Below are 57,671 nucleotides of genomic sequence, written 5' to 3'. Positions count from 1 at the left end.
TGCGCGCAGGCCCCTCGTGGACACCGAGATAGACGCCGACGCCATGGCCCGTGCCGTGATCGAAATCGAGGCCCGCCTGCCACAATGCCCGGCGCGCGAAGCCGTCGAGGGCGATGCCGCCCGTGCCCTTGGGAAAGCGGGCGGTGGCGACGGCGATATGGCCCTTGAGCACCAGGGTGAACTGCCGCTTCAGGCGGGCCGGCACGCTGCCGACCGGAACCGTGCGTGTGATGTCGGTCGTGCCGTCGAGATATTGCGCACCGGAATCAATCAGCAGGAAGGTTCCCGCCTCCACCGCCCGGGTCGTCTGCGGCGAGGCGCGATAGTGAACGATGGCGCCGTTGGGTCCGGCCCCGGCGATGGTGGTGAAGCTCGGGCCGCGGTGCAGCGGATCGGCACCGCGGATCTGTTCAAGCATCGCCATGACGGCCAGTTCGTCCTGCCCTGTCGCCTGCGCGTCGACCCAGCGCAGGAAGCGCACCATCGCCGCGCCATCACGGATGTGGGCCTTGCGCGTGCCGGCAAGCTCGATCGCGTTCTTGCGCGCCTTGGGCAGCACGGCCGGATCGGGCCCCGGGATGATGGCGGCCCCCTGATCCTTCAGAACGCCCTCGATCCAGGCGGTCGCCGTCTCCGGCTCAATGGTGACGGCCCTGCCGGCGAGATCCTTCAGTCCGTCCGCAAAAGCCTCCAGCGGCCGCACGGTCACGCCATTGCCGAGATGGGCGACAAGGCCGGGCGTGAATTTCGTCTGGTCGACGAACCATGTGGCATGGCCGTCTGCGGCGAGAATCAGAAAGCTCTGGACCAGCGGTGTCGAGGGCGTATCGCCACCTCGCACGTTCAGCACCCAGGCGATGGAATCGAGCTGGTTGAGCACGGCCGCATCGGCGCCCCGCCCTGCGATCTCCTCGCCGAGGCGCGCGCGCCTGGCGGCGCTTGCCTCTCCGGCATAGGCGAGCGGCTGCGCGCGAGCGGCCGAGAACGGATCGCCGGGACGGTCCGCCCACAGGCTGTCGATCGGGTTGTGGTCGAGCCCGACCAGTTCGGCCCCCACCTTCGCCAGCGCCTCGCGCCAGCGCTCGGCCTCCTTCACCGGGGTGATGCGCGGGTCATAGCCGACGCGGTCAGCCTTCTTCAGTTTTCCGGCGAGCCATTCGGTTGCCGGCGGCTTCTTGAAGTGCCGGCAGGCGATGACCGAGGCATCGGTCTCGGCGGGTGCCTGCAACGTGTAGCGGCCATCGACGAAGAGGGCGGCCTCCTTCTGCAGGACGATGGCGAAGCCGGACGAGCCGGTGAAGCCGGTAAGCCATCGCAGCCGCTCGGCGCGGGCGACGATATATTCGCCCTGATGCTCGTCGGCGCGCGGCACGAGGAAGGCCGCGAGCCGGTCTTTCCGCAACAGTTTCTGCAGCGCGGGAATGCGCGTGGCATCGCGCGCAAAATCGGGTTCCGGGACGGCGGCCAGTGCGGAGCGGAGCGCGTCCTTCTCGGCGGCGGAGGCAGCAGGGGCCGCAGCCGCCATCCAGTCATCCGGATCGCTGGAGGCGGGTGTCGCACGCACGCGGGCGAGGATCGCAGCGAGCGCCTTGGGATCGGCGGAGGCAGGCTTGGGTCGCGGCATGGGGTTCTCGGCGGGCGTCACAGGACCTGTCGGGCCGCCTCTCCGCCTGCGATGCGTCCGAGCACCACGGCGGTGAGCAGGCCGTTGCCGGAAAGATAGCCGGAGGCGTCCGGCCCCGACACCCCCACCGCCGCACCCCCTGCCGCGAGAAGGTTGGGCAACGGCGTGCCGTCGGGCCTCAGAACCCGCGCCCGCCTGTCCACCGCGAGGCCCCCTTGCGTGTGAAAAAGGGCCCCGGTGACCCGCACGGCCTGATACGGAGATTCAAGTTGAGGAACACCCGACCAGTCGCGACCGGCATGATCCGTGCCGCCACGGCGCTTGAGGTCGGCGACCGATTCGAGAGTCGCGCGAATCACTTGCGGGTCCATGTTCAGGCGCCGTGCCAGTTCATCCGATGATTCCGCTTGAAGCACGGCGCCGGCCGCCTCGGCGCGACGAAAGTCCTCGAACTGGCGCGCGATGCCGGCGATGCGGGCGTCGAAGATGTCGAAGGCAATGCCGCCCGGCTGGTCGAGAACCGCGAGCGCCGCTTCCGAATAGCCTTGCGCCTCGTTCCAGAACCGGCGGCCTTCCGCGTTCACCTGGAACCCGCCTTCCATGATGACAGCCCAGGAAATCAGGATGCCGTGGGGATGGGCGACCGAGCCATGGCCCTGGTGCCCGCCCATGTGCTTCATCTCCGCACCCAGCGCCTGCCCCCAGAGCACCGCATCGCCCTGGTTGCCGGGATGGCCGAAATAGAGAGCATCCTTCAGGGCCGGAATATGTGTCGCGACAAGCGCGCGGTTGCCCCCATAGCCGTTGCAGGCGAGCACCAGCGCGTCGCAGCCGATTCGCTCCTTCGCGCCATCGGGGCGGCTCACGACCAGGCCGCGCACGCGCCCCTCCGGCGTCGCGACGAGCGCCGTCACATGCGCGTCGGTGACCAGCTCGATGCCCGTGGCCTCGGCAGCGGCGCGCAGGCGGTCGATCAGCTCCGCGCCCGCGCGCGAGGCGAGCCCGTGCATTCGCCGCGCCGAATGGCCGGGATAGGAAAAGTCGGTGATGACCGTGAAGGCGAGCCCGTGGCGTTCGGTCAGCCAGTCGATGGCCGGACCCGCACCCTCCGCCACCGCCTGCAGAACGACCGCGTCAGCCTCGCCATGAGCCTTGGCCTGGATGTCGCGCGCGAAGAGCTCGACGCTGTCCGCGATTCCGGCTGCGCGCTGGGCAGCCGTGCAGGGCGCCGGAATGAGGCCGGCGGAAAGCGCCGTCGAACCCTGCGGCAGGGAATCGCGCTCGAACACCACCGGCTCAACGCCGGCTTCCCTTGCCGCCAGTGCCGCGCAGAGCCCTGCGGCCCCACCGCCGACGATGGCGACAGGGACGGTGTGGTCGAAGGGTTCGTCGTCGAACAGAACCTGGCTCATGGCGATGGCATCGGCCGGGGGACGCTGACCGTCACCCGCCGATCTCCCTCATCAGTTCCTCGACCGTCGCGATCCGTGCAACCGGCTTCAATCCGGCGATCGCCTCGTCGTGCACCTTCAGCGAGAAGGCCGCACAGCCATCCGCTATGACGGTCACATGGAAGTCGCGCACATGCGCATCGCGCACCGTGGAGGCGACCCCGCCATTGGTGACGATGCCGCAGGCCAGCAGCGTGTCGATGCCGGCCTTTCGCAACACCCATTCGAGCCGGGACATGTGGAACGCCGAATAGGCGACCTTCTCCACTTTCATGTCGATGGGCTGCAGGTCGTCGACGGTGTCGTGTCCCCATGAACCGGGAACGAAATCGCCCTTCGTCAGGAACGGCCGCAGGGTTTTCAGGTGGTCGGAGATGAAGGGCTCGCCGTTGCGACCCGGCACCAGCGTGAAATGCGTCGAGACGATCCATCCGCCCTTGCGGCGGATCAGGTCGGCCAGCGGCTTCACCCGTGCCGGCACGGCCGCAATCTCCGGCGCCGACTGTCCTGCCCGGCCGTAGGCGCCGTCCGGATGAAGGAAGTCGTTCTGCAGGTCGCAGATCAGCAGGGCGGTGCGGGCAAGGTCCATCAGGCGCGCTCCAGGACGAGGTTGCCGTAGCGGTCGACGCGGGCGCGCTGGCCGGGCGGGACGAGCGTTGTCGCATCGCCCTGTTCCAGCACGGCCGGCCCCTCGACAACCGCATCAACCGGCAGGTCGAGGCGGGAGAAGACGGCCGCCGGCCGCCAGCCGCCGAACCAGATCGGGCGCGTGCCGATGCGTGCCCTGTCGAGGGACGCCGTGGCGTCGGGAGCCAGTGCCGACAGATCGATGGCCGGACGCCGGCCGATCGCGGCGGTCCGAAGATTGACGATCCGGATGCCGAGGCCGGGCAGGAGCCGCGAGAAGGCCCGCGAATAGGCTGTCTCGAAGGCCTGGCGGACGATGGCGGGGGTGATGCCTGTCCGGCCGCCTTCCAGCGTCAACGGCAGGGGCACGGCCACCGTGTGGGTCTGGCCGAGATAGTGCATGTCGAGTTCATAGACGATGTCGATGCGCTCGACCGTGAGGCCGGCCGCCTCGACCACGGCGCGGGCGGCCTGTCCTTCCTCCGCCATGCGGAGATCGAGAGCGGAGGCGTCGAGCCCGTCGAGGGTGAGGTTCAGCGTCTGCACCTGGTCGTGCCGGATGTCCGCCATGACGCAACCCATCGCCGAGGTGACGCCGGGAAAGCGCGGAACGACAGCCGCCTTCAGGCCGATATCGGCGATCAGCGCCCCGGCGTGGAGCGCGCCGCCGCCGCCGAAAGGCATGAAGGCGAAGCGGGCGGGGTCATGGCCGCGTTCGATCGAGACGAGGCGAATGGCGCCGGCCATGCGCGCGTCGGCGACGCGCACGACGGCCTCGGCGGCCTCCTCCGGGCCGAGGCCGAGCCGTTCGCCGACATGCCGGGCGAGCGCCTCGCGTGCCGCCTCGACGTCCAGCCTTGCAAGCTTGCCGCCGATCGGACGTTCCGCATTGATGCGGCCGAGCACCAGATTGGCATCGGTGAGCGTGGGCCGGTCGTTGCCCTGCCCGTAGGCGACCGGACCCGGACGTGAGCCGGCGCTTTCGGGCCCAACCTCGAGGAAGCCGCCACGATCCACTCTGGCAATCGAGCCGCCACCGGCGCCGATCGTGGTGATCTCGATCATCGGCGAACGGATGACCAGACCGAAATCGATGGTCGTCTGGGCCGCCAGCGCCGCCTCTCCCCCGGCAATCAGCGACACGTCGAAGGAGGTGCCGCCGAGGTCGCCGGTGATGATGTCGGGATGGCCCGCGGCCGTGGCGATGGCCGCCGCCGCGATCACGCCGGCCGCCGGCCCCGACAGCGCCGTGCGGACCGGCGTCCGGCGAGCGGTGGCGGTCGACATGACCCCGCCATTGGACTGGACGATGTGGAAGGCACCGGCAAAGGATTCCGCACCGAGCGCCTGTTCCAGCTTGCCGAGATAGGAGCCGACCACCGGCTGGAGATAGGCATTGAGCGCGGTGGTGGAGGCCCGCTCGAACTCGCGAATTTCAGGCAGGATCTCGGAGGAGACCGAAACGTGTTCATTGGGCCAGACAGCGCGGGCCGCCGCGGCCGCGATGCGCTCGTTTGCCGGATTGGCATAGGCATTGACGAAGATGATGGCGAGCGCGGTCGCGCCCCTGTCGGCGAGTGCCCTTGCGGCTGCCGCCACCGCGTCCGGATCGACCGCCTCGCGCACCGTGCCGTCGGCGAGCGTCCGCTCGGCCACCTCAAGGCGCAGGTCGCGATCGGCGATGGGCGTGAAATCGCCCCACAGGCCCCAGGTGTTGCGTCGGTCGCGCCGGCGCATCTCCAGCACGTCGCGGAACCCGGCGGTCGTGATGACACCGATGCGCGCGCCCTTGCGCTCCAGCAGGGCATTGGTGCCGACCGTCGTGCCATGGACGATGGAGCCGAGGTCCGAGAGCGCTCCGAAGCCTTTGAGCCCTTCAAGGAAGCCGACCGCCTCGTCGCCGCGGTTGGATGGCACCTTGGCCGTACGGAACGTGCCGGTGGCCTCGTCCATGAAGAACAGGTCGGTGAAGGTGCCACCGACATCGACGCCGACCAGGGTGGTCATTGCACGCCCCTGGTCACGTAGCCGAGCCGGACGTCCAGTTCGCTTGCTGCCGGGTCGCGCGCGGCAGGATCGCCGAAGCCCCCGCCGCCGGGCGTTTCGAGCCGCACCCGGCCGCCCTGCCGCAACTTCACGCCGGTGACCTTGGAGGCCATGGGCGGCGTCCCGGTCGCTGCGCCATCGCTCCAGGAAAAGCGGTTCAACGCCCCCTCGCCGCCGCCATTGACGCCAAAGGGCGCAAAGCGGCCGCGCTCGCCGAGCAGGAAGACCTCGGCCCCGCGCGCATCCAGCACCTCGATCTCGTAGATGGCTCCGAGCCCGCCGCGCCGGGTTCCCGCGCCGCCGGAATCCGGCCTGAGTGCCCATTGTGTGAACATCACCGGATAGGCAGCCTCGAGAATCTCCACCGGCGGCATGGTGGCGGTGGAGATCGGATTGTTGGCGTGGTTCAGCCCGTCGCTCACGGGATTGCCGCCAAGGCCACCGCCGAAGAAATTGAACATCACCCAGCGGGCGCCGTTCGCCCTGTGCCCGGCCATCGACAGCGCGTTGATCGTGCCGAAGGGGCCGGCGGTCGCCCGTTCCGGCACCGCCCTTGCGAGGGCGCCGAAAACAACGCCGATGAGCCTCAGGATCGTCTCGGTATAGCCGGCCATGGGCCTCGGCGCCTTCGCTCCGAGCAGCGTCGTTTCCGGGACGACGAACGTGATGGGGCGGAGGCAGCCGGCATTGGCCGGCACGTCCGTGAAGACATGCTTGAGCGCCACATAGCAGGCGGCGATCGAGGTGGGCGTCGAGATATTGATGGGGCCGGCGCAGGGCGGCGAGGAGCGAGAGAAGTCGAGCACCATGGTGTCGCCTGAAATGGTCAGGTCGAGCGCTACCGTGAGCCTTTCGTCGACGATGCCATCATTGTCGAGATAGTCCTCGAAGGAATAGGTGCCGTCCGGCAGGGCGGCAACCGCCTCGCGCATCAATGCCTCGGCGCGCGCCGAGAAAGCGTCGAAGGACGCATCCACCGTCGCCTCGCCATAGTCGTCAAGCAGGGCCGACAACCGCCTCTCGCCGAGGTCGAGAGCATTCAGCTGGCCGTTGAGATCGCCCCAGTTGGAGTTCGGCAGGCGCGAGTTGGCCGCCAGGATGTCGAGGATGTCCTGGCGCATCTCGCCGCCCGCAACCAGCTTCACCACCGGGATCAGAACACCCTCCTGGAAGCTCTCGGTGGCGACCGGGTTGTAGCCGCCCGGCACATTGCCGCCGATGTCCAGCCAGTGGCCGGCGGAGGCAAGCCAGCAGAACAGCGCGCCGTTGCGGAACACCGGCCTGACGAGCCGGAAGTCGTTGAGATGGGTGCCGCCGGCATACTGGTCGTTGAAGATGAAGGTATCGCCCGGCATGAGGCTGCCGCTCGCCCTGACCTTCTCGATCACGGCCTTGACGGCAAAGGCCATGGCGCCGACGAAGATCGGCAGCCCCTTCGTGCCCTGAACCAGCGTGTCGCCGGTCTCGCGGTGGTAGAGGCCGTGACAGGCGTCCCGGGCTTCGGCGATGATCGGGTTGAACGCCGAGCGGTACAGCGTTGCGTCCATCTCGTCGGCGATCTGCTCGAGCCGGCCCTTCAGCACCGCAAGCGTGACGGGATCGAGGGTCACGCCCCGCCTCCCCCGTCATAGCGCAGCCCCGACTCCAGAAGGTCCGTCGTGCCGACGATCTCGGCCAGTTCGTCGAAGGAATACATGTCCTCGCGCACGGCATCGGACGTGCCGTCCGCCTTGAGCGCGTCGTAGAAGCGCCGGGCGCTGTGCGCCATGGCCCGCACGACGCCGGCCGAGAAGACCACCAGGTTGTAGCCCATGGCCTCGAGATCCTTGACCGGCGTCATCGGGGTGCGGCCGCCCTCCACCATGTTGGTCATGAGCGGAACGCGCCGGCCGAGCGCCCGGGGCACCGCGGCAATCTCCTCGCGCGTGCGCGGTGCCTCCACGAAGATGATGTCCGCACCGGCTTCGGCATAGACCGCGGCGCGCTCGAAAGCCCGCTCGAAGCCCTCCACAGCGCCGGCATCGGTCCGCGCGATGATCAACAGCCCGTTCTTCCGCGCATCCACCGCCGCCTTGATCTTGCCGACCATCTCGGCGGCCGGAACCACGTCCTTGCCGCGCAGGTGGCCGCAGCGCTTGGGGAAGGTCTGGTCCTCGATCTGGATGGCCGCCGCCCCCGCGCGCTCGAAGAACCGGATCGTGCGCTGGACGGTGATGGCGTTGCCGAAGCCGGTATCGCCGTCGGCGATCAGCGGCACATCCACCTTGTCGGCAACGCGGGCGATGACCTCGGTCACCTCGGTCATCGTGGTGAGCCCGACATCGGGCATGCCGAGCCGGCTGTAGGCGATGCCGGCGCCGGTCAGATACAGCGCCTCGAAGCCTGCATTCACCGCAAGCTGCGCGGTGAGCGGGTCGATCACGCCGGGCGCGACCAGAACCGGGCTCTGGTCGAGCCTTTGCCGCAAACGTTGAGCCGGACTCATGTCATGTCTCCCGTCAGACCGTGGCCAGCGCCAGGAGGCGCCGGGGGTCCATGTCAGTGTCGAGCGCGTTCACCGCTGCGATGACGCGCCTTGCCCCGGTCTCGCCCCAGACCGGCGTGGTGATCTCGATGAACTTCGCCTCCACCTCGGACACCGGATAGGGGTCCTCCGTGTCGCCGCGGTTGGTGGTGGCAAGCGCCGTGAAGGACCGCCCATCGGCGAGGCGCATCGTCACGCGTGCGGGTCGCGCCGCCGGCAACATGGCCGTCAGCGCGGGATCCTCTGTCACCGTGACCCGGCTTGCGAGCGCGCGCGTGACACGGTCGCCGCGCGCGGCATCGCGGAACGCCTCGATCGAGGCCGAGCCGTTGACCAGCGTCGTGGCCAGGGCGAATGGCAGCGAGAACTTGGCCGCAAGCATGGATTTTGGATCGGGATCGTCGAGCTGGGCCGCCCAGACATAGGTCTCGACCTCGATGCCGAGGACGTGGCGCGGATCGACCGGACCGATTTTCGCAAGAATCTCGCCAAGCGCATCCAGCGCCGCATGGGTGTAGCGGCAGGCCGCGTGGCGCTTGAAATAGTTCCGCGCGATCTCCCAGCGGGTGCCGAGGTCGGCCGTCATCTCACCCGGTCGGAAGTCGGTGGCTGCCACCGTGCCATAGACAGTTGCAACACCGTCGATCTCGCCGGAGAAGCCGGCGCCGGTCAGTTCGAAGGCGAGCAACCCCAGCTTGTTGGACAGTCCCGCATAGCTGTTCCGGACGGTCGCGCCCTCCAGCATGGTCTTGCGGCTGGTGGCGAGCCCCAGCGACGAGGCGATGTTGATGACCTCGGCCATGCTGCCGGCATCGAGTTCGTGCAGCCTTGCCACCGCCAGCGCGGCGCCGACCGTGCCCCAGGTGCCGTGCGGATGCATGGTGACGACAAGCTTGGAGGCAATGCCGATGCGCGCACCGATCTCGTAGCCGAGCACGACGGCCGTGATGAGGTCCTCTCCCGATGCACCGAGCCGGGCGGCCATGATCAGGGCAGCCGGCACCACATGGATGCCGGGATGGCCGCGGGCATACTGGTTGCCTTCGTCGATCTCCAGCATCGTCCCGGCGGTGCCGGCGAGCAGGGCCGCGTTGGAGGCTGACAGGCGCCCGGAGCCGCCGATGACCGGTGTGTCTCCGGCGCCGTCGAGGCGGGCCAGCCTGTCGGCCAGCGCCCGCATCTCCGGCTCGGCCATGCCGGCACTGATTGCGCCGATGCAGTCGTATATCACCTGTTTCGCGCGGGCGACGACCTCCTCCGGCAGATCGTGGAACGACAGCCCCGCGGCAAAGGAGCAGAACGTCCCCAACCAGTTCGTACGGGGCTCCGCCGCAAGCTCGGTGGCTGTCTTCACGCCGGGGGTGACGATCGCCATGGCTGTTTCCCTCACATGCCGAGATAGGCGCGGCGCAGGTCGTCGCTAGCCGCAAGGTCGGCCGCCGCGCCGGAGAGGGCGAAGATGCCGTTTTCCAGGATGAAGGCGCGCGCAGCGATCTCCAGCGACTGTACGACATTCTGCTCGACCAGCAGCACGGCCAGGCCCTCGGCATGGATGCGCCGGACGAGCGCGAACATCTCCTCCACAAGCAAGGGTGAGAGACCCAGCGAGGGCTCGTCGAGAATGAGCAGTTTGGGTTCGGCCATCAGGCCGCGGCCGATGGCCAGCATCTGCTGCTCGCCGCCCGAAAGGGTGCCGGCGAGCTGCTCAGTCCGTTCCAGCAGGCGCGGAAAGATGGTGAAGACCCGCTCGAGATTGGCCGCCCGCCCGGCCCGGCCCCGTCGGTAGGAGCCGAGTTCCAGATTTTCGCGGACGGTCATGTTGGGGAAGATCTTGCGTCCCTCGGGCACCTGGATCAGGCCGCGCGCGACGATGGCCGGCGGCGCGGCGTTGGTGATGTCCTCCCCGAGGAAGCGGATGCGCCCGCCCCGGGCCGGCTCGACGCCCGAAATGACCTTGTTGAGCGTCGTCTTGCCGACCCCATTCGACCCGAGCACGGCAACGATCTCGCCGGCGCCAACGGTCATCGACAGGCCGCGGAGGATCTCGGTGGGGCCGTAACCGGCCTTGATATCCTCGACGACGAGCAGGGGTTCTGCCGCGGCGCTTTCTGCGATGGGGCGCTCAGTCATGGGCCGCCCTCCCCGACAGGCGCGCGGCGGCGCCGTGGCCAAGATAGGCCTCAACCACGGCCGGATCGCCGACAACTTCCGCCGGTGTCCCGGCGGCGATCAGGCGGCCGTTGGCGAGCACGTGGACATGCTCGCACAGGCTCATCACGGCCTGCATGACGTGCTCGATCATCAGGATGGTGACGCCGGCATCCCGCACCTTGCGGATGACCGGCACGATGTCGCGGATTTCGGAAGGGTTGAGGCCCGCCAGCACCTCGTCGAGCAGGATGAGCTTCGGCCCGGTGGCGAGTGCGCGAGCAAGTTCCAGGCGCTTGCGCCCGGCAACCGTCAGCGCCGAGGCCGGCCTTTCGAGGTCGGAGAGCCCGACCATGGCCGCCACCTCGACGGCACGGGCAAAGGCCTCGGCGCGATGGGGAGAGCGGAGATAGGCGCCGACGGCGATGTTCTCGACCACCGACAGCCCGGCAAAGGGCTGGACGATCTGGAAGGTACGCGCGATGCCGAGCAGGGCGAGAGCCTCGGGGCTGCGCCCGGTAATGTCGTCATCCTCGAACCGGATGCGGCCGACGGTGGGCTTCTCGAAACCCGAGATCACCGTGAACAGCGTGGTCTTGCCCGCGCCGTTCGGGCCGATCAGCCCGGTGATCGAGCCCGGCCTCACGGACAGCGTCACATCGCTGACCGCCACGAGCCCGCCGAAGCGCTTGGTGACTGCGTCCACGGAGAGCATCAGCGCCCTCCCCGCAGCCGGTCGAGAAGGCCGAGCAGGCCGCGCGGAGCGAAGGCAATGACCGCGATCAGCAGCATGCCATAGACGACGAGATCGACGCCGGGGATGGCCGAGCCGAACAGGCCATGGATGCCGGTCTTGGCAAGCTCCCCGAGGCCGATCAGCGCCATGGCGCCGATCAGCGGGCCGAAGACCGTCCCGATGCCCCCGATGATGGGGGCGAGCAGCGCCTCGACGGAGATCCAGGCGCCATAGGCGATATTGGCGTCGATGTAGAGGAACTTCTGGGTGTAGAAGGCGCCGGCCAGCGCGGTGACGGCGGCCGAAAGCGTGATGGCCTTCAGCTTGACCTTCAGCGTATCGACGCCGAGCGCGCGGGCGGCGTCCTCGTTCTCGCGCACCGCCACCAGCCAGGAGCCGAAGCGCGAACGCTCCATGGCCCGGTTGGCGAGCAGGACCGCGCCGACGGCGGCAAGCGCCAGATAGTAGAAGGCCTCCTGCGCCGCGAACTGGAACTGTCCCGCGCCGATCCTCAGCGGCACGAGCGTGCCCGCTGCCCCGCCCGTGATGGGAGTGGAATTGGCGAGGATGCGGAAGACTTCGGCGAAAGCGAGCGTCACCAGCGCGAAATAGGAGCCGCGCAGCCGCGCCCGGAAGGCCAGCGAGCCGATGACGGCACCGACGAGGCCGCCGAGCGCCACGGCCAGCGGCAGCGCCACCCAGGCATTGACGCCATAGCGCGTCTGCAGGACCGCCTGGGCATAGGCCCCCGTGCCGAAGAATGCGGCGTGACCGAATGAGAACTGTCCGCCATAGCCGCCGGCAAGGTTCCAGCCCTGTGCCGCCAGGGTGATGATCAGCGCGAAGACCAGCATGTTCATCACGGTGTTGGCGCCGGCGACCATGCCAAGGGCCACCAGTCCGGGAACCGCGAAGGGCAATACGGCAAAAGCGGCGATTGCGACCAGGATGGAGCGATAGGCGACGAGCCGGTCCATCACGCCTTTGCCCCGAACAGACCGGTCGGCCGCAGCAGCAGGACGAGGATGAAGATCAGGAAAATGCCGATCTGGCCGAGGCTTTCGCCGAGATAGAGGCCGGACAGGCTTTCCACCACGCCGATGATCAGGCCGCCTGCCAGTGCCCCGGCGATGGAGCCCATGCCGCCCAGCACCACCACGGTGAAGGCGACCAGAACGAAGGCGTTGCCCACGCGCGGATTGACGTAGAAAGAGGGCATCAGCAGGCAGGCCGCTACCGCGATCGTCGCCGCCCCGAGGCCGAAGGTGACGGCATAGATGTGATTGACATCGATGCCGACCAGGGCCGCGCCCAGCTTCTCTTTGGCGACCGCCCGGATCGCCTTGCCGGTATCGGTCAGCGCCAGGATGGCCCAGAGCGCCATCGCCACGAGGATGGCGACGCCAAACCCGATGACCCGCGGCAGGGAAAGCAGCGCGAAGCCGAGATCGACCACCGAGAAGGAATAGTCGAGGGTCAGCGCGCGGGTGTCCGACCGGAAGATGGCGAGCAGCGCGTTCTCGATCACGATGGACAGGCCAAGCGTCACAAGCAGGATCGAACCGTCATCGTTGCGGCTTGCCGGCGAGATGACGAAGCGCTGCAGGCCATAGCCGAACAGGAAGAACAGCGGCGTGAGCGGCAGGATGGCGAGGTACGGGTCGATCCCGAGACCGAGATGAACCAGCAGGACCGCGAACATGGCCAGCGTCAGCATGGCCCCGTGCGCGAAGTTGATAATGTGCAGCACCCCATAGACCAGCGTCAGCCCGAGCGCGACCAGCGCATAGACGGCGCCAGTCAGCAGGCCGTTCAGCACGGCCTCAAGGACGATCTGGGGCGGATAGGATCTGAACACGGATCGGGGCGGCCTCGGACATGAAAGAATGCTCGTGGCCGGCGGCACCGGCCACGAAGGCAGTCGCAAGGGTCAAGGCGGAGCCGGCGCCGCGCCGGTCCGCCCGACCATCAGCCCGTGACCGGGAAGACCGGCTTGGCGTCGGCGAAGGCGTCGGGGAAGATCACCTTGATGTCTCCGCCCTGTATCTGGGTGTTGACTGGCGAGGCACCGGTGTTCTGGCCGTTTTCGAACTTGGTCGGCCCGTAGGGCATGATGTGATCGGAGAAGGTCGAGGCGGCCAGCGCCTCGATGATCTTCGTCCGGTCACGCGAAGCCGCCCGCTCGATGGCGTCGGCGGTCAGCCTGACAGCCGAATAGTTGAGCGGCACGTTGTAGAGCCAGAACCGTCCCATGGCCTCGACCTGCCGGCGCAGTTCGGCGGTCTTGGGCTTGCGCGGATCGGCCCAGTGGTTGCAGTCCATGACGTTGTTGGCCGCATCCGGGAACTCGCGCAGGAAGCGGAAGTTGGAGGCCGCCCCGTTCAGCACCGCATAGACGCCCTTCGGACGGATGCGCTGCTGCTGCATGGTGCGGGCGAGCAGCACGAACTCGCCGTAATAGCTCGACGGAATGACGAGGTCCGGATTAAGCGCGCGGATGCGCAGGGCGACATTCGACATGTCGCGGGCCGGCGTCGGGTGGGCAATGGTCTCCAGGATCTGGAAGCCGAGAGCCGAGAGCCGCTCGTTCATGAGCTTGGCAAGTCCCGAGCCGAAAAGGCCGTCCTCGTGGACCAGCACGACGGTCCTGGCCGGCTTGCCGGCAGCATCATTGAGCTTGACGAGGTTCTCGATGGCGACCCGCGTGCAGGTGCCGAAACCGGGCCCGAAGCGGAAGGTGTTCTTCAGGCCGCGCGACACGATGGCATCGGACACGCCGACATCGACCACATAGGCAAGGTCGTAGCGAGCGGCCGCCTGCGAGGCGGCAAGGCAGATGGGCGAGGCAAAGCCGCCGACGATGGCCGCCACGCCCTCGGCGTGCATCTTTTCGACCTCCTGCGTGCCGGCTTCCGGATTGGACCGGGCATCGCCGAAGACCATCTCGATCTTCGCGCCGCCGAGCGACTTGATGCCGCCGGCGTCGTTGATCTCCTTGATGGCCAGTTCCGCGCCGATACGGCCGTATTCGCCGTCCTGGGCGAGGTTGCCGGTCACAGGCTGCAGGATGCCAAGCTTGACGGGAGCCGCCTGGGCCCTGACCAGGCCGGGGGCCGAGAGCAGGGCGGCACCGGCGGCGCCGGTCTTGATGAGGTTCCGCCGCGAAAGGCCGAAATCATGTGTCATGGTCGCTGGTCTCCGTTCTCAACCTCTGTTTCGGCCGGCGTTCGGCGCCGGCTCGTCAGGTTCTTGGCTTCGATCGGGTCCCGGCGCCCACACAGGCGCGCCGCGACCTGTCAGTCGCTAGCTGCCACCCCGTTCATGCCGAGACCGCTGCGCGCCCGCTCGACCGGCGACCACAGCCGGTCGCCGCCGGAATCGATGCGCACGAGGTCCATCTGGAACGAGTAGCGATCCGGCCGGTAATAGGCCATCAGGTGCTCGATGCCGCGCCTGCGCAGGTCGAACACGGTGCGCTGGAGCGATAGCAGCGGGGCGCCGATGTCGATGGCGAGTTCGGCTGCCACCTCGGGCCCGGCAAGGGTCGAGGAAATCGTCTGGGTGGCACGGTCGACCTTGACGCCGGAGCGCTCGATCAGGGTCAGCAGCGGCTGCACGCCGAGCTCGGCTTCCGTGTAGGTCGATCCGATGCGCTGGGGCACATGCGTGACGAGGTAGGAGAAGGGCTCTCCGTCGATGATGCGTACCCTGACGGAGCGCTGCACCCGCTCACCGGCATCGAGCCTCAGCGCCTCGGCGATTTCCGGCGCAGGATCGACATAGCCAAACTGGAGCAGCCGCACATCAGTCGACCGGCCCATCTCGACGAGATGGGCGAGTGCATTGGACAGGTCCGCGACAATCGGTCGCCGGATCGTGCGCGCGGTGATGAACGTGCCGGCGCCGGGCCGGCGGGAGATCAGCCCCTCGCGCTCGAGCTCCGCCAGCGCACGCCGGATCGTCACGCGCGACACGTTGTGGATGTCGGCAAGGTCCGGCTCGGATGGAAGGCGCGTGCCCGGTGTCAGATCGCCCGACGAAATCCGGTCCCGGAGCGTCAGATAGACCCGGCGTGTCTTTGAGGTTTCGATCGCCTCTGCCATGGTGTCCCCCTCGGTTGGACGACCCGACGCCTGCCCGGACAGGGGAGAAACTTCCCTAACGGCAATGGAAGCGTCTCGGAGCATTGTCTACCGATCTGTCCGAAGGATTGCCACAGGCAATTTCTATCTTTGTCTATACTATGATACAATCGGGTCCGGTCAAGTGCCTGTCAGGAGGTGGTGACGTGTCCGCTCCGAAGACCCTGTTCGATCGCGTCTGGGAAGCCCACGTCGTCCGGCAGCGCGCGGATGGCCTCGCGCTTCTGTGGATCGACCGGCATTTCGTCCATGAGGGCTCTCACCACGCCTTCGGGCAGATCGCTGCGCGCGGCGCGCCGGTGGCGCGGCCCGACCTCACCTTCGGCGTGGCGGACCACTATGTCCCGACCCGCGGGCGCGGCGGGCCGATCGCAGACCCGACGGTGGCACGCATGGTCGACCTCCTGTCGGCCAACACGGCCAGCCATGAGATCACCCTTTTCGGCCTCGACGATCCGCGGCAGGGCATCGTGCATGTCACCGCCACCGAGCAGGGCATCACCCTGCCCGGCCTGACGGTGGTCTGCGGCGACAGCCACACCTCCACCCATGGTGCGTTCGGGGCGATCGCCTTTGGCATTGGCGCCTCGGAAGTGGCCCATGTGCTGGCCAGTCAGACGCTCTGGCAGAAGAGGCCAAAACGACTGCGCATCCGTGTGGACGGCGCAGCCGGTCCAGGCGTGACCGCCAAGGACATTGCGCTGGCGATCATTGCCGCCGTCGGTGCCGACGGGGCGGCGGGCCATGCCATCGAATTTGCGGGACCGGCCATCCGGGCCCTGTCGATGGAAGGGCGCATGACCCTTTGCAACATGTCGATCGAGGCTGGCGGGCGATGCGGCATGGTCGCGCCGGACGAGACGACCTTCGCCTATCTGAAAGGCCGCCCCTTCGCGCCCGATGGTGCCATCTGGGAGCAGGCGGTGGCCGACTGGGCGCAGCTTGCCTCCGACCCCGACGCGGCATTCGACCTTGAGGTGTCGCTGGATGGCGGGGCAATCGCTCCGACCGTGACCTGGGGAATCAGCCCCGAACAGGCTCTGCCGATTTCCGCCACGGTGCCTGATCCCGAGGCCATGACCGATCCGGTGAAGGCCGCCGCTGCGCGCGATGCGCTCGACTACATGGCCCTGTCCGCCGGCCAGCCGCTCGACACCATCGCCATCGACCGCGTCTTCATCGGCTCCTGCACGAATGCGCGGATCGAGGACCTGCGCGCCGCTGCAACCGTGCTCGCCGGCCGAAAATCCGCCGTGCCGGGACTTGTGGCGCCCGGATCGTCGGCCGTGAAGCGCCAGGCCGAGGCCGAAGGACTGGCGCGCATCTTCACCGAAGCGGGGCTGGAATGGGTCGAATCCGGCTGCTCGATGTGCGTCGGAATGAATGGCGACATTGTCGGCCCCGGTGAACGCTGCGCGTCCACGACAAACCGCAACTTCAAGGGCCGGCAGGGCCCTGGCGCCCGCACCCACCTGATGTCGCCGGCCATGGTGGCTGCGGCTGCGGTCACCGGCCGTCTGACCGATGTGAGACGGCTCGCATGACCCCTTTCGTCACCATGACCGGGCCGGCGCTGCGCCTGCCGCTCGCCAATGTCGATACGGACCAGCTGATTCCGGCGCGCTTCATGAAGGAACCGCGCAAGCCGGACGGCTACGGGCGGTTCCTCCTCCACGACCTGACTGCCGCTGGTACGGCCCCTGCCCCTGCCCCGGCCGCCGGCCAGACCGTGGTGGTGGCCCGTCGCAATTTCGGCTGCGGCTCGTCGCGCGAGGCTGCCGTCTATGCGCTCGCCGACAGCGGTTTCAGGGCTGTCATCGCGCCGAGCTTCGGCGACATCTTCGCCTCCAACTGCGTGAAGAACGGGGTTGTGCCGGCGATCGTCAGCGAGGCCGATGCCGAAGCGCTGCTGGCCGCCGGCGATCATCCCGTCACGGTCGACCTCGAGGCCTTGCGGATCGTCGCCGGCAATCTCGCCGTCGATTTCACCATCGACCCGGTCTGGCGCACCCAGTTGCTCAACGGCTGGGACGACATCGACCTCACGCTGGCGGAGGGCGAGGCGATTGCCGTCTTCGTGGCGCGCGATGCAGCCGCCCGGCCCTGGGCGGCTCCGCGGCGTTGACGGCAAGACGGCGACCATGACGATCGAGGGCCAGCATCACGTTCTGCTTGCCATGCCGGCCGGCGGCGAGACGGAGGCACGGGCCTTCTACGGCGGCCTGCTGGGCCTTGCCGAAGTGCCGAAACCGGCCAGCCTCGCCGCGCGCGGCGGCTGCTGGTTCGAGCGGGGCACCGTCCGCACCGATCTCGGTGTCGAGACGGGCTTCCGGCCCGCGCGCAAGGCCCATCCAGCGCTGGTCGTCAGCGATCTCGAGGACCTGGTCCTGCGGCTTCGCGCGGCGGGTATCGAGACGCGCGACGACTACCCCCTTGAAGGCTCTATCCGGACCTTCGTCAGCGACCCGTTAGGCAACCGGATCGAACTGATGCAGGCCACTGGGTAGCGGCCTGCTGGGGTGCCGGATCCGGATGGTCCGCGGGCGGCACCCCCTACGACCCGCACAGTCAAGCCTGTCCGGCGTGCCCGCAATGCGGCCGCCCCTCTTCAGGGTCGGGTCTGGACCGATCCTGCAATTGCCCCGGCACTCCCATTGGGCGGGTGTGCCCATCGATAGGGAGCGACGGCACCATCCGAGCCGATGACGGAGCGAGGGCGCGGCCGATAGTCGGGCCCGAAGAAGCTCTCCTGTCCAAGCGCTCTTCCGATATCGATTCCGGCGAGGTCCAGCAGGCTCTGGCCCAGTTGGGCAGTTGTAACCGGCCGCGTCGCATTTGCCCGAATGGCAGCCAGACGGACAGGATCGGCCGCGGCCTGCCTGTCCGGCAGCCATACCAGCAGCGGAATGTCCACGTCCTCAGGCTTCAGGTCCCGAAATCCGTGGCCCCTCTCGCGGGCCTCATCGTCCAGAAGCCGCTGGCCGTGATCCGACAGATAGACCACAGACCCGAGTTGCCCGGTCGCGCGGTGACGCCCGATGATTTCACTGACGAGCCAGTCCGTATAGGAAATCGTCCTGTCGTAGTCGTCGATGAGGGTGGCGTCGCCATCGGTGATCCTCGGATTGCCACGAGCAACACGCACCGGTGGTGCAGCCGGGTCCAGTCGCCAGTTGGCGGGCACGCGCTGCCGGTAGATCGAATGGCTGCCGAGTGTGTGAATGACCAGCAGCTTGCGCGGCGCCGGATCGATCAGCGCCTCGTCGATCAGCGGCAGCAGTTTCTCGTCCAGGACCGAGTTCCAGAACCCGAAGTTGGATGATCGGACCACCTCCGCCTCATCCATCATCAGCAGGATCTCGCTTCCCACGGCCGAGCGATGCACACCCTGGTTCGAGAGCCAGAAGGACTTGAAACCCGCTTCCCGGAACGCCGAGACGAAGGTTCGGCTTCTCTGAAACAGATCGACGGTTTCCGGCGTGATCATCGAGAATGAGATCGCGATACTCCGATGGCTGACCGTCGCCGGACTGATCGCATCGGTGAATGCAACAAGGTTCGGCTCCCGTGCCAGCCGCGGGCTGGTCGGGCGGCCATAGCCGTAGAGGCTCCAGTTCCGCCGGCGTGAGGATTCGCCAATGATGACAATGTGGAGCTGGCGTTCGGATGTCGCCGCCGTTTGACGCGCGTTGAACCGGAACTGGTCACGCTCGGCCCGTGCCTGGCGCAGCTCGGACCGGGCGGCGAGGGAGGAAGCCAGGCCGGATATCGTCTGGGTCAAGGGGTTTGCACCGACGAACGCGACGTAGTGCTCAGCAACGCGCGTCGGCAAATAAACCTCATGGGCGCTGCCAAAGAAGGCGAGGTCTGCCGCCAGAGCCACGACCGGAACTCCGAATGAGACGCCGGCAATGCCCAGCCGGTGCCTTACCGAGAGCGTATCGATGCCGCTGCGGAGCCAGGCCAGGCAGGCAAAAGCTGCCACCACCGCGAATCCCAGCAGAATGATGCCGGCATTCTCCAATGCGAATTCCTTAACCTCGTAGGGCACGGCATGCAGGATCGACTCCACACCTCCGAGCGAGATCAGTTGCCCATAGATGAGGACATGAACGATCTCGATCAGGTTGAGAAGCATGACCGGCAAGCCGATCAGGAGCTGCAGCCAGAACCTGCGGACCAGGGTGAACACGGCTGCGAAAAGCCCGACCGCATGCAGCGCCGAGATGACATTGGTCTGCGAGGGAACCCGGATGGCATAAAGAATCGCAGGCGAAGCGAGCACGATGGCAAGCGCGACGATGATCATCACCTGAACGGGCCATCCCCCGCTCCGGACCCAACGCACACAGGCGTTATCCTCCCCCATGCCCAAAGCCCCCCTCTGGCTGCAGGGTCGCGTTTATACGTGGGCGCCACCAGACGGTGTCAAATGAGACCATCCGGTGCGTTCCAATCATTCGGACTTTGTCCGGCTCATCGGCGGCGTGGCCGCGCGGCTCGCGGACGGCCGTCATCAGCCAAACCGACGGGTCGCTGCGGAAGGCAGGGCGGGCCTTGTCAGACGCCCACTACTCCCCTGCCAGCGCCGCCTGGACGGCCGGGCGCTGCTCCATCGCACGCATGTGCGCGGCCACCCGGGGGAACCGGTTGACGTCGACGCCGTCGCCCTCCAGCCAGCGCGAAACCACGAACAGATAGGCGTCCGCCACCGAATAGGCCTCGCCCATCACCCAGGGGCCCTGGAAGAAGTCGCGCTCGATCAGCGTGAAGCTTGCCGCCATGGTCTCCGGCACCTTGGCGCGCATGTCCAGGAAGGAGCTCTCCTCGGTCGCCCAGCGCGCGCCGCGATGCTTGTGGGCGTGGTTCACGTGGACGGTCGAGGCCAGATAGCTGTTGAAGGCCTGCATCTGCGCGAAGGCAAAGGGATCGTCGAGCGGCGCGAGCTGCTTCTCCGGATGGAGTTGGGCCACAAAGGCGAGGATCGCCACGTTCTCCGTCAGCACGCCACGGTCGGTGACGAGCGCCGGCACGCGGCCCTTGGGGTTGATCGCGAGAAAGGCGGGCTTGGTCTGCTCGGCGGTCGCGAAGTCGACCTTGACCGGCTCGTAGTCGGCGCCGGCCTCTTCCAGCGCAATGCGCGAGGCCAGAGCACAGGTCTTCGGCCCGTAGAAGAACTTCATCGTCATGGTCTCACCCCGCCTTTACGAGCACATGCTTCTTGCGACCGAAGGACAGCTTGGCGACACCGTCGGTCAGCGCATCGGCGGTGACGGTCGCCTGGGCATCCGTCACCGTCTGGTCGTTGAGCTTCAGGCCGCCACCCTGGACCTGCCGGCGCGCCTCGCCGTTGGAGGCGACAAGGCCGGCGCGCACGAACAGCGTCAGCACGCCGATCCCGGCGGCAAGTTCCGCTGCCGGAACCGTGACCACCGGAAGGTCGTCGCCGAGCGCGCCCTGTTCGAAGGTCTTCAGCGCCGTTCCTGCCGCACCCTCGGCCGCCTCGCGGCCGCGCACCAGAGCGGTGGCTTCCGTTGCGAGGATCTTCTTCGCCTCGTTGATCTCCGCGCCCTGCAGCGCGGCGAGTCGACCGATCTCGGTCATCGGCAGCAGTGTGAACAGCTTGAGGAAACGTGCCACGTCGCCGTCCTCGGTGTTCCGCCAGAACTGCCAGTAGTCGTAGGTCGACAGCATGTCGGCATTCAGCCAGACGGCGCCGGCGGCGGTCTTGCCCATCTTGGCGCCTGAGGAGGTCGTCAGCAGCGGGCAGGTCAGCGCGTATAGCTGATGCGTGCCCATGCGCCGGCCGAGGTCGACGCCGGTGACGATGTTGCCCCACTGGTCGGAGCCGCCCATCTGCAGGTTGGTGCCATAGCGGCGGGCCAGTTCCACGAAATCGTAGGACTGGAGGATCATGTAGTTGAACTCGATGAAGGACAGCTCCTGCTCGCGCTCCAGCCGCATGCGCACGGAGTCCATGGTCATCATGCGGTTGACCGAGAAGTGGCGGCCGATATCGCGCAGCATCTCGATGTAGTTGAGCTTCGTCAGCCACTCGGCGTTGTCGGGCATGATCGCGTCGGTCTTGCCCTCGCCGAAGATCAGCAGCCTTGCGAACACGCCCTTCAGCGCATCCTTGTTGGCATTGATGTCGTCGATGGACAGGATCTTGCGCGTCTCGTCGCGGCCCGAAGGGTCGCCGACACGGGTCGTGCCGCCGCCCATCAGCGTGATCGGCTTGCCGGCCCCGGTCGCCTGCATCCAGTGCAGCATCATGATCGAGAGCAGGTGCCCGACATGGAGCGAGGGCGCCGTGCAATCATAGCCCACATAGGCGACGACATCCCCCTTGGCCGCGAGGGCGTCGAGGCCCTGCATATCGGAACACTGGTGGATGAACCCGCGCTCGGAAAGGATGCGCAGGAAGTCGGAGGACGGGGCGGTCATGATCTTTCCAGTTGGAGCTGATCGCCGGACACTCGCGCCCGGCGGAGGCGCGGTGTAGCAGAGGCAGGGCCCAATTTCACCCTTCGAATCGGCAGGTCTCCATGCGCGCTATCGGCCTGATGTCGGGAACCTCGATGGACGGCGTCGACGTGGCGCTGCTCGACACCGACGGCGAGGCGATCGACGGCTTTGGTCCGACCTTCTACCGCCCCTATTCCGAGGCCGAGCGGGCGCTGCTGCGCGACGCCCTGAAGGAAGGTGCGAACCTCACGGACCGGACCGCGCGCTCCCCCCTGATCGCAAGGGCCGAGGACCTCGTCACCCGCGCCCATGCCGAAGCCGTGGAACTCTTTCTGGAGACGAATGGGCTCACGCGCGCCGATATCGGTGTTGTCGGCCTGCACGGGCAGACCATCCTTCACCGACCCGAGCGCGCGCTGACCGTGCAGATCGGCGATGGCGCCGCGCTGCGCCAGCGGCTCGGCATCCCGGTCGTCCATGACTTCCGGCAGGCCGATGTCGAGGCAGGCGGCCAGGGCGCTCCGCTGGTGCCGGTCTTCCACCGGGCGCTGGCGGACCAGACCGCCCTGCCCCGTCCGCTGGCGGTCGTGAATATCGGCGGGGTCGCCAACGTCACGCTGATCGGCGCGGGCAACGAGCTTCTCGCCTTCGATACTGGCCCGGGAAATGCGCTGATCGACGACTGGATGGGCGACCGAACGGGAACCGCCGTCGATACCGATGGCGCCACAGCCGCGCGGGGTCGGCCGGACGAGGCCTTGCTCGCCTGGCTGCTGGTGCACCCCTACTTTGCCCGCACGCCGCCAAAATCGTTGGACCGCAGCGCCTTTGCCCACCGCATCGTCGGCACGGTCGCGACCGAGGATGGCGCGGCAACGCTGACCGCATTCACGGCGCGCTCCATTGTTCGCGCTGCGGATTTCATGCGAGTGCGCCCGATCCTGTGGGTGGTCTGCGGCGGTGGGGCGAGGAACGCCACGCTGCTGCGGCTTATCGCCGACTGTGCCCGCGCCGAGGTCCGCACCGGCGAGGATGTCGGCTGGTCCTCGGATTTTCTGGAGGCGCAGGCCTTTGCCTACCTTGCCGTGCGGTCGATGAAGGGGCTGCCGCTGACATTCCCTTCAACCACGGGGGTGCGCGAGCCGATCACCGGCGGCGTGATCGTCGACTGACGGCCAGGCCTTGCAGGCTGGGGCCGGCCGGCCTATTATATTCACGATATCGAATGTGTTCAGGAGAGCCCATGTCCATCCGTGATCTTTCGCCCGAGGTGGTCGCCGAGGCGCTTGCGCGTGGGGAGGTGCTGATCGTCGACGTGCGCGAGCCGCACGAACTGGTCATGGCGCGGATCCCCGGTGCGGTGAACCTGCCGCTCTCCACCTTCGACCCCGACGCCGTTCCCGATGCGGCCGGCAAACAGGTGATCTTCATGTGCGCCGGCGGCGTTCGCTCCGCCCAGGCTCTCGCCATCGCGCAAGGCTGCGGCAAATCCTATGACAGTCACCTCGCCGGTGGCATCAAGGCCTGGGCCATGGCCGGCTACGACTTCGAGCGCGGCTGACCGGCAGCGGCAAGGTCGTCCATGAAGCGACGGTCGATGCGGTCCTTCCACCACCACACCCAGCGGCCGCTGGCCGCCAACGGCCCCCACGATGCGACCGCACGCCCGTCGCCTGTCGACAGGATCGCCAGCGCGCGAGCCTGCGGGCGATAGGTCATCAGACGGGCTGCCCTTCCAGCGCGAAGAGCGGCCGATGCCTCCATGAGATTGGCCGCAATCACCCGCCCCTGCCGCACGGCATAGACGCCAGCCTTCGGCCGCGGCGTCTGGACCATGCCGGCGCAGTCGCCGGCGGCGAAGACATGCTGCTCGCCGAGAACCTGCAGGGTTGGGCCGACCGCGAGAAAACCGCCCGCATCGAGCGCAAGCCCCGTGGCGGGGAACCATTCCGCTGGCGACGCCCCGGTATTGAGCAACACGGTATCGGACGTCAGATAGCGTCCGTCGGCTGCGACCAGCCGGTCCGGTTCGACCCGCGCCACCGTGAACCTGTCGATGGTTGCGATGTCCTGCCGGACCAGCGCCCGACGGATCAGGTGGCGCGCCAGGCGCCCGTGACCGGGCAGGAGCCCATCCCGCATGACAAGCGTCACACGGCTGCCGGCAAGGCCATTTCGCAAGGCGAAGGCGACCTCCACGCCGCCGGCGCCGCCGCCCACCACGGCAAGATGGCCCGGCCGCCCCTGTTGGTTGAGCGCCTCGATGCGTCCGATCAGCCCGTCGATCGGCTTGATGGTGGTGGCATGGCCGGCGCCCGCAATTGCCGAGACATCGGGCGTGATGCCGATATTGACCGAGAGCAGGTCGAAGGGGATCGGCGCCCCATCCTCCAGAAGAAGCCGGCGCCCGGCCCTGTCGATGCCCGCCGCGCGGCCGGTCACGAGGCGGACGCCGCGCGCGGCACAGAGGCCGACCAGATCGACATGGGCCTCTTCCGTCCGATAGCGGCCGGCAATCGCACCCGGGATCATGCCGGAATAGGGGGCGAAGCGGTCCGGGGCCACGAGCACGATGTCGGTGTCACGCCCCGCTGCCAGGCCGCACGCGAGGGCCACGGCATGGGCATGGCCCCCGCCGACAAGGACGATGGAGACGGATCGGGCGGGCGTGTCGTCATCGGGCATTCGACCCGCATCAGGCACGTCGCCCGCGCGGCCCGCAAGTCTCAGCGCGAGGAGGCTGATCCGACGGTCTCGTCGGGCCTCACGCTGCTGCGGCCGCGAAATTCCATGATCTTGCGCAGGAAGCCGGGAGTCACGGCCGACAGCGGGTTCACGGTCAGCCGTGGCGCGGAAAGCGTGCCGGCGATCCGGTAGGTAATGCCGAAGACGCCCTCGTCCGGCGAACCGCCGAGGAACAGGCCGAGGACCGGAATGCGGGCGAAGATGTTGTTGATCGCATAGGCGGGCACATAGGTCCCGGTCAGGTTCAGGCGGCCGCGGGTCGGATCAAACGTGCCTTCGACCGTTGCGCCGATCGCCACGCCCCAGAGCAGGCCGTCGGTCACCGTCACCTGCGTGCCTGCGCGCGCGAAATTCGCCCTCAGGCGCGAGAAGGCGAAGGCATCGTTGGGCTGCGCCCGCTGCTGGCGTGCGGCGCCGGGCGCCTCGCCTGCCGCCGCCACCATGCCGGACACGGCCTGATCGCCGCGCACGCCGAAATTTGTGATCTCGACGCTGCCCTCGCGGATGGTGCCGTTCGGCTGGGGCGGCGTCATCACCAGCGCAAGGTCCCCGCCCTGCAGGGTCTTGTAGAGGTCGAGGAAACGCAGGAGTGCGCCGGCATCGCCGGAACTGACCAGCAGGCGCTGTGCGGTACCCTGTCCCCGCTGCTCGATGGCCATCCGCCGGTCGCGGCCGATCTGACCCGTCGCCGCCAGCGAGCGGATCTCGGTGCCGCGTCGCACCATCTGCATCTCGAGTTGCCGGATCACCTCGCCATTGGAGCCGGCGACGGCACCGACCTTGAGGTCGATCTCAAGCTCGGCAGGCGCGGCCCCCGGCCCGGATGGTCCGGGACTTGGCGGGTCGGTCAGCGCACGGATCGCATTGCGGGCGTCGATCATGTCGCCCCGAACGGTCACCTTGTGTCCCGATCCCTGGCGCTCGACCCGCAGACTGAGCCGGTCGCCGTCCGAGAGATTGTAGGCCGGGAACAGGCCGGCCACGAGCGAGCCCTTGTCGTCGAACGTGGCCGAGCCGCGCACGAGGACGCCGCGGCTCTCGATGACCATGTCCTCGAGCTTCCAGCCTGCATCGGTCTCCAGCGCCACGAACCGCGCGCGCGCCGCCACGCCCCGCGCCTTGTTCCAGCCCGGCAGCAGGTCGGCAAGCACGGCCTGGCGCAGATCGACCTCCACCGTGTAGCGCCCGGATTCCTCGCCGATGGTCGTTACGCGAACGGGGGTCGGGCCGGTGATCCGCGTTCCGGTGTTCACGCCCAGCCGGTTGCGACCGCGATCGTCGAGGGTCGCGGTCAGCCGGATCTCCGGTTTGGCTTCCGGACGGGGTTTGCGGTACTCGAAATTGGCCTGTGCCCCCCCAAGCACGCCCTGCCCGCGCATCAGGAAGGAGCGGGGCGTCGTGGTGACCTTGAACGAGGCCCGCTCGACGCGCATCTCGCCGAAGGCATTGTCGGCGGCGAAACCGGTGAAATCCGCCTCGACCTTGTAGTCGATGCGCTGCGGATCGAATGTCTCGGTGAGCGGGACATTGACGGTCACGTCGGCATTGACGTTGCCCTCGACCTTGCCCGACGGCAGGGTTGGCCCGGTCGCCGCACCCTTGAAGGCCTCCTGGCCCAGCAGCGCGAAGGCCGCCTCCGCGGTTCCCTGCAAACGGAACTGGGCAACGGACGGTGGATCGGGGATCCGGTGATCGGGAATCTCGAAGGTTCCCCCGCTCAGTGCCAGCCTGCGCCCGGCAGACGGCTCGATCACCCCCCGGGTGACCTGCAGCCTGGCGGTCGCGCCATCGACCGCAACATCGATATCGGCCTCCACCAGCGGCGATAGCCCGGGCATCAGCCTGAGCGACGTGCCTCGCAGCCGGGACGTGACCGTCAGCGCTTCACGCGCCAGCACCCAGGGCGGCGAGGCCAGCAGACCGGACGGCACCTCGACCCGCACGCGGGTCTCCTCGGTGGTTCCGCCACTCATGTTGTCGGCCACCCAGTCCCGCACATGCGGATTTGTGGCGCGCGGCCAGAGCGCCAGAGCCGTGGCCAACGGCATCTTCTCGGCCACCAGATCGATCGAAATCGCCGGGGACGCGCCCTCCAGCTTCACGCCGACATTCAGCCGCACCAGCGGATCACCGCCCTGTCCGATCGCGAGATCGTTCGCTGTAAGCTGGCGGGAGGCCAGATCGTAGACGAAGCGGGCATTGCGGACGGAAATCGGGACCGGGGGCTCATGGGGATTGAGCGCCGAGGTGTTGGCGGTCAACTCGGCGATCTGGACCACAAGCGGATCGCCCTGCCGCGCCGGCGGTGTGATCACGCCCGACAGTTCGGCGCGGTCCTCGCCGGCGGTCACCCTGACCCGGTCGATGACAAGGCCTGGCCCGCCCGCCTGCCAGTGAACCTCGGCGCTGACCTGATCGATCGCGATCCTCAGGCTTGGATCGCGCAGGTCGCCGACGCGGCCTGAACCCAGCGTCACGGTACCCGAGAAGTCGGACGGATCGCCGGCATTGTCCAGCCGGGTGCGCAGCCTGCCGGAGATCGGGGTGTCGGCGTAGAACATTTCAGGCGACTGGACCGCAAGCGTGAGATCGCGCGGCGCCAGACCGCTCATCGTCATGTCGATGCTGCGGTGGCCGTCGCCGTCCCGCGGCGTCACGGTGGCCGTCGCGGTCCAGCGCGCGCCGGATCCCGAGGCATCGATGCCGAGTTCGAGGCCGCCGGCCTGCGGTGCCTTGATGTGGAAATCGATGCCGGCGAACACGAAGCGCTTGCCCGATCGGACGTCGTCGACGATCACCGTGCCGTTGCGCAGGCCGAAGCCGGCCAGCCGATGGCCATCGAGCCCCGACTTCTCCATGATGTCGAGCCAGATGCCAAGCCGCCGGAACGGCGACAGTTCCGGCTCCGGCAAGGAGGAGGACATTTCCGGCTGCCGGGCACCGGCCGGGGCGGAATCGGGTTGCTGGCTGTCCTCGGGCAAGGCGGCCCGGAACCGCCCGGCCGCAAGGGCGATCTGGCCGTCTTCGCCGACCTTCAGCGCCACTGACGCGCCCACCAGGTCGATCCGCCGGATGGCCGGCCGGCCGAGCAACGGCAGGCCGTCAAGGCCGAGCGCGATGCGCGGGACCGACGCAACCCTCCGACCGGCAGCATCGTGGATGATGACGTCGAGCGCCTCGACCTCCACCTGGCCCGCACCATCGCGACCGGCAATCACCGAGCCGATGGAGACGGTTCGCCCGTCGCCCATCTGGTCCGACAGCGAGCGGGCAATCCAGGGCGTCAGCATGTCCATGGCCAGGCCCGACCCGCGCTGGATCTGCCAGAGCACGAAACCGACGGGCAGGCCGATGATCAGCACAAGGGCCGCCAGACATCCCACGAACCAGCAGCGGCGCCGCGACCAGGGGGCGGCCCAGCGCGCGAGGAAGGCCGGCACGCGCCGGTTCGCCCAGAACCGGTCGAGAAACGCTGACCGGCCGCCCGTTCGGCAGCCTGGTATGCGCGGTCCCCGGCCCTGGTCGGCGCGCCAGTCCATTCCGTCGCGTTCTCCCGCCTTGTCGCGATTCGGCCGCACATGACGCGGCGCGATGGCTCCACCTTCTGGCGCCCATCACGAGCACCACTCTAGGGGGTCTCCACTTAACCCGGCATTAGCCAGGACCAAGAGCATACGACCGGATGCGAAGGGGACCGGATGGTGTGCCAGACGAATCGTCAAGGCCCGCGGCACACCGCGATCCGCCCCCGCGCCCAATCCGTATACAGAAACTGGAAATGTCCGACAAAGGCGACGAAAGGAAGGCATATGGCGCTTGGCGTGGGTGACAAGGCTCCCGACTTCGAGCTTCCCGGCGATGGCGGACGGCAGGTCAGGCTTGCCGACTATCTCGGCCGCAAGCTGGTGCTGTATTTCTATCCGAAGGCCGATACCGGCACCTGCACGGTGCAGGCCCAGGAGTTCACCCGGCTCAAACCGGAATTCGATGCTGCCGGTCTCGCTATCGTCGGCGTGTCCCACGATCCTGTCAGGGCGCTCGACCGGTTCCGCGCCAAGCGAGGCCTTGAGGTGACGCTGGCCACCGACGAGGGGACGGACGTGCTCGAAGCCTATGGCGTGTGGGCCGAAAAGAGCATGTACGGTCGCAAATATATGGGCATCGAGCGAACCACCTTCCTGATCGGGGCAGACGGCAGGATTCTCCGGATCTGGCCCAGGGTTACCGTCAAGGGCCATGCCGAAGAGGTTCTGGAGGCGGGCCGGGGCGCATAGAGCGGGCCTTGCCCTGCTCTGACGCGCCTTCCCGGAGGCTCGGCGGCGCGTACGGTTCGTTAACCTTAATCGGCGGTAATGCGGCATCCCGTTCGCGTACGGATGCTGCCGATGATCCAGCAGGCCCACCGATACAGCCGCGCCCAGTTCGCCCAGGTCATTGACGAGGCGAACCAGAGAGCGCGCGTGCCCGAAGGAGCGGTGACGCTCGCCTGGCGGCGTGGCGGCGCCACCCGAACCGCGAGCCTCTCCTTCTTCATCTTCGGCCTCGTCGTGGTGGCAACCGCTGCCCTCGGCGCCTGGGGCGTGGCGGTCACCAGCTATCTTGCCTTCCGGGACGACATCCTCGGTTCGCTGATGAACCGGCACGCCGAGGTTCAGCACGTCTATGAGGACCGGATTCGCGAACTCCGGCAGGAGATCGAGCGGCTGACCTCCCGCCATCTGGTCGAGCAGACCGACATCGAGCGGCGCATGGAGCAGATGGCCCGCAGGCAGGCCACGCTGGAGTCCCGACAGAGCGTCATCGCCTCGCTCGGCGCCGCCGGTGCCCAGTCCCGCTCCACCGCTTCCCGCAATGCTCCCTCCCTGCCCGGCGCGACACCGGCCGCGACGGCTCCTGCCGCGACCCGGCCGCAGCCGGTTGGCGATACGGTCCGGATCGGCGCGCCCATGCAGCGCCAGTCACAGCTGGAATCGCGGCGGTTCACGGTGGCGACTGCGCCCGCGGCGGGCGTCTTTGCCCTGGTGTCCCATTCCGGTTCCGATGACCGGCTGTCCCATCTTTCGCGGTCGCTTGACAGTGTCGAGCGCCAGCAGGCCGACATCCTGCAGACTCTGGAACTCGGCGTGGACCGGCGCACCCGCAAGATCCGCCTGGTCCTGGCCGAGCTCGGCATCGACCATCGGCGCGCCCGGCCGGCGCGCACCGACGAGGCCAGCGGTACGGGCGGCCCGCTGATCCCCCTGCCGCAGACCGCTGTTCCCGCCGCCTCGCCCTTCGAGCGCCAGGTGTTCCGCCTGCAGAGCGTGATCCGCGACGAAGAGCAACTGATGCGCATCGTCGATGCCATCCCGTTCGGCCGACCCCATGCCGGAGACCTGGAACTGTCGTCCGGGTTCGGCGCCCGGCTCGATCCGTTCCTGCGCACCTGGGCGCTGCATTCCGGGGTGGATTTCAGGGGAGCCACCGGGGAACCGGTCTTCGCCGCCGCCTCCGGCCGCGTCGCGCATGCCGGCTCGATGGGCGGCTATGGCCTGCTCGTGGAGATCGACCACGGCAACGGCCTGACGACCCGCTATGCCCACCTGTCGCGCATCCACGTCAAGGAAGGCGACATGATCCGCACCGGCCAGCGCATTGGCCGGGTCGGGTCCACCGGTCGGTCGACCGGCCCGCATCTGCATTACGAGACACGCGTCAACGGCGAGGCCGTCGATCCGATGCGCTACCTGCGCGCCGGAGTGAGGCTCGCCGGGGCGCTGTGACGGCCGCCAGGGTTCCGGTGCCAGTGGTCCCGGCGGAAAGGCACATGGCCTGAGGCCATGCTTCGGTTGTGAACGATCAAGGGAGCAGGTCCGTGACGGATCTCCATCTGGCATGCAGGCGCGCCGACCGGGCGCGCGCCGACATCATCCGCCAGGGCCTCGCAGCCCTTGGCGTCGCCGTCAGTGCCGATATCGAGACGAAGGCGAAAGGCGCAGCAGGCCGCGCAGCCGCGGCCAAAATCGCGCGCGAAGCGATCGCCAGCGCCCGCGCGGTGCTCGTGCTCTGGCCGGATTCCATTCTCGATCCGACGGAGAACCATGGCGCCCTGATCGCCGAGGCCCGTCAGGCCCACGAGGCCGGCAAGCTTGTGGCTGCCCGGCTCGGCGACATCGACACGACTCAGCTTGAGGCGCCATTCGACAGTCTTCCTGCCCCCGATCTCGGCCGCTGGCTTGCAGACGACAACCGCCGCGGCGACGACCCTGCACTTCTTGCCATGCTCGGCGCGCTCGGCCCCCTGCTCGACCGGCCGGGCCTTGCCGAAATGGCCGCCGCGATGGAGGCCGACCGCGGCAAGGACGGCGAGACGGCGATGATGGCCTTCGCCCGACGGCACCCGCAGGACCCGGTCGCGGTCTCGCTGTGGGAGCGGATCGAGAAAAGCGAGCGCGAGCGCTTCGCGGTCGAGTTCCGCAAGGCACATGGCGTGCTGACCGAGCGCCATCAGGCGTCCGAGCACCGGCTGCGGCAGACCGTCGAGGCCTTCGCGGTCCATCTGAAGGCGTTGAGGGCTGGCGAGCCGAGCACGGTCCCCGATCCGAAGGTTGCCATCACCGATGGCATGGCAGCCCTCAAGGACAGTGTCGCGCGGCTGGCCAATGACAATGCGCGGCTGGAAACGGCGCTCGCCCGCTCGGAGGCCCTGCGCAACGCCGAGGAGACCGGCCGCTCGAAGTCCCCCACGCTGCTGATCGCCGCGTCTGCCGCCGCCCTGATCCTCGGCTCGGCGGCCGGTGCCTTCGTGACGGAGTTTGCCGGCCCGATCAGGGGCGAGGCGCATCCGCGCATCGCCGCCCTGTCGATGCTCGCCCGGGAGCGGGCAAGCGTGGCGGACGCCTCGACAGGCGAGGTCGCGCGTCTGCGCACCGAGGCCCGTGCTGCCCAGCGACGGGCGGAAACGGCGGAAGCCAATCTCAGGGTGGCCCGAACCCATCTTGCCCATGCCCAGACGGAGGTGATCCAGCGCCAGGGGCAGGCCGGAGAAGCGACCGGCCAGGTGCGGCGCCTGCAGGGCGAACTTCAAACCGCCCGGGAACAGGCCCAGACCGCCCAGCAACAGGCCACAGCCTTGCAGCAGCAGGCTGGCGCCGCCCAGCGTCGCCTGCAGGAGGCGGAGGCCCGGATCGCCGCGGTCGAAGCCGAGGCCCAAGGGCTGCGCGAGACCCAGGCGGCCGCCGCTGCCCCGGCGCCCGCCACACCGGCGGCCCAGCCGGCACCCGAGGTGACCGGCTCGATCCGGCGCCCTCAGACGGCGGAGCCGGCCGCGCCGGCTGCGACCGAGGCCCCCCTGCCCGAGCCGCGCCCGCAAGGCGGCGACGTCACCGGCTCGGTTCCCCCTCCCCCGCCCGCGGCGATCGACGGCCCGCACCGGCACCGGCGTGACCGCTGGTCCTTCGCCCCGGTGCCGGGATTCCGGCTGGACAGCGAGAACGACCTGCCGGGGCCGGTGAACTCCGTGCTGGTGCATGAGAGCGTGCCCGAGGCGGTGATCGTGGTCAGCGCCAACCATGCCGGACGAGGCGGCTCCTGCACGCCGCAGGACTGGTACTGGGAGAACGTCATGGAAGGCCCGCGCCAGCGCCGCGGCGCCATGACCCAGGATGCCGGCCTGCCCGCCAATTCAGGCGGCTTCCGGGGCTTCTCGGTCCGCGGCCGCGGTGTGCTGCACGGCGAGCGGTTCCGCAACGATCTCGACTATTACGACCTCGTCGCCCAGCGACGGAACGAGCCGGGCGTGGTCTATCTGGTGCAAGCGCGGTTTCCCCGCGGGATGGCCACCGACATGGTCCGGCAGGTCAACGAGATGTGGCAGAGCTTCGAGGTGACGGGGCCGCGGGCCTATCCGACGCGGTGCTGAGCGCCAGCCTTCCGGCCGGGCCCTTGCCAGAAAAAGGAAAGGCCGCCCCAAGGCGGCCTTTCGATTGTCGGGAAAGCTGCAGCACTCAGTAGCGCGCGACCACGGCGCCGCCGCCGGTCGAGAACAGGTAGCTCACGCCAAGGCGGACCGAGTGAAACCGGTTGCGGAAGGCACCGGTGGACGCGAGTCCGATCGGAGCCAGATCAACCGAGCGCGTTCCGTAATTGGTGTAGCGATACTCGGCGCGGGCGGTCCAGTTCGGCGTGAAGGCATATTCGAGACCCGCACCAACCGTCCAGCCCATCGCACCGGACTCGGACACGAACGGTCCGGCGGCCAGGTGCCCAGAATCCCGCAGGTTCGCGAGCGCCACACCACCCGTCACGTAGAACAGGGCGCGATCGACGGCGACGCCGGCGCGGGCACGCAGAGAGCCCTGGAGCGAGATGCTCGAGCGCCAGCTGTCGCCGTTCAGGTAGGTGAAACGACCGTTCAGACCGCCGCCTTCGAGATCGGCCTCGAGGCCGAGCACGATATTGTTGAACTGCTGATTGTAGCCGATATGCACGCCGCCAACGATGCCGTTGACGTTGTAGCCGCTGGCATCAATGAAGGCTCCGTTGGCCGTGACAAACTGCCGGACGCTCGACGCGGACGTCGCATAGCCGATCTGGCCGCCGACATAGAACCCGGTCCACGAGAAAGCGGGAACGATCACCGACTCCGCGATCGGCATGCGCGGCGCAGCAAGGTCAGCCGCCTGTGCGCTGGTGGCGAGGGCGATGCCAGCGACGCCGGCGAGAAGCATCTTTTTCATTCCAACTCTCCTGAGGCCTCGGGATTGACCTTGTACGTAACGAGGTGCGCCGCGAAAAGTTTCCAAAATGTGGCGGCGGTCGCCATATTTTTTGCAACATCCGGCCCACAGGCCGCTTTGAATGGCGCCTGTTGCCCGAAAGCAACGATGGCCTCTCAGGGGAGCCACGCCAACCAGTGGTTTCGGTGGTCGATGACTAGCTTCGACGAGCAGGAGTAGAATCAGCTTCCCGAACGGAAGCCTGATCGTGGATGCACTGCTGTCGGAGAGCCGCTACTGACTCTGATCAGGCCAGAATTCAACACCATGCTACCGACATCCCAAGCTTCGCCGGAAGCCTGCCTGTCTCGGCCGGAGATGAACGCTCATCAGAACGCGACAACCACCGCGGGGCCGGTCCGGACCGAAGGGCTCGCTCTGGCATAAGCCGCGCCCATGCGGGCCCGGCATCGGCCAGCGCTGCGCACGCACGTGTCAACGGAAGGCAGGCGCTCCGGGAGTTGGTCGCGGCTGGCACGCGAGGAGCCGAACCCGGCTCACTCCACGTCGTCGGTATCGCCTTCCTTGGTGCCGTAGGCCCGCATGGCGAGCGTGGCCTCCATGAAACCGTCGAGGTCGCCATCCAGGACCTCCGACGGCACGCCGGACGTCCTTCCCGTGCGCAGGTCCTTCACGAGCTGGTAGGGCTGCAGCACGTAGGAGCGGATCTGATGGCCCCAGCCGATATCGGTCTTGGCGGCGAAGTCGGCAGCGGCAGCGGCCTCCCTGATCTTCAGCTCGCGCTCATACAGCTTGGCACGCAGCATCTGCCAGGCGACCGCCCGGTTGGCGTGCTGGGAGCGGGAGCCCTCCGAGACCACCATCACGCCGGTCGGATTGTGGACGAGGCGAACGGCCGATTCGGTCTTGTTGACGTGCTGGCCGCCTGCACCGCCCGAGCGCATCGTATCGACGCGCACGTCGCTCTCGTTGATCTGGATGTCGATCTTGTCGTCAACCACCGGATAGACGGTGACGGAGGCAAAGGAGGTGTGGCGGCGCGCGTTCGAATCGAAGGGCGAGATGCGCACGAGACGGTGGACGCCGGCTTCCGTCTTCAGCCAGCCATAGGCATTGTGGCCCTTGATCAGCAGGGTCGTCGACTTGATGCCGGCTTCCTCGCCCTCGCTCTCCTCGACCACCTCGACCTTGTAGCCGCGGCGCTCGGCCCAGCGCGTGTACATGCGCATGAGCATGAGGGCCCAGTCCTGACTCTCGGTGCCGCCGGCGCCCGCATGGACCTCAAGATAGGTGTCGTTGGAGTCGGCTTCGCCGGAAAGCAGCGCCTCGAGTTGCAGGCGCTCCGCCCGCTTGCGCGCCGCGACCAGCGCTCTGGCGGCCTCGTCGAGGGTCGCCGCATCGCCCTCGTCCTCGGCCATCTCGGCGAGTTCGATGTTGTCGGCGAGTTCGCGGTTGATCTCGGCCAGCGCGGTCATGCGCGCGTCGAGCGCATTCCGCTCCTGCATGACCTTCTGGGCCTTGTCGGGATCGTTCCAGAGGTTGTTCGATTCGGCGAGGGCGTTCAGTTCGGCGAGGCGCTTGACGGAGACATCCCAGTCAAAGATGCCTCCTCAGGAGCCCGACCGACTCCTTGATGGCCTCGGCGGTGGCGACGATGTCGGCACGCATGGGGCACTTTCCTGCAGGGTTTCAAAAAGAGCGCGCACCCTAGTCAGCGGGCCTGCGGTGTCAATGCGGCATGGGGAATTTCAACCGGAGGCTGCTCCACCGGTTCAGATGGCCCGCTCATAGACCTGCCGGCCGAACAGGCTTGCGACCAGATCGACCAGCAGGATGGCGCTGCGCCCACGGTCGTCGAGGAACGGGTTGAGTTCGACCACGTCGAGCGACCCGACCAGACCGGATTCGTGCAGCAACTCCATGATCAGATGCGCCTCGCGATAGCTTGTTCCACCGGGAACCGGCGTCCCGACACCGGGGGCAATCGCGGGGTCGAGGACGTCCACGTCCAGGCTGACATGCAGCCAGCCCTTGTGCCCGGCGACGTGGTCGATGACGCGCCGGATCATCACCGCCGTTCCGAATTCGTCGATCAGCCGCATGTCGGTGATGTCCACGCCGCGGGCGTCAAGCAGGGCGCGTTCGGCCCTGTCGATGGAGCGGATGCCGAACAGGAACAGATTGGCCGGTGGCAAGCCAGCCGTCTGTAGTTCGCCGAGCACGGCCTCAAGCCCCGGCTCGCGCGTCAGCATGGCCGCCGACATGCCGTGCATGTTGCCGGAGGGCGAGGTCGCCGGCGTGTTGAAATCGGCATGGGCATCGAGCCACAGGACGAAGAGTTCGCGCCCGGCCGTCGCGCAGTGCTGCGCGACGGCTGCGACCGATCCCATCGACAGCGAATGGTCGCCGCCGATCGCGACCGGCAAGCGGCCGCGCCCAAGCACCTGGCCGGTTGCATGCGCGAGCGCGCGCGACCAGCCGGCGACTTCGGCGAAGCGGTTGGCATTGGCGAGCCCCGCCGGCGCTGCCGGCAATTCCTGCGGCAGGGCAAGATCGCCGATATCCTCGACATCGTGGCCAAGGTCGGCGAGTTCGGCCCTGAGGCCGGCCGTTCGCAGCGCGCGTGGCCCCATGGCGGCGCCCGCGCGTCCGGCCCCCTCCTCCACCGGCACGCCGATGATCGTGAGATTCAGAGGCCTCCCGACGTCGATCATGAGCTGTCCCTCTCCCGTTGGATTGACCAGTCGTTAACTCAACTCGCCCGCCTGACGGATGTGGCGAGGTTCCGTTAGGAGACCGGTCGATAAGGAGGATCAACATTCGAGGTTCCCCCATGCTGCGTGTCCTGTCCTGCCTCGTCACCGAACACAACTGGTGGCTGGTCGTCCTTGCCGGTCTGGTCTGTTTCATCTCGTCCTACTCGGTCATCGATCTTGGACGGCATGCCCGGTCGGCGCATGGTGTCGCGCGGCTCCTGTGGATCGCCATGGCGGGCCTGGCCGGCGGGTTCGGCATCTGGGCAACCCATTTCATCGCCATGCTGGCCTACGATCCCGGCGTGCCGATTGCCTATGACCTCGGAACGACCGTGGTCTCGCTGGTCATCGCGGTGGCCTTCATCTGCGCCGGCATCGCCGTTGCGATCTGGCTGCCCTCCCGGGCCGCCGCACTCTCGGGCGGCGCGATTGTCGGGCTCGGCGTCGGCTCGATGCACTATATCGGCATGGCTGCGATGGAACTGCCGGCCCGGATTGACTGGGCCTATGACCTGATCGCCGCCTCCATTCTGATCGGCGCCGTGATGGCGGGCCTGGCCCTCATCGTTGCCCGCCGCCGGCAGGATGCGACGGGTGCCCTTCAGGGCGCACTGGTGCTGACGCTGGCCATCGTCTCGCTGCACTTCACCGGAATGGGCGCGGTCACGGTCACGCCGGACCCGACGCGCGGCGCCTCCGCATCGGCCGTGCCGACAGACATGCTGGCCTATGGCGTTGCGGTTGCCGCCATGCTGCTGGTCGGCCTTGGCCTGTTCACCGCGCTGGTCTCGCGCCGCGCCAGAGCCGCCACGGCTGCGGGCGAACGCATGTTCCGCATCCTCGTCGAGGGCGTGCGGGACTATGCGCTCTATCTGCTGAAGCCGGACGGGCGGGTCGCCAACTGGAACGAGGGCGCCCACCGCATCAAGGGTTACGCTGCCGAAGAGATCGTCGGCCAGCACTTCTCCTGCTTCTACGAGGAAACCGACCGCGCCGCGGGCCTGCCTCAGCAGGCGCTTGAGACGGCCCTGAACGAAGGCACTTTCGAAGCCGAGGGCTGGCGCGTGCGCAAGGACGGCTCGCGCTTCTGGGCCCATGTCGTCATTGGCCCGATCCGCGACGAAGCCGGACGTCTGGTCGGCTTCTCCAAGATCACGCGCGACATCACCGCCCGCAAGGCAAGCCAGGACAGCCTGCGCAAGGTCTCGCACCAGCTGGACCTCGCCCTCACCCACATGTCGCAGGGCCTTGCCCTGTTCGATCCGGGTCACCGGCTGGTTCTGGCAAACGGCCGGCTGGCGCAGATCTTCAGCCTGCCAGCCGCGTCGATCGAGCCGGGCATGCCGCTCGACGGGCTGCTCGCACGTCTCGACGGGGATGCAGGCGACCCCGCCAGGACAGCCGCACTGGGCACACGGCACCTGGCCATTGTCGCATCCGGCTCGGCCAGTGTGGTCACCGAGGAGTTCCCCGGCGGGCGCTCGATCTCGCTGTCCTACCGGCCGATCGCGGACGGTTCCTTCGTGGTCACGTTCGAGGACATCACCGAGCGCCGTCGCTCGGAGGCCCGCATCGCGCACATGGCCCGCCACGACGCACTGACCGGCCTTCCGAACCGCCTGACCTTCAAGGACCACCTGCAAAGGCTGATTGCGGAGGCCCGCGGCGAGGACCGTATCGCCGTCATCGGCATCGACCTCGACCGGTTCAAGGAGATCAACGACCTGCGCGGCCATGGCATCGGCGATCTGGTGCTGCAGACGCTGGCCCGGCGCATGAGCGAGGTCCTCCGCGATGACGAGTTCGTGGCCCGCCTTGGCGGCGACGAGTTCGCGGCGGTGAAGCGCATGGACGACGAGGAGGACCTGATCGACTTCCTCGGCCGGCTGGAGGCCGCGCTGTTCGCGGTCATCACCATCGACGACATGGAAATCCAGCCCGGTGCCAGCATCGGCGTGGCCCTGTTTCCTGAAGACGGCCGGCAGGCCGAGCAGCTCGTCAACAATTCCGATCTGGCCATGTACCGGGCGAAGGCCGCCATCGGCCAGAACATCTGCTTCTACGAGGCGCAGATGGACGAGGCGGTGCGCCGTCGCCGCAAGCTCGCCAAGGAGCTCCGGCTGGCCTTCGATGCCGGCCAGTTCAGCCTGCACTACCAGGTCCAGAAGTCGGTCACGACGGGTGAGACCACCGGCTACGAGGTGCTGCTGCGCTGGACCCATCCCGAGCGCGGTCTCGTGCCGCCGTCGGAGTTCATCCCGGTCGCCGAAGAGAGCGGCATGATCCTGGCGCTCGGCGAATGGGTGCTGCGCACCGCCAGCGCCGAAGCCGCCCGCTGGCTGCATCCCTACCGGATTGCGGTGAACCTCTCGCCGCTGCAGCTGAGCCAGGCGGATTTCGTCGAGCGGCTGCGCTCCATCCTCGCCGAGACGGGCCTTGCGCCGTCGCGGCTCGAACTGGAGATCACCGAAAGCGCGATCATCTCCGACAAGGAGCGCGCGCTGCACATGCTGCGCGAGATGAAGGCGCTCGGCGTCACGGTCGCCATCGACGATTTCGGAACGGGCTATTCATCGCTGGAAACGCTCCGGGCCTTCCCCTTCGACAAGATCAAACTCGATCGCAGCTTCATGCTCGAGGTGGAGACCAGCCAGCAGGCCAAAGCCATCATCCGCGCGATCCTGGCGCTCGGCCGCAGCCTGGAGGTTCCGGTGCTGGCCGAAGGCGTGGAGACAGCCGACCAGCTCATGCTGCTCTCCCGCGAGGGCTGCAACGAGGCGCAGGGCTTCCTGCTTGGCCGGCCGAAGCCGGTGGACGAGATCGACTCGCTGATGGCGACCGCGTCCCCGCCACTGGCGCCGGATGAGCCGGCCGATAGCCTTCCCGAGCGGGCGACGGCCGTCTGATGGGCAACTGACGCGATCGGGCTGGCGCTGGTGGCAGTCTGGACCCCTCTGCCGCTGACCCTTTCGCGCAGGAGCCCGACATGGACAGACTCGCCCTCATCCTCGGCCTCGTTGCGCTGGTGACCACCGGCGCGGTTGCCGGGCTGCTTTTCGGCTATGCCTGCTCGGTGATGATCGCGCTCGACCGGCAGGCGCCGGAGACCGCCGTCCGGGTGATGCAGACCATCAATGTCGTCATCGTCAATCCGGTCTTCATCGCCACCTTCCTCGGTGCCCTGGTCGCAGCGCCTGCCGCGGCCGGGTTCGCCTACCTCGCCGGCAATGGCGCGGCAGCCGGCTGGTTCCTCCTGGCCTTCCTCGCCTATGGCCTCGGCACGTTCGGCGTGACGACCGCCCTGAACGTGCCGCTCAACGAGGCGCTGGGCCGCGCAGGCAACCCGCCGTCCGATCCGGCCGCAGTCTGGGCCGGCTTCGCTCCGGCCTGGAACCGCTGGAACGTCATCCGCACCGCTGCGGGTTTTCTGGCCGTTGCGCTCTGCGGGCTGGGGCTGCGGGCCCTGTGACCACCCGTTCAGGCCCGACGCGGACCGCACCCACCCCATTTCCCGGTGGATTGTGCCGCGCCCTCCTCTGTTCGCCGGCGAACGGGCGGGCCTAGCATTGGCCTGCGGATCGGCGCGCCCGGTGAGTCGCCGCGCCACGGACGGGGGCAGACGTCATGTCGGACAGCTATTTTCCGCGATGGACCGAGAAGGCATCGGGCGTGATCATGCCCGAGGAGCGCCTGCCGATGGGCCAGACCATCGTGGCCGGCCTCCAGCATGTCGTGGCCATGTTCGGCGCCACCGTGCTGGCTCCGATCCTTATGGGGTTCGACCCCAATGTCGCAATCCTGTTTTCCGGGGTGGCGACGCTGATCTTCTTCGTCATCACCGGCGGGCGGCTGCCGAGCTATCTCGGCTCCTCCTTCGCCTTCATCGGCCCGGTTCTGGCCGCCATCGGGGCGGGAGCCGCAGCCGGGACCGCGCCGAACATCGCTGTCGCGCTCGGCGGCATCATCGCGGCGGGGGCGCTCTACACCCTGATCGGCTTTGCCGTCATGGCGGCCGGCCATGCCTGGGTGGAGAAGGTCATGCCGCCTGTGGTGACCGGCGCCATCGTTGCGGCCATCGGCCTGGTGCTTGCGCCCATCGCCATCTCCATGGCGTCCGGCACAAGCGGCACGAATGCCGAGGGTTCGGCCTTCTCGCGCTGGATCGCCCTCATCACCGTCGTCTCGGTCGGGCTCTTCGCTGTCTATGCGCCAGGCCTCTGGCGGCGGCTGCCGATCCTGCTCGGCGCGCTCACCGGCTATCTGGTCTATCTGGTCCTGGCTAACGGCATGGGTCTCGGCACCCCCATCGATTTCTCGAAGATCGCCGCCGCCCCGCTGATCGGACTGCCGAACTTCACGGCGCCGGTGTTCGACGCGAAGGCGATCGTGCTGATCGCACCCGTCGCGATCATTCTCGTTGCCGAGAATCTCGGTCATATCAAAGGGATTGCCGCCATGACCGGCCGTAATCTCGACCCGCTGATCGGCCGGGCCTTCGTCGGCGACGGCGTCGCCACGATGCTCTCGGGCTCGGCCGGCGGCACCGGCGTCACCACCTATGCGGAAAACATGGGCGTCATGGCGGTGACCCGCATCTTCTCCACGCTGATGTTCGTGGTGGCCGCGCTCATCGCCATCCTGCTCGGCTTCTCGCCCAAGTTCGGCGCGCTGATCCTGACCATTCCCGTGCCGGTCCTCGGCGGCCTCGCCATCGTGGTGTTCGGCCTGATCGCGGCCACCGCCGGGCGCATCTGGGTGGAGAACAAGGTGGACTTCTCCAATCCGCGCAACCTGATCACGGTAGCGGTGGCGCTGGTGCTGGGCGCCGGCAATTTCAAGTTGACGCTTGCCGGCTTCACGCTGGACGGCATCGGCACCGCCACTTTCGGGGCGATCATCCTCTACCACCTGATGCGCGACCCGAAGCCGGAATGAGGCTCCGCAGGTCCGCTTGACGAAGCGGCGAGGCCAGACTCTATCGAGGACCGCCATGAGCAAGGACTACCAGCCGGTTGCGCTGCCGGACTATGTCGAACTCCCCGAAGCGGAGATGCGCGCCCGGGCGCGGGCCTTCCACGACCAGATCCGCCGCCGCCACACCGTGCGCGACTTCTCTCCGCGGCCCGTGCCACGCGACATCATCGAGACCTGCATCCGGGCGGCCGGCACGGCCCCCAACGGGGCCAACCATCAGCCCTGGCATTTCTGCGTGATCGGCGACAAGGCCGTGAAGGCGCGCATCCGGACGGCCGCAGAGGCAGAGGAGAGCGAGTTCTATGCCGGCAAGGCCGGGGAGGAATGGCTCAAGGCCCTCGCTCCCCTCGGCACCGATGCCGACAAGCCGTTCCTCGAGGTCGCGCCCTGGCTGATCGCCGTGTTCGGCGCGCGCAGGTCCGTCTCAGCCGACGGGGTGCGGCGCAAGAACTACTATGTGCCTGAATCGGTCAACATCGCGGTCGGCTTCCTCATCGTCGCGCTTCATCAGGCGGGTCTGGCAACCCTGACGCATACGCCAGCGCCGATGGGCTTCCTCAACGCCATCTGCGGCCGACCGGACGAGGAGAAGCCCTATATCCTGATGGTGGTGGGCTATCCGGCGGAGCGAGCGACCATTCCTGCCCACGCGCTGGAGAAAAAGCCGCTGGAGGAGATCGCGAGCTTCCTGTGAGCGCATCGCAGGCGCCCTGAACGACGAAAGGGCGGCCCTCGGGCCGCCCTTGTCCATCTGCAACACCCGATCAGGCGATCAGTACAGCCCGCCCGTACCGGTGCCGATCGCGCGGATGCTCTCGGTGGACGGGCCGCGCCGCGGACCGCCGGCCGAGGCGGCATCGAAGGGGTTGATCAACTGGTAGCTGTCCGGCGGGGCCGTCCCCGGCTTGAACGCCTCCAGGATCGCGCCGCCCGAGCCGGCGCCGGCGCGCAGGCCGGTGCGCGGGTCGATACGGATCAGCTTGATGCCGGTCGGCACGCGGAACGGCACGGCCGGCTTGTCGGCCAGGGCGACGCGCATGAAGTCGCGGAAGATCGGCGCGGCAAGCTCGCCGCCCGTTGACCCCCGCCCCATCGGGCGCGGCGTGTCGTAGCCGATATAGACGCCCACAGCGAGGTCGGGCGAGAAGCCGACGAACCAGGCGTCCTTTTCCTCGTTGGTGGTGCCGGTCTTGCCGGCGATCGGCTTGTTCAGAGCGCGCAGCGAGGTGGCCGTGCCGCGCAGGACCACGCCCTCCATCATCGAGGTGATCTGGTAGGCGGTCATCGGATCGAGCACCTGCTCACGCCGGTCGACGAGGATCGGCTCGTCCTGGTTCTGCCAGCGCTCCGCCATGCAGCCCTGGCACTGACGGTCGTCGTGCCGGAAGATGGTGGCGCCCGTGCGATCCTGAATGCGGTCGATCAGCGTCGGGCGGATCCGCCTGCCGCCATTGGCGAACATCGAATAGGCCGACGTCATGCGCAGCAGCGTCGTCTCGCCGGCACCCAGCGAATAGGACAGGAAAGACGGCATGTCGTCGTAGACGCCAAAGCGCTTGGCATATTCCGCGATGAGCGGCATGCCGACATCGTTGGCAAGGCGCACGGTCATGACGTTGCGCGACCGCTCGATGCCGAAGCGCAGGGTCTGCGGCCCGTAGAACTGGTTGGAATAGTTGGTGGGGCGCCAGACCTCCGAACCGGTGTTCAGCTCGAAGGGCGCGTCCATGACAACCGTGGACGGCGTGTAGCCGTTGTCGAGCGCGGCGGCATAGACGAAGGGCTTGAACGAGGAGCCCGGCTGGCGGCGTGCCTGCGTGGTGCGGTTGAACTGGCTCTGGTCGAACGAGAAGCCGCCGGCCATGGCCAGCACGCGGCCGGTATAGGGATCCATGGCGATGAGGCCGCCCGAAATCTCCGGCACCTGACGCAGCCGGAACTGGCCTTCGCGGTCGGCCAGCGGCTCGACATAGACGACATCGCCGGAATTGAGCGTGCGGCTCACCGTGCGGCGCGTCCAGCGCACGCCCTCGGCCGTGATCAGGCCGAGCTGACGGGCGGAGGCCACCTGCCCCGAAGCCTCGCGACCCGGCTGCAGACCGATGCGCGCCGTTTCGCCTTGCACGTCCAGCACGACGGCGAGGCGCCAGCCGGAATCGTTCAGGGCACGCACTTCCGACAGCCTCTGCCCCCAGTCGCCGCTCACCGTCTCGAGCTGCGTGACCGGCCCGCGCCAGCCACGCACCTCGTCGAAGCGGATGAGGCCTGCCGCGAGCGCGGCGCGCGCGGCCACCTGCAGGCGCGGATCGAGGGTGGTCCGGATGGACAGGCCGCCTTCCAGCAGCTTCTTCTCGCCGTAGCGGTCGGTCATCTCGCGGCGGACCTCTTCGGCGAAGAAGTCGGCGGCGAAGGTCTGCTGGCGCGGCGAGCGCGGGTTGACGGCCAGCGGCGCGCGCCTGGCCTCCTCGCCCTGGGCCGTGGTGATGTGGCCGTCCTCGACCATGCGGTTGATGACGTAGTTGCGCCGTTCCAGCGCCCGGTCGCGGTTGCGGTAGGGATGGAGCTGCGTCGGGCTCTTCGGCAGGGCCGCCAGATAGGCGGCTTCGGGAACCGTCAGTTCATGAACAGACTTGTCGAAATAGACGAGCGCGGCAGCCGCGATGCCGTAGGCGCCATGACCGGGAATGACAAAGCCGAGATAGATCTCGTTCAGATAGAGCTCGAGGATCTGATCCTTGGAAAAGGCCTGCTCCATCCGCATGGCGATCAGCGCCTCGCGGATCTTGCGGTCGATGGTCTGCTCGCCCGACAGGAGGAAGTTCTTGGCGACCTGCTGGGTGATGGTGGAAGCGCCCTGCGGACGGCGGTTTGAACCGCGGGTCTGGAAGTTGTGCAGGGCGGCGCGGGCCACGCCGCTGAAATCGATGCCGTTGTGCGAATAGAAATTCTTGTCCTCGGCCGACAGGAAGGCCTGGATCACCAGCTTCGGCACGGCCTGGATCGGCAGGTAGAGACGGCGCTCGCGGGCATATTCGGCCATGAGCTGGCCGTCGGACGCGTGAACGCGGCTCATCACCGGCGGCTCGTAGTTCCGCAGCGTGTTGTAGTCCGGCAGTTCCTTGGTGACGTGGACGACGTAGAACGCCACGCCTGCGGCGGCCAGCAGGAAGGCAACGCTGCCCAGCCCGAAAGCCCAGCCGAAAAATCGGAGAACAAGTTTCATCCGGTCGATCCGCCTGCGACGGGCAGCAGCCGCTCATCCCGCCGTGGCGGAAATCAAGCCGATGCCCTGTCCTTGATGCCCACACTCTACCACAGCCACCGGCCCGAGACCCAACGGGAACGATCGGGAAAGCTGCCCAGACGCACGGATGTCGTGCGACTGTGGCACGGATGTGACCCCGGGATGGCACCCCGACAAGCCACCTCCGCCCTTCCCGGCCACGTCAGGCGGCCCGCCCGTCGCAGCGTCAGTTCCGCGCCGTCGGCGCGGCCACCCCGGTCCGAGGTGCAAAGAAACGGTCCACCGCCTTCATGACCGAATCCGCCGTGCGATCGCGCCAGATGGCCGATGTCAGCATTTCCACGTCGCGGCGGCTCGAGACGAAGCCAAGTTCGACCAGCACCGACGGGATATCGTGTGCGCGCAGCACCTGGAACCCGGCCGAGCGAAGCGGCAGGCGGTGCATGCGCGTGACCTGGCGCATCTCACCCGCGAGCGTGCGCGCGAAGTTGGCCGAGTAGATGCGCGTCTCCCGTCGCGTGAGGTCGATCAGAATGTCAGCGATTTCAGAGGGTTCGTCGGAAAGGTCGAGGCCGGCTATGGCATCGGCCTTGTTCTCGCGCTCGGCGAGGCGCTCGGAATCGGCGTCCGATGCGCGGTCGGACAGCGTGTAAACCGTCACGCCGCGGGCATTTTCGGCCGCCCCCGAGATGCTGTCGGCATGGACCGAGATGAACAGCGCAGCCTGGGCATCGCGCGCCATCTTCACGCGCTGGGCGAGCGGGATGAAGATGTCGCGATCCCGGGTCATCAGCACCCGATAGCGGCCCGAGGCGACGAGCTTGTCGCGCAGCACCTTCGCGAAATCGAGGACGATATTCTTCTCCTCGTCGCCGGTGGAGGGCGCCACCGCGCCCGAATCGATGCCGCCATGGCCGGGGTCAATCACCACGAGGGGGGGGCCTATCGGCGCGGGCGCGCGCGATCCGATGCGCGGGCCAAGGCTTTCGCGGTCGCCGCGCCGGGCGAGATTGGTGGTCGGGCGGGCGGCATTGGCGCGGCGGAATCCGTCGGCATCGGTGGCGGCAAGCTCGACCAGCAGCCGGGCGGGGGCCGCTCCGTCAGCACCGGCCACGGTGGCGCGCGCAATCGTCGCCGGGCCGGACAGATCGATCACGATGCGCGACTTGCCGGGTGCGAACAGGCCGAAGCGGTAGGCCCTGACCAGACCATGGCCGCGGCTGCCGGCCTGGGCGCCGAGATGAAAGTTCACCTCGTCCATGTCGATGATCAGCCGGTAGGGATCGGCCAGCGCGAAGGCCCGCATCTCGACCGCCCGCGTCAGGTCCAGAGACAGGCTGGTCCGGCGGGCATCCCCGGTAATCCGCACCGCCGAGACAGCGGCCGGCAGGGTGGAGCGGCTGGCGGCGGCAAGGCGCTGGCCCGAGGAGGGTCCGGGGGCCGTCACAGCCGGGACCGAGCCGGTGGTTGGCGGATCGACGGGGGTTTCGGCACGCGCCGGTCCATTCGTCAGAAGGACGAACGCCAGAAGCCAGCCGATGCGCCCGCGTTGGATCATCTCCCGCCCGCTACGCCAGTCAGGCCGGATCGAATCCGCCGGCCGATGCACCTCGTCTGCGCATAACCGATAGAGCCGGCGGCGTTAACCTTTCGTTACCCATCCGCACCGGTCGGCCGGCGGCTTTGGCGGGCGCTATGCCCCGCAGGCCACCGGTCCTGCGATCTTGGGCGAGCCTCTCAGGTGTCGCGCCCGCGCGTCCGCTCGACCTGCGCGCGATAGGCGGGTGTTCCAATGCCGATCTGCCCCCAGATGCGGCGGGGCGGCCCGCCGGCGCGCCGGCGGATGGTGTCGTGCTGCTCGTCGGCGGACCAGAGCGCAACGATCTGGCGGGGGAACAGATAGCCGTCGGCGTCGAAATCGTGGACGCCTCCGCTCTCCCCCGCCGCGATCATGCGGAAGACCTCCTCGGCCGGGGTGTCGGCGACCCGCGTGCCGCGCCAGGTGGCCCCGACCAGCGCGCTGTCGGAGGAGATGCCGATGAACAGCGCCCGGCCCGCCTCGTCATAATCGACCTGCACAGCCTCATCGGCGAAATAGTCCGATTCGGGATGGTCCGAACTCGGCGAAAGGCCCGCCGCATGGGCTGCCTGCCTCAGGGGCTCGCGCGCAAGCCCGAGTTTCAGCGGCCCCGCCCCCGCGAGAGGCACGATGGGCAGAACGATCATGGCCTTGGCTCCGCGCGGCCGCTCGGTCGGGCCCGCGTGCCGCCGGGACACCGGGCTGCCCCGTCGACCGCAGCCGGGTGGCGGACGTGGCAGGGAAGGGGGTGGAAGGGCTTACGCAGTGTGGGATTTCCGCAACATGGCACCGGCGATCGACACCGGATCGTCCCCTGCGGCATCGATCCCGATTGCGGCTTTTTCGCGAAGCGGTCACCTCTAGATCATCCGTCGTTCACCATGATTCAGGCAGGCCATCGTCATGACCATCGATGCTGAGAAAGAACCCCTCCTGTCCAGGGTCGCAGGGGCTGATGCGCCGCAGATGTCGCGGCGGCTGTTCGTTCTCGCGGCGCCTGTGATCCTGACCGGCTGCGTGACGACGGCGGAAGGCATCGGCGCCTATGGCGGTGTCAGCGACGGCCGCGTCACCCTGCCCGCCATGGATACGAGCGGCGTCAATCCGCGGTTCCTGCGCCAGACTGTGGCCTATTCGGGCCGCGAGGCGGCCGGAACCATCGTGGTCCGCCCCTCCGAGCGGCACCTCTATTTCGTCACCGGCCGGGGCACGGCGATCCGCTATGGCGTCGGCGTCGGACGCCAGGGCGCGCTCTGGCACGGGCGCGCCGCGGTCGGCCGCAAGGCGTCATGGCCGAATTGGACGCCGACCGCCAACATGATTCGCAACGATCCGCGCAATGCGCGCTATGCCGGCGGCATGGCTGGTGGCATCGCCAATCCGCTGGGCGCCCGCGCGCTCTACCTCTATCGTGGCAGCCGGGACACGATGTACCGCCTGCATGGCACCAACGAGCCGCGCTCGATCGGTCTGGCCGTCTCCTCGGGCTGCATCCGCCTGTTCAATCACGACATCATCGATCTTCACAACCGCGCCCGCATCGGTACGCCGGTGGTGGTTCTGCCCGGCTGACGCGCCGGGGAATGTCATGTTCGTGGGGGCGAACCGGGGCCGGCAGCAATGCCGGCCCCGCATGTTTTGCGGCGCAGGGCCGCTTCGCCGGCTTGCCAACGGCCCCTTCCCGCCGCTACAAGCCGTGAAGCATGGTTCGCGGACCGCTTAGCTGCGAGTCGCGTGGAGCGCCGGGGGGCTGATTTCCGGCGACGCGCTTGCACTTCCCGGCTTCCCGCTCGCGCCACGGCCTTTGAAGGCCTCGGCCACCGTGTCCCTTGGCCGCGACGCCTGTCGCGGCGCGCTTGTTCACGGGTGTGCGGCATGCCGGCATCGACGGGGTCCATCGGGTCAGCACGGGAAGGCGGTTTTGCCGTTCCCGCGCTCCGGTCCGCCGTCGGCTTTTCGGCCCGCCACGCCCCCTTCCCTTCCGCAGCATTGACGGCCCCGCGCCGGCGCCCGCATGGCGCCCAGCCGGCTTACCGTGCCGAACAGGGCCCTCACGGGCCGGTTCCCGTGGCCGCCACAACAGTCAAGAGCTCATCCGATGGCCAACAAGATGCTCATCGATGCCGCCCACCCGGAAGAAACCCGGGTTGTGGTGGTCCGCGGTAATCGCGTCGAGGAATTCGATTTCGAGAGCCAGTCCCGCAAGCAGTTACGTGGCAATATCTATCTGGCGAAGGTGACGAGGGTCGAACCCTCGCTGCAAGCCGCCTTTGTCGAGTATGGCGGCAATCGCCACGGCTTCCTGGCCTTCTCCGAGATTCATCCGGACTATTATCAGATCCCGGTCGCCGATCGTGAGGCGTTGCTGGCCGAAGAGGCCCGGCAGCACCGCGACGAGGACGACGAGGACAATGGCCGCAGCCGCAACAAGGGCGGCGAGCGTGGCAAGGGCAATGGCCGTCGCCGGCGGCGCGACCGGCGCCCGCGCAACGAGGCGGCAGGCGCGAAGACGTCGGAGACAGTGGCCGAAGAGGCCCCGTTCGCCGAAGGCGACCTGACGGTCGAGGACGGCGGAGAGGCCGGCGAGGAAAAGCTGGTCCTGTCGGAAGGCGTGGGCGGGCCGGCCAGCGCCGAGGGTGAGGCAGCCGGAAGCGATGCGGCCGAGGCCGGCACATCAGCGGCCGCCGAAGAAGCCGAAGCTTCCGATGACAACGGCCCCGCCGGGACGGGAGGCGGAGACGCCGGGAACGGCGACGAGGATGACGACGACGAGGACGAGGACGGCGAGGACGCCCCGCGCGAGGAGGACCAGGTCGAGTCGGTCGGCGCGGGCGATGCCTTCGAGGACATGCCGGACCGCACCTTCCGGCCGCGCAAGCAGTACAAGATCCAGGAAGTGATCAAGCGCCGGCAGGTCATGCTGGTGCAGGTCGTCAAGGAGGAACGCGGCAACAAGGGCGCGGCCCTGACGACCTATCTGTCGCTGGCCGGCCGCTATTCCGTGCTGATGCCGAACACGGCCCGCGGGGGTGGCATCTCCCGCAAGATCACCAATGCGACCGATCGCAAGCGCCTGAAGGCGATCGCCGGCGACCTCGAGGTGCCCGAGGGCATGGGCGTCATCCTGCGCACGGCGGGGGCCAACCGCACCAAGACCGAGGTCAAGCGGGACTTCGAATATCTCCTGCGCATGTGGGAGACGGTGCGCGAGACGACGCTGAAGTCCAACGCGCCGACGCTGGTCTATGAGGAAGGTTCGCTCATCAAGCGGTCCATCCGCGACCTCTACAACAAGGACATCGACGAAGTGCTCGTCGCCGGCGACGAAGGCTACAAGGAGGCGAAGGACTTCATGCGCATGCTCATGCCGAGCCATGCGAAGAACGTGAAGCCCTATCGCGAGCCGCAGCCACTTTTCGCCCGCTCGGGCGTGGAGGCGCAGCTTGACGCGATGTTCTCCAACACCGTCCAGCTCAAGTCCGGCGGCTACATCGTCATCAATCCGACGGAAGCGCTGGTCGCCATCGACGTGAACTCCGGCCGCTCGACCCGCGAGCACAATATCGAGGACACGGCGCTTCGCACCAATCTGGAAGCCGCAGACGAGGTGGCGCGCCAGCTCCGCCTGCGCGATCTTGCCGGCCTGATCGTCGTCGACTTCATCGACATGGACGAGGGCCGCAACAACCGCGCGGTCGAAAAGCGCATGAAGGATGCGCTGAAGAACGACAGAGCCCGCATCCAGGTCGGCCGGATCTCGCATTTCGGCCTGCTCGAGATGAGCCGCCAGCGCATCCGCACCGGCGTGCTGGAGAGCTCGACCGAGTCCTGCCCGACCTGCGGCGGCCTCGGCCATGTGCGCTCGGTGTCCTCCGTGGCGCTGCATCTGCTGCGCTCGGTCGAGGAGCAGCTGCTGCGCGCCTCCACCCACGACGTGATCGTGCGCACCCGCACGGCCGTGGCGCTCTATGTGCTCAACAACAAGCGTGGCCACCTGCACGAACTGGAGACACGGTTCCGCGTCAGCGTCGACATCCATGCCGACGAGACGGTGACGGGCCAGCACATGTTCGCCATCGAGAAGGGCGCTCAGGTCCACACTGCCGAGACCGCATGGCGGCCGCAGCCGGTCGCGCCGGCACCCGTCGAGCCTGACGATATCGTCGAGGATCTGGTCGACGAGGACGACGAGGCCGAGGACACCGCCGAGGCCGGCGAGCGCAGCCGCGACGACAATGGCGAGAACGGTGACCAGGGCGACCGCCGCAAGCGCCGCCGCCGCCGGCGCCGCCGTGGCCGTGGCGAGGGCGAAGCCGAGGGCGGCCGCGAGGACGGGCTGTCGGCTGATGACGGCGAGCGCGAGGACGGCGACGATGCCGGCTCCGAGGAGACCGAGGCGGCCCAGGGCGACAGCGAGGACGCGGACGCTCCCGCTCAGGCCGGCGGCGAGGCCGAGGAGGAGCGCAAGCGGCGGCGGCGCGGTCGCCGTGGCGGCCGGCGGACCCGCGGCGAGGACGAGGCCGGGGCGCCCGAAGGCGCCGAGGCCGCGGCTTCGGAGGCCAATGGCCTTGCCGGCAACGGCGAGGACCCCTTCCCGGCGCCCGAGGCTGCCGATCCGGACACGGCCGTGGCTCCGGCCGCTGGCGAAGACGCCGCGCCGCCCGTGCGCCATGCCGGTCGCCGTGGACGCGAGCGGCGCAGCGTTCCGATCAATGGCGATGCCGCCTCCTCCGGAGACAGCGCAGCCATCGAGGCGGACGAGGCGCCCGCGCTTCAGCCGGCCGCCGCGCCGGCGGCTGCCGAGCCGATCGCGGTTGCCGTCGTCGAGGTCGAGGAGCCGGTGCGCCGCAGGCGGACCCCGGACCCCGAACCGGTCGAGGTGGTGAAGGCGGCCGAGAACCCGATCGCCCGCCGCGCAGGCTGGTGGAGCCGCAAGGGCTGATCCTTCTTCACAGGACAGGACATGACGCAAACGGCCGGAGCAATCCGGCCGTTCCGCTGTGTGCGCCCGCTTGCCGTGACGATTCGGTGACGCAGCCGATTCGGCTGTGATTCGAAAGTGCTAGCTCGATCCACCGGACCCAGCGGAAGGCGCCTCACTGACCCTGGGTCAGCCTGAACGGACCGGGAACGCGGCCGTCGCCCTGCTGTCACGATTCCGCCACACAGGCGGACGGCAGAGGAGCCCGCACACCGCAACAAGGCGCTTGCATCGGCCGGAATCGGGGCGGCGGCGAGTGGCGTGCAAAAAAGGGCCTTGCCGAATCTGGGCACGATTCCCGACACTTGGCTTGCCGCCAGCGGTTTTCCCTTTAAATCTTGCGCCGTCCACACCATATTTAGGGGTCCGTTTACCCGCGCCCACTACATCTTGACGTCACGAAGCCCCTTTGCCAGTTTGCATCCGGTTCGGCGGTTCGTTTCAAGTCACCGCCTGACCTCTCCCCAGACGGAATCCCGAAGCGGCCGAAGCCCTGAGGCATCGGCGCGGACGGAATGTCTCTGCAACCGGCGGCGCGGGCCAAGGCGAAGGCTCTCCCGGCGGGACTGCGGCTGCGCTGTCGGGGGCAGAACGGACGAAGCAGGAGCCCGTCCCCGGCCCTCCCCTGTGGAGAGCGGGAACAAGCGGGCCGGGCGACAACAGGGGCCGGGACAGAACCGGCTGGACAGGTCCAGACCATGGACCCAACGGCGGCGCGGGCGCACACTCCCCGCTGCGATACGAGGAACGGACGATGCGCATCGACAGGCGTTACACCACGGCCGGACAGTCGCCCTATGCGGGGATCGCCTTCCGCAAGGCGACGTCGGAGATCCGCAATCCCGACGGCTCCATCGTCTTCCGCCTGGAGGGCATCGAAGTGCCGGAGGCGTGGAGCCAGGTGGCGGCCGACATCCTCGCACAGAAATATTTCCGCAAGGCCGGCGTGCCGGCGCGCATGAAGCGCGTTGAAGAGAACTCGGTGCCCTCGTGGCTGTGGCGCTCGGTGCCCGACGAGGCGGCGCTGAAGGCCCTTCCGGAAAAGGATCGCTGGATCGGCGAGACCACCTCGCAGCAGGTCTTCGACCGGCTTGCCGGCACCTGGACCTACTGGGGCTGGAAGGGTGGCTATTTCGACCAGGAGGCGGACGCGCAGGCCTTCTTCGACGAGCTGCGCTTCATGCTTGCCCGCCAGATGGTGGCGCCGAACTCGCCGCAATGGTTCAACACCGGCCTGCACTGGGCCTATGGCATCGACGGGCCCGGCCAGGGCCACTACTACGTCGATTTCGAGACCGGCCAGCTGACCCAGTCGACGTCGGCCTACGAGCACCCCCAGCCTCATGCCTGCTTCATCCAGTCGGTCCAGGACGACCTCGTCAACGAGGGCGGCATCATGGACCTGTGGGTGCGCGAGGCGCGCCTGTTCAAATATGGCTCCGGCACCGGCTCGAACTTCTCCTACCTGCGCGGTGAGGGCGAGCGGCTGGCCGGCGGCGGCAAGTCGTCGGGCCTGATGAGCTTTCTGAAGATCGGTGACCGTGCGGCCGGCGCCATCAAGTCGGGCGGCACCACGCGGCGCGCCGCCAAGATGGTGGTCGTCGATGCCGACCATCCGGACATCGAGGCCTATATCGACTGGAAGGTGATCGAGGAGCAGAAGGTCGCGGCGCTGGTGACCGGCTCCAAGATCGTCGCCCGGCACCTGAAGGCCATCATGAAGGCCTGCATCAACTGCGAGGGCGATGGCGATTCGTGCTTCGACCCGAACAAGAATCCGGCGCTGAAGCGGGAGGTGAAGGCCGCCCGCAAGTCCATGGTGCCCGACAACTACATCAAGCGGGTCATCCAGTTCGCCCGCCAGGGCTACAAGGACATCGAGTTTCCGACCTATGACACCGACTGGGACTCGGACGCCTATCTGACGGTGGCCGGCCAGAACTCCAACAACTCCGTCTCGCTGAAGGACGACTTCCTCCAGGCGGTGGAGAACGACGGCGACTGGAACCTCACCGCCCGCATCTCCGGCAAGGTGATGAAGACGCTGAAGGCGCGCGACCTGTGGGAGAAGATCGGCCATGCCGCCTGGGCGTCCGCCGATCCGGGCCTGCATTTCAACACCACGATGAACGACTGGCACACCTGTCCGGCGGCCGGCGACATCCGCGCGTCGAACCCATGCTCGGAATACATGTTCCTGGACGACACGGCCTGCAACCTCGCCTCTGCCAACCTGCTCCAGTTCTACGACCCGAAGGCCAAGCACTTCGATGTCGACGGCTACGAGCATCTGTGCCGGCTGTGGACCGTGGTGCTGGAAATCTCGGTGCTGATGGCGCAGTTCCCCTCGCGCCAGATCGCCGAGCGCTCCTACGAGTACCGCACGCTCGGCCTCGGCTACGCCAATATCGGCGGCCTGCTGATGACCATGGGCATTCCCTATGACAGCGACGGCGGCCGTGCGCTGGCCGGCGCGCTGACCGCCATCATGACCGGCGTGTCCTACAAGACCTCGGCCGAGATGGCGGGCGAACTGGGGGCCTTCCCCGGCTATGAGCCGAACCGCGAGGCCATGCTGCGCGTCATCCGCAACCACCGCCGCGCCGCCCATGGCGAGGCGGCGGGCTACGAGAAGCTGGCGGTGAACCCGGTGCCGCTCGACCACGCCAATTGCCCGATCCCGGTGCTGGTCGGCCATGCCACCCGCGCCTGGGACGAGGCGCTGGCGCTGGGCGAGGCCAATGGCTACCGCAATGCCCAGGTCTCTGTGATCGCGCCCACCGGCACGATCGGCCTTGTCATGGACTGCGACACGACCGGCATCGAGCCCGATTTCGCGCTGGTGAAGTTCAAGAAGCTGGCCGGCGGCGGCTATTTCAAGATCATCAACCAGGCGGTGCCGGAGGCGCTGCGCACGCTCGGCTATCGCGCGAGCGACATTGCCGAGATCGAGGCCTATGCGGTCGGCCACGGCACGCTGGCCCAGGCTCCCGCCATCAACCCTTCGACGCTGAAGGCCAAGGGCTTCACCGACGAGGCGCTGGCCAAGGTGGAGGCCCAGCTCAAGACCGCCTTCGACATCAAGTTCGTCTTCAACAAGTGGACGCTCGGCGAGGATTTCGTGGTGAAGACCCTCGGCATCCCGGCCGAGGAGGTGAACGCGCCCGGCTTCGAACTGCTGGCTCGCATCGGCTTCTCGAAGAAGGACATCGAGGCGGCCAACGAGCATGTCTGCGGGGCCATGACGCTGGAAGGCGCACCGCACCTTAAGGCAGAGCACTATCCGGTCTTCGACTGCGCCAATCCGTGCGGCCGCAAGGGCAAGCGCTACCTCTCCGTGGAGAGCCATATCCGCATGATGGCGGCCGCCCAGCCGTTCATCTCGGGCGCCATCTCGAAGACCATCAACATGCCGAACGAGGCGACCGTCGACGATGCCAAGAGCGCCTATATGCTCTCGTGGAAACTGGCGCTCAAGGCCAATGCGCTCTACCGCGACGGCTCCAAGCTGTCCCAGCCCCTGAACTCCCAGCTGATCGAGGACGAGGAGGACGAGGACGCGGTCGAGGAACTGATGGAGAAGCCGCAGGCCGCCCGCGCCGCGGCGCTGGCCGAGAAGATCGTCGAGAAGGTGGTCGAGCGCGTGCAGGTGATCCGCGAGCGCGAGCGCATGCCGGACCGCCGCAAGGGCTATACCCAGAAGGCGGTGGTCGGCGGCCACAAGGTCTATCTGCGCACCGGCGAATATGACGACGGCCGCATCGGCGAGATCTTCATCGACATGCACAAGGAGGGCGCGGCGCTCCGCTCGCTGCTCAACAACTTCGCCATCGCCATCTCGCTCGGCCTGCAATACGGCGTGCCGCTGGACGAATATGTCGAGGCCTTCACCTTCACCCGCTTCGAGCCGGCGGGCCCGGTGCAGGGCAACGACACGATCAAATACGCCACCTCGATCCTCGACTACGTGTTCCGCGAGCTGGCGGTGAGCTATCTCGGCCGCTCGGACCTCGGCCATGTCGATCCCGGCGAGAGCCGCTACGACGCGCTCGGCACCGGCACGTCCGAAGGCGCCAGGAGCGTGCTGTCCAAGGGCCTGGTGCGCGGCAAGACCGACAAGTTCACGGTCGTGGCCGGGGAGAAGGGCGGGCAGATCAATCCCGGCTCGCTCGCCAATGACGCGCGCTCCGGCACCGTGGTGCCCATGGCCTCGCGCCATGGCGGGGCGGGCGCGGGGCCTGCAACGCTCGGCGCAACCGCGCTGAAGGAGGAGGTGGCGGCGGCCGTCTCCCCCGCCCTCGACCGGCTGTTCGAGGAGGCGCGCGCGCCCGAGACCAAGGCCGAGCGCACGGGCGAGCGGACCAACGCCGACCGGCGCGCGGAAGCCAAGCTGCGCGGCTATGTGGGCGATGCCTGCCCGGAATGCTCGAACTTCACCATGGTGCGGAACGGCACGTGCCTGAAGTGCGACACCTGCGGCTCGACGACGGGGTGCAGTTGAGGCTGACATCGGGTTTTTGGAGAGCGACGCACAATCTGGCACCAAACGCCGGGTTAGCGTCGCGCAATCCGCCCAGGGCATGGCACTCGCCATGGGAGGCTCCGCCGCTCAGCGGGGCCTCATCGTTTTGGCGTCCGAGAAATGGGCACTCACAAGCCCAGGCACAACGTCATAGTGCTTCGGCAGCGCTGGTATGAGTTTCGGCGTCGATTGATCGCAACGACCGGCTCTGCATAGCTGCCAAGCCTTCAGCAAAACTCATGCGCGGAGAATACCCCAACTCTGCGCGCGCCTTGGCGATGTTCACGGTGAACGGCTTCCCGATCAAGCGGAGCATCTGGCGGGTGATCGGGGGCTCGCCAGACAGCCGAAGCGCCTTCCAGGCTGCTCCCATCACGCCGGCCATGGTCCAGGCCAGCGGGAAAGGGACGGAACGGTCTTTCGGAATGACGCCCCGCGTGGCGAGTAAAGACGATATGACGCTCTTGAGGGAGCCGCTCCGACCATCCGAAACGAAGTATGCTTGGCCGCCCCGGCCGCGATCGACCGCAAGCAACAGGGCGTCGCAAAGGTTGTCCACATGACATGTGGACATGGCCTGATCACCGCCACCAACCCATTGGAAGCGACCGGCTCGTACCGTCTCGACCATGTGGTCCAGGGTCGGCATGCCGGCGCCCCAGATGAACGGCGGCCTTATGGCGATCGTTTCGAAGTTCGACCGACGGCCGTTCGCGGCGAGAAGAATGCGCTCACCCTCGGCCTTCGACGAGGAATAGGGGGCAAACGCTCTCGTCTGGAGTGGCAAGCTCTCATCGACGTCGAGCATCGGCTCAGGATCGCCCATGACGACCGCAGCGGCGCTTACTGCTACCACGCGACGCAGTCCTGGGGTTGCGAGCGCAGCTTCGACAATGTGTCGGGTGCCTTCGACATTGGCCCGGTCGAACGACGCGCGCGAACCCCAAAGCTTGAAGTGAGCGGCGACGTGGAAGACGACCGAACAGCCTTCCATCCCGGACTTCAGGCTGTTGGGGTCATCGAGATCGCCCAGCACGGCGGTAGCGCCCGCAGCCTGCACGGCCGCAACAGCCCCTGGGCTGCGAGCCAGCGCTTTAACCCGCCAACCTCGGTCAATGAGCAATGCGATGAGGCGGGAACCGACAAAGCCCGAACCGCCCGTCACAAAAGCTGAGACTGACTGGCTCGGGGGACGGGCGATTTGGGTTTGCATCAGAACCTCCGTTGATCGAGGTCCCGATCGTACCATTAGTCGAACAAATTGCAATGAACATATTCTGTTTTTTGTTCGTCGTTGCTCCCACTTGGCGGACGGCCTATGTTTCTCGGGATGCAGACCTCCTCACACCCGCCCAATGACGACAACTCATTCCGCAGTCTGATCCTCGAAGCTGCGCGTGTTCATGTCCGCAGATTCGGCGAGCAGAAGACCAACGTCGTGGACATCGCCAAGGCGCTGGGGACATCCCATACGAAGATCTACCGTCACTTTCGTTCCAAGGCGGAGATCTTTGATGCTCTGGTTCAGGAAGCAATGCGCGACGAGGAGCAGATTGCCCGTCACTTCGTGACGGTCCAGGGACCCGCAGCGGAACGACTGGAGGGCATGATTCTCGCCTTGCACGCCCGCAAGAGAGAACGTTTAACCGGCGACGCTGAGCTCTATGAGCTATACCGTCGCGTGGTTGACGAGCGACCTGACATCGTCGCGGCCTATGCCCGATCAATGACTCAGCTGGCAGCGCAGATCATTGCCGATGGCGCCGACAAGGGGGAATTTCGGCTCGACGATATTTCCGCCGCGGCCTGTGTGGTGCGGGACGCCGTGACTGTGTTCGTGCATCCAGCGCATGTCGAAGCCACCATCAAGGCCAACCGTCCTGTTGAACCGATGGTACGGAACGTCGTGCGCAGTCTCGTCGCCGCGTTCGCAGCAGGCGTACGGCTAGAACCTGTGCCACAATCATAACGAGCTTCTATTCGCCATGTCCGAGAGCGGATCCGCGACGATTCCGGGCAAGGCGGCTGAAAGGCGCAGCGGATCGTGTCATGGATATTCGTCGTCGGACAGCGACGACAAAATTCGTACTGGCGACCTCGCCTGCAGGTGACCTTGCCCCCTTGCCGCGCCGCCCCCCACCCCTATCCTCACCCCCCGTGCCACCGGAGCCCTCGCCCCGGACCCCCATCCCACCGGAGAGACCCCCATGGACATCACGCGCTGCGGCCAGACGGATTCGCGCCGGCCGCCGGCCGACTGGTTCACCGGCAATGTCTGGCAGGACCCCATCGTCGAAGCCCCCGAGCCCGCCCGCGTGCGGGCCGCTGTGGTGCGCTTCGATCCCGGCGCACGCACCAACTGGCACACCCATCCGCTCGGCCAGACG

General features: G+C 67.8%; 42 protein-coding genes (2 of these 42 cut by a window edge). 17 read left to right on the top strand and 25 right to left on the bottom strand.

Translation table 11 applies throughout. From position 1 onward, the window contains the following. The 13 genes from ACTIFS_RS09420 to ACTIFS_RS09360 all read right to left on the bottom strand — a co-directional run. Positions 1-1,624: the 5' portion of an aminopeptidase P family protein gene (locus tag ACTIFS_RS09420; RefSeq protein ID WP_439573819.1), read on the bottom strand. The gene continues 314 nt to the left of window position 1, outside the view; the window shows 1,624 of its 1,938 coding nt (coding positions 1-1,624); its start codon is at positions 1,622-1,624; the stop codon falls past the left edge of the window. 17 nt (positions 1,625-1,641) lie between these two features. Further along, on the bottom strand, positions 1,642-3,036 hold the full coding sequence (locus tag ACTIFS_RS09415) for an FAD-dependent oxidoreductase (RefSeq protein WP_439573818.1): 1,395 nt from the start codon (positions 3,034-3,036) through the stop codon (positions 1,642-1,644). Positions 3,037-3,067: 31 nt separating this feature from the next. Beyond that, positions 3,068-3,664 (bottom strand): cysteine hydrolase family protein, encoded by a 597-nt coding sequence (locus tag ACTIFS_RS09410; RefSeq protein WP_439573817.1) that lies wholly within the window; start codon positions 3,662-3,664, stop codon positions 3,068-3,070. After that, positions 3,664-5,709 (bottom strand): hydantoinase/oxoprolinase family protein, encoded by a 2,046-nt coding sequence (locus tag ACTIFS_RS09405; protein ID WP_439573816.1) that lies wholly within the window; start codon positions 5,707-5,709, stop codon positions 3,664-3,666. Before ACTIFS_RS09405 ends, ACTIFS_RS09410 begins: the two co-directional genes overlap by 1 nt. Next, positions 5,706-7,358 carry a hydantoinase B/oxoprolinase family protein gene (locus ACTIFS_RS09400; RefSeq protein WP_439573815.1) on the bottom strand — a complete coding sequence of 551 codons (1,653 nt, stop codon included), beginning with the start codon at positions 7,356-7,358 and terminating at the stop codon, positions 5,706-5,708. The genes ACTIFS_RS09405 and ACTIFS_RS09400 overlap by 4 nt, the downstream gene beginning before the upstream one ends. After that, the gene (locus tag ACTIFS_RS09395; protein ID WP_439573814.1) at positions 7,355-8,233 is read right to left on the bottom strand and encodes an isocitrate lyase/PEP mutase family protein; all 879 of its coding nucleotides are present in this window, start codon (positions 8,231-8,233) and stop codon (positions 7,355-7,357) included. Before ACTIFS_RS09395 ends, ACTIFS_RS09400 begins: the two co-directional genes overlap by 4 nt. Before the next feature lie 13 nt (positions 8,234-8,246). Continuing rightward, positions 8,247-9,647 carry an MmgE/PrpD family protein gene (locus tag ACTIFS_RS09390; protein WP_439573813.1) on the bottom strand — a complete coding sequence of 467 codons (1,401 nt, stop codon included), beginning with the start codon at positions 9,645-9,647 and terminating at the stop codon, positions 8,247-8,249. A gap of 11 nt (positions 9,648-9,658) precedes the next feature. Continuing rightward, entirely contained in the window at positions 9,659-10,360 is a 702-nt protein-coding gene (locus ACTIFS_RS09385) for an ABC transporter ATP-binding protein (RefSeq protein ID WP_439573913.1), read from the bottom strand. Positions 10,361-10,394: 34 nt separating this feature from the next. After that, positions 10,395-11,135 (bottom strand): ABC transporter ATP-binding protein, encoded by a 741-nt coding sequence (locus ACTIFS_RS09380; protein ID WP_439573812.1) that lies wholly within the window; start codon positions 11,133-11,135, stop codon positions 10,395-10,397. Beyond that, positions 11,135-12,133: a branched-chain amino acid ABC transporter permease gene (locus ACTIFS_RS09375; RefSeq protein WP_439573811.1), complete on the bottom strand. Its 999-nt coding sequence runs from the start codon at positions 12,131-12,133 to the stop codon at positions 11,135-11,137. The genes ACTIFS_RS09380 and ACTIFS_RS09375 overlap by 1 nt, the downstream gene beginning before the upstream one ends. After that, positions 12,133-13,014: a branched-chain amino acid ABC transporter permease gene (locus ACTIFS_RS09370; RefSeq protein ID WP_439573810.1), complete on the bottom strand. Its 882-nt coding sequence runs from the start codon at positions 13,012-13,014 to the stop codon at positions 12,133-12,135. Before ACTIFS_RS09370 ends, ACTIFS_RS09375 begins: the two co-directional genes overlap by 1 nt. 110 nt (positions 13,015-13,124) lie before the next feature. Next, on the bottom strand, positions 13,125-14,342 hold the full coding sequence (locus ACTIFS_RS09365; RefSeq protein WP_439573809.1) for an ABC transporter substrate-binding protein: 1,218 nt from the start codon (positions 14,340-14,342) through the stop codon (positions 13,125-13,127). Positions 14,343-14,452: 110 nt separating this feature from the next. Further along, positions 14,453-15,259, bottom strand: a complete 807-nt coding sequence (locus ACTIFS_RS09360) for a GntR family transcriptional regulator (protein WP_439573808.1) — start codon at positions 15,257-15,259, stop codon at positions 14,453-14,455. A gap of 140 nt (positions 15,260-15,399) precedes the next feature. Between ACTIFS_RS09360 and leuC the strand changes: the two genes are divergently transcribed. The 3 genes from leuC to ACTIFS_RS09345 are packed head-to-tail and all read left to right on the top strand — an operon-like array spanning position 15,400 to position 17,805. Beyond that, entirely contained in the window at positions 15,400-16,842 is a 1,443-nt protein-coding gene (leuC, locus tag ACTIFS_RS09355; RefSeq protein WP_439573807.1) for a 3-isopropylmalate dehydratase large subunit, read from the top strand. Beyond that, positions 16,839-17,423, top strand: coding sequence for a 3-isopropylmalate dehydratase small subunit (leuD, locus tag ACTIFS_RS09350; protein ID WP_439573806.1), 585 nt, complete (start codon positions 16,839-16,841; stop codon positions 17,421-17,423). The genes leuC and leuD overlap by 4 nt, the downstream gene beginning before the upstream one ends. Positions 17,424-17,439: 16 nt before the next feature. After that, complete coding sequence (locus ACTIFS_RS09345) at positions 17,440-17,805, top strand: glyoxalase (protein WP_439573805.1); 366 nt, start codon at positions 17,440-17,442, stop codon at positions 17,803-17,805. Between the two features lie 101 nt (positions 17,806-17,906). Here the strand turns inward: ACTIFS_RS09345 and ACTIFS_RS09340 are convergent, their stop codons facing one another. The 3 genes from ACTIFS_RS09340 to tyrS form a co-directional block, all read right to left on the bottom strand. After that, a complete protein-coding gene (locus tag ACTIFS_RS09340; protein WP_439573912.1) occupies positions 17,907-19,607 on the bottom strand; it encodes a sulfatase-like hydrolase/transferase in 1,701 nt (566 codons plus the stop codon). Between the two features lie 262 nt (positions 19,608-19,869). Beyond that, a complete protein-coding gene (locus ACTIFS_RS09335) occupies positions 19,870-20,487 on the bottom strand; it encodes a glutathione S-transferase family protein (RefSeq protein WP_439573804.1) in 618 nt (205 codons plus the stop codon). A gap of 4 nt (positions 20,488-20,491) precedes the next feature. Continuing rightward, complete coding sequence (gene tyrS / locus ACTIFS_RS09330) at positions 20,492-21,745, bottom strand: tyrosine--tRNA ligase (RefSeq protein WP_439573803.1); 1,254 nt, start codon at positions 21,743-21,745, stop codon at positions 20,492-20,494. A 101-nt stretch (positions 21,746-21,846) separates the two neighbouring features. Between tyrS and ACTIFS_RS09325 the strand changes: the two genes are divergently transcribed. Together ACTIFS_RS09325 and ACTIFS_RS09320 are read left to right on the top strand one after the other, a co-directional pair. Continuing rightward, positions 21,847-22,938: an anhydro-N-acetylmuramic acid kinase gene (locus tag ACTIFS_RS09325; RefSeq protein ID WP_439573802.1), complete on the top strand. Its 1,092-nt coding sequence runs from the start codon at positions 21,847-21,849 to the stop codon at positions 22,936-22,938. 71 nt (positions 22,939-23,009) lie between these two features. After that, on the top strand, positions 23,010-23,327 hold the full coding sequence (locus ACTIFS_RS09320) for a rhodanese-like domain-containing protein (protein ID WP_439573801.1): 318 nt from the start codon (positions 23,010-23,012) through the stop codon (positions 23,325-23,327). Here ACTIFS_RS09320 and ACTIFS_RS09315 read toward each other — a convergent pair. Both ACTIFS_RS09315 and ACTIFS_RS09310 read right to left on the bottom strand, forming a co-directional pair. After that, positions 23,306-24,451: an FAD-dependent oxidoreductase gene (locus tag ACTIFS_RS09315; protein ID WP_439573800.1), complete on the bottom strand. Its 1,146-nt coding sequence runs from the start codon at positions 24,449-24,451 to the stop codon at positions 23,306-23,308. The two genes, ACTIFS_RS09320 and ACTIFS_RS09315, sit on opposite strands and share 22 nt — an antisense overlap. Before the next feature lie 41 nt (positions 24,452-24,492). Next, positions 24,493-28,050 (bottom strand): hypothetical protein, encoded by a 3,558-nt coding sequence (locus tag ACTIFS_RS09310; RefSeq protein ID WP_439573799.1) that lies wholly within the window; start codon positions 28,048-28,050, stop codon positions 24,493-24,495. Between the two features lie 270 nt (positions 28,051-28,320). On the opposite strand from ACTIFS_RS09310, the gene ACTIFS_RS09305 reads away from it, so the two are divergent. The 3 genes from ACTIFS_RS09305 (at position 28,321) to ACTIFS_RS09295 (ending at position 32,411) form a co-directional block, all read left to right on the top strand. Beyond that, positions 28,321-28,785 carry a peroxiredoxin gene (locus ACTIFS_RS09305; RefSeq protein WP_439573798.1) on the top strand — a complete coding sequence of 155 codons (465 nt, stop codon included), beginning with the start codon at positions 28,321-28,323 and terminating at the stop codon, positions 28,783-28,785. Positions 28,786-29,259: 474 nt separating this feature from the next. Further along, entirely contained in the window at positions 29,260-30,273 is a 1,014-nt protein-coding gene (locus ACTIFS_RS09300; protein WP_439573911.1) for a M23 family metallopeptidase, read from the top strand. A 92-nt stretch (positions 30,274-30,365) separates the two neighbouring features. Continuing rightward, positions 30,366-32,411, top strand: a complete 2,046-nt coding sequence (locus ACTIFS_RS09295) for a hypothetical protein (protein WP_439573797.1) — start codon at positions 30,366-30,368, stop codon at positions 32,409-32,411. Between the two features lie 85 nt (positions 32,412-32,496). Here ACTIFS_RS09295 and ACTIFS_RS09290 read toward each other — a convergent pair whose 3' ends face one another. The 3 genes from ACTIFS_RS09290 to rocF form a co-directional block, all read right to left on the bottom strand. Beyond that, on the bottom strand, positions 32,497-33,228 hold the full coding sequence (locus ACTIFS_RS09290) for an outer membrane protein (RefSeq protein ID WP_439573796.1): 732 nt from the start codon (positions 33,226-33,228) through the stop codon (positions 32,497-32,499). Positions 33,229-33,764: 536 nt separating this feature from the next. Further along, a protein-coding gene (gene prfB / locus ACTIFS_RS09285; protein ID WP_439573795.1) for a peptide chain release factor 2 occupies positions 33,765-34,896 on the bottom strand; the annotation gives its coding sequence in 2 pieces (ribosomal slippage) (positions 33,765-34,826 and positions 34,828-34,896; 1,131 coding nt in all). Between the two features lie 104 nt (positions 34,897-35,000). Then, a complete protein-coding gene (gene rocF / locus ACTIFS_RS09280) occupies positions 35,001-35,942 on the bottom strand; it encodes an arginase (protein ID WP_439573794.1) in 942 nt (313 codons plus the stop codon). Between the two features lie 119 nt (positions 35,943-36,061). Here rocF and ACTIFS_RS09275 point away from each other — a divergent pair, with 119 nt between their 5' ends. The 4 genes from ACTIFS_RS09275 to ACTIFS_RS09260 all read left to right on the top strand — a co-directional run bounded on the left by ACTIFS_RS09275 (position 36,062) and on the right by ACTIFS_RS09260 (position 41,652). Continuing rightward, the gene (locus ACTIFS_RS09275) at positions 36,062-38,890 is read left to right on the top strand and encodes a bifunctional diguanylate cyclase/phosphodiesterase (protein ID WP_439573793.1); all 2,829 of its coding nucleotides are present in this window, start codon (positions 36,062-36,064) and stop codon (positions 38,888-38,890) included. A gap of 80 nt (positions 38,891-38,970) precedes the next feature. Continuing rightward, positions 38,971-39,453 carry an anthrone oxygenase family protein gene (locus ACTIFS_RS09270; RefSeq protein ID WP_439573792.1) on the top strand — a complete coding sequence of 161 codons (483 nt, stop codon included), beginning with the start codon at positions 38,971-38,973 and terminating at the stop codon, positions 39,451-39,453. Between the two features lie 155 nt (positions 39,454-39,608). Beyond that, positions 39,609-40,919 carry a solute carrier family 23 protein gene (locus ACTIFS_RS09265; RefSeq protein WP_439573791.1) on the top strand — a complete coding sequence of 437 codons (1,311 nt, stop codon included), beginning with the start codon at positions 39,609-39,611 and terminating at the stop codon, positions 40,917-40,919. A 55-nt stretch (positions 40,920-40,974) separates the two neighbouring features. Next, the gene (locus tag ACTIFS_RS09260; RefSeq protein ID WP_439573790.1) at positions 40,975-41,652 is read left to right on the top strand and encodes a nitroreductase family protein; all 678 of its coding nucleotides are present in this window, start codon (positions 40,975-40,977) and stop codon (positions 41,650-41,652) included. 78 nt (positions 41,653-41,730) lie between these two features. Here ACTIFS_RS09260 and ACTIFS_RS09255 read toward each other — a convergent pair whose 3' ends face one another. The 3 genes from ACTIFS_RS09255 to ACTIFS_RS09245 all read right to left on the bottom strand — a co-directional run bounded on the left by ACTIFS_RS09255 (position 41,731) and on the right by ACTIFS_RS09245 (position 46,428). Then, on the bottom strand, positions 41,731-44,181 hold the full coding sequence (locus ACTIFS_RS09255; RefSeq protein ID WP_439573789.1) for a penicillin-binding protein 1A: 2,451 nt from the start codon (positions 44,179-44,181) through the stop codon (positions 41,731-41,733). Between the two features lie 247 nt (positions 44,182-44,428). After that, positions 44,429-45,760: an N-acetylmuramoyl-L-alanine amidase gene (locus ACTIFS_RS09250; RefSeq protein WP_439573788.1), complete on the bottom strand. Its 1,332-nt coding sequence runs from the start codon at positions 45,758-45,760 to the stop codon at positions 44,429-44,431. 179 nt (positions 45,761-45,939) lie between these two features. After that, a complete protein-coding gene (locus ACTIFS_RS09245; protein WP_439573787.1) occupies positions 45,940-46,428 on the bottom strand; it encodes a hypothetical protein in 489 nt (162 codons plus the stop codon). Between the two features lie 256 nt (positions 46,429-46,684). Here ACTIFS_RS09245 and ACTIFS_RS09240 point away from each other — a divergent pair, with 256 nt between their 5' ends. The 3 genes from ACTIFS_RS09240 (at position 46,685) to ACTIFS_RS09230 (ending at position 55,263) form a co-directional block, all read left to right on the top strand. After that, positions 46,685-47,353: a L,D-transpeptidase gene (locus ACTIFS_RS09240; RefSeq protein WP_439573786.1), complete on the top strand. Its 669-nt coding sequence runs from the start codon at positions 46,685-46,687 to the stop codon at positions 47,351-47,353. 526 nt (positions 47,354-47,879) lie between these two features. Further along, the gene (locus tag ACTIFS_RS09235; RefSeq protein ID WP_439573785.1) at positions 47,880-50,723 is read left to right on the top strand and encodes an Rne/Rng family ribonuclease; all 2,844 of its coding nucleotides are present in this window, start codon (positions 47,880-47,882) and stop codon (positions 50,721-50,723) included. A gap of 793 nt (positions 50,724-51,516) precedes the next feature. Beyond that, entirely contained in the window at positions 51,517-55,263 is a 3,747-nt protein-coding gene (locus ACTIFS_RS09230; protein WP_439573784.1) for a vitamin B12-dependent ribonucleotide reductase, read from the top strand. Positions 55,264-55,432: 169 nt separating this feature from the next. Here the strand turns inward: ACTIFS_RS09230 and ACTIFS_RS09225 are convergent, their stop codons facing one another. Next, positions 55,433-56,497, bottom strand: a complete 1,065-nt coding sequence (locus tag ACTIFS_RS09225; RefSeq protein WP_439573783.1) for an NAD-dependent epimerase/dehydratase family protein — start codon at positions 56,495-56,497, stop codon at positions 55,433-55,435. A gap of 105 nt (positions 56,498-56,602) precedes the next feature. On the opposite strand from ACTIFS_RS09225, the gene ACTIFS_RS09220 reads away from it, so the two are divergent. Then, the gene (locus ACTIFS_RS09220) at positions 56,603-57,253 is read left to right on the top strand and encodes a TetR/AcrR family transcriptional regulator (protein ID WP_439573782.1); all 651 of its coding nucleotides are present in this window, start codon (positions 56,603-56,605) and stop codon (positions 57,251-57,253) included. A 238-nt stretch (positions 57,254-57,491) separates the two neighbouring features. Further along, positions 57,492-57,671: the start of a (R)-mandelonitrile lyase gene (locus ACTIFS_RS09215; RefSeq protein WP_439573781.1), read on the top strand. The gene runs 219 nt beyond the window's last position; 180 of the gene's 399 nt are visible here — the first part of the coding sequence; its start codon is at positions 57,492-57,494; its stop codon lies beyond the right edge, outside the window.

This window comes from Phreatobacter sp. (assembly GCF_051860605.1).
GTDB lineage: Bacteria > Pseudomonadota > Alphaproteobacteria > Rhizobiales > Phreatobacteraceae > Phreatobacter.
Note: the sequence above shows the minus strand (reverse complement) of the source record. Positions and strands in the feature narration are given on the sequence as shown.

Coding starts and splice junctions, on each gene's coding strand:
- ACTIFS_RS09415 (WP_439573818.1), bottom strand. CDS start 3,036: ATGAGCCAGGTTCTGTTCGACGACGAACCCTTCGACCACACCGTCCCT.
- ACTIFS_RS09410 (WP_439573817.1), bottom strand. CDS start 3,664: ATGGACCTTGCCCGCACCGCCCTGCTGATCTGCGACCTGCAGAACGAC.
- ACTIFS_RS09405 (WP_439573816.1), bottom strand. CDS start 5,709: ATGACCACCCTGGTCGGCGTCGATGTCGGTGGCACCTTCACCGACCTG.
- ACTIFS_RS09395 (WP_439573814.1), bottom strand. CDS start 8,233: ATGAGTCCGGCTCAACGTTTGCGGCAAAGGCTCGACCAGAGCCCGGTT.
- ACTIFS_RS09390 (WP_439573813.1), bottom strand. CDS start 9,647: ATGGCGATCGTCACCCCCGGCGTGAAGACAGCCACCGAGCTTGCGGCG.
- ACTIFS_RS09380 (WP_439573812.1), bottom strand. CDS start 11,135: ATGCTCTCCGTGGACGCAGTCACCAAGCGCTTCGGCGGGCTCGTGGCG.
- ACTIFS_RS09375 (WP_439573811.1), bottom strand. CDS start 12,133: ATGGACCGGCTCGTCGCCTATCGCTCCATCCTGGTCGCAATCGCCGCT.
- ACTIFS_RS09365 (WP_439573809.1), bottom strand. CDS start 14,342: ATGACACATGATTTCGGCCTTTCGCGGCGGAACCTCATCAAGACCGGC.
- ACTIFS_RS09360 (WP_439573808.1), bottom strand. CDS start 15,259: ATGGCAGAGGCGATCGAAACCTCAAAGACACGCCGGGTCTATCTGACG.
- leuC (WP_439573807.1), top strand. CDS start 15,400: ATGATACAATCGGGTCCGGTCAAGTGCCTGTCAGGAGGTGGTGACGTG.
- leuD (WP_439573806.1), top strand. CDS start 16,839: ATGACCCCTTTCGTCACCATGACCGGGCCGGCGCTGCGCCTGCCGCTC.
- ACTIFS_RS09345 (WP_439573805.1), top strand. CDS start 17,440: ATGACGATCGAGGGCCAGCATCACGTTCTGCTTGCCATGCCGGCCGGC.
- ACTIFS_RS09340 (WP_439573912.1), bottom strand. CDS start 19,607: ATGATCATCGTCGCGCTTGCCATCGTGCTCGCTTCGCCTGCGATTCTT.
- ACTIFS_RS09335 (WP_439573804.1), bottom strand. CDS start 20,487: ATGACGATGAAGTTCTTCTACGGGCCGAAGACCTGTGCTCTGGCCTCG.
- tyrS (WP_439573803.1), bottom strand. CDS start 21,745: ATGACCGCCCCGTCCTCCGACTTCCTGCGCATCCTTTCCGAGCGCGGG.
- ACTIFS_RS09325 (WP_439573802.1), top strand. CDS start 21,847: ATGCGCGCTATCGGCCTGATGTCGGGAACCTCGATGGACGGCGTCGAC.
- ACTIFS_RS09320 (WP_439573801.1), top strand. CDS start 23,010: ATGTCCATCCGTGATCTTTCGCCCGAGGTGGTCGCCGAGGCGCTTGCG.
- ACTIFS_RS09315 (WP_439573800.1), bottom strand. CDS start 24,451: ATGCCCGATGACGACACGCCCGCCCGATCCGTCTCCATCGTCCTTGTC.
- ACTIFS_RS09310 (WP_439573799.1), bottom strand. CDS start 28,050: ATGGACTGGCGCGCCGACCAGGGCCGGGGACCGCGCATACCAGGCTGC.
- ACTIFS_RS09305 (WP_439573798.1), top strand. CDS start 28,321: ATGGCGCTTGGCGTGGGTGACAAGGCTCCCGACTTCGAGCTTCCCGGC.
- ACTIFS_RS09300 (WP_439573911.1), top strand. CDS start 29,260: ATGGAGCAGATGGCCCGCAGGCAGGCCACGCTGGAGTCCCGACAGAGC.
- ACTIFS_RS09290 (WP_439573796.1), bottom strand. CDS start 33,228: ATGAAAAAGATGCTTCTCGCCGGCGTCGCTGGCATCGCCCTCGCCACC.
- rocF (WP_439573794.1), bottom strand. CDS start 35,942: ATGATCGACGTCGGGAGGCCTCTGAATCTCACGATCATCGGCGTGCCG.
- ACTIFS_RS09275 (WP_439573793.1), top strand. CDS start 36,062: ATGCTGCGTGTCCTGTCCTGCCTCGTCACCGAACACAACTGGTGGCTG.
- ACTIFS_RS09270 (WP_439573792.1), top strand. CDS start 38,971: ATGGACAGACTCGCCCTCATCCTCGGCCTCGTTGCGCTGGTGACCACC.
- ACTIFS_RS09265 (WP_439573791.1), top strand. CDS start 39,609: ATGTCGGACAGCTATTTTCCGCGATGGACCGAGAAGGCATCGGGCGTG.
- ACTIFS_RS09260 (WP_439573790.1), top strand. CDS start 40,975: ATGAGCAAGGACTACCAGCCGGTTGCGCTGCCGGACTATGTCGAACTC.
- ACTIFS_RS09255 (WP_439573789.1), bottom strand. CDS start 44,181: ATGAAACTTGTTCTCCGATTTTTCGGCTGGGCTTTCGGGCTGGGCAGC.
- ACTIFS_RS09250 (WP_439573788.1), bottom strand. CDS start 45,760: ATGATCCAACGCGGGCGCATCGGCTGGCTTCTGGCGTTCGTCCTTCTG.
- ACTIFS_RS09245 (WP_439573787.1), bottom strand. CDS start 46,428: ATGATCGTTCTGCCCATCGTGCCTCTCGCGGGGGCGGGGCCGCTGAAA.
- ACTIFS_RS09240 (WP_439573786.1), top strand. CDS start 46,685: ATGACCATCGATGCTGAGAAAGAACCCCTCCTGTCCAGGGTCGCAGGG.
- ACTIFS_RS09235 (WP_439573785.1), top strand. CDS start 47,880: ATGGCCAACAAGATGCTCATCGATGCCGCCCACCCGGAAGAAACCCGG.
- ACTIFS_RS09230 (WP_439573784.1), top strand. CDS start 51,517: ATGCGCATCGACAGGCGTTACACCACGGCCGGACAGTCGCCCTATGCG.
- ACTIFS_RS09225 (WP_439573783.1), bottom strand. CDS start 56,497: ATGCAAACCCAAATCGCCCGTCCCCCGAGCCAGTCAGTCTCAGCTTTT.
- ACTIFS_RS09220 (WP_439573782.1), top strand. CDS start 56,603: ATGTTTCTCGGGATGCAGACCTCCTCACACCCGCCCAATGACGACAAC.